A 57,533-nucleotide genomic window follows, 5' to 3' on the forward strand; every position below is an offset into this window, starting at 1 on the left:
TCCTCGTTCCTCCTTCGTAAGGAGTGGAGAAAGAGTAGTTTTCCATTCGATGTTGTTCAAATTCATCTGGATGAAAATGAGGAATCCCTTCTGTTCTACCCGATGCTATGGGTATGCCTTTTTTCATTGCTTCTTCAAGTGCTATCGTCGTTGGAGAGACAAAGAGGGGTTTCCTGCTTGCCTCAACCATTGCAGCCTCTCTTTTTTTCCACAGTTCGACAAAGGTTGTCCAGTCGACATCCAAGGTCTTCGCTTTTGGGGCTTTTTGGGGACGGTGTGTCCCATCAAATCTAAAATGTTCTACAAAGACCTCCGCATTTTCTAAAAGAAACTTTCCTTGGGAAGCACCTCTCGCTCTGACCCTCTCCCGCAAGGGGAGAGGGGATTTTTCTGCACCTGTTCTATCTTCCTCACTTGTTTTGTTCCCCTCATCTGTCTTATTTTCCTCGTATGTCTTATTTTCCTCCTTTGACGTAGATTCTCCGTTATTTCCCCTCCCTTGCTTGTCCAGAGCGAAGTCAAAGGAATGGAAGGGGTTAGGGGCGGGTGATACATTTTCATCTTCCTTTGTGTAACCATGATTCGTGAATGTTTCATCGCCAAGCTCAATGCCTGTGGCAGCCCTCACTGATTTTGTAATCAGCCCCATGTAAGATTTATCATCGTCCTTAAAGGAACCTGTAAGGATCAATCGTTCCTTTGCCCTGGTCATAGCCACATACAGGACACGTTTCTCTTCCTCCCATGAACGCTCGTTCAATTTCTTTTCAATCACGATACTTTGAAGATTTCTTATCTTTTGATTCCCCCTACCAATCGCAATGCCTGTCGTGGACGTAGACCAATCAAATACCGCTGAGTCCAGTACTTCTTTATCATTCCTTACTTCACCGTGCAGATTGCCCAGGATGACGACGGGAAATTCAAGACCCTTCGATTTATGGATGGACAAGATTTTCACAACATCCAGTGTCTCATCCGAGAGGGGACTCTCACCTTCTTCTTTTGCCTCCTTTATGCGTGCCTTGATGCGGTCTATAAAGTTTTTGAGTGAAATACCCTCTGACTGCTCCATATCACAAGCCATCTGGTAAAGTTTCCAGAGGTTGGCCAACTTCTGTTCACCATGCCAGGCACATGCCGTAATCTCTGCAATATGGGTATTGTCCATAATCTCTGCGATGAGTTGTGAAACGGGAAGTATGCCTGCACGGGCGTGGGTTTTTCTTAAAAAACTATAGAAGGTTTCTATAATTTTTTTAAAATCTGTGGATAGGTTTTTAACCCCCCCTCCCCCCCCTTCGCAAGGGGGGATTTAGGAGGGGTATTTTTATCCTTTGTTGTGAGCTCATGGATCATGGTGACTTCACTTGAAACGTCATTGCCGTAATCTAATAAGTGGTTCATTCGAAGTTCATATATCTCGCGGTCTGTGAAGCCCACCATAGGAGAACGCAGTACACCCACCAGGGCAATCGTATCATGGGGATTCTCGATGGCACGCAGGAGGTTTATGAAATCGAGGATTTCCTGGGTGGTATAGAAGTATTTTTCACCCTCCACGATATAGGGGATACCATACCTTTTGAGAGCCTCAACATAGGGTCTCACCTGGGTAAATGCCCGTAAAAGCAAGACCACATCCTTGTACTTAAGCTTGCGAATTCCATTTTCGGCTAATTTATCTTCAATGACCTCGTCATTCACGTGCTTTGTTATCCATCTGGCAATCCATTCTGCCTCTGCTTCCCTTGCCTCATCTGCCTTTAGCTCTTCTCCTTCTTTATCAGAGACCAGGATAATCTCAACCTTCTGGGTTGGGCGACTCTTTGGCCTATTTGCGTGAATAGGAATATACCGTGGTTGGAATCCCGGCTGTTCTACCATGATCCTTCCGTCAAATAGCTGGTTTACAACCTCGATGATACAAGAATGACTCCTGAAATTTTCCTGTAACTTTAAAGTCTCATCCTGTCCACACACCTGCTGTACCACTTGTTCATAAGCCTCAATATCCGCCCTGCGGAAGGCATAGATGGACTGTTTGGGATCACCCACAATAAAGAGCTTTCCTGGCTCAAGGGTTACCTTTCTGGCATCTTTGCTGTAATGTTCCAATGCTTCGGAGAGAAAAAGGACGATCTCATACTGGACGGGGTCTGTGTCCTGGAACTCATCCACGAGTATCGCTCTCAACTCTTTCTTGAGTTTCTCACGAATATAACGATACTCTTTATTTTGCAGTAAATCCCTGGTAATGGTAAGAAGTCCGTCAAAAGAGACGTATCCCTGTGATAGATACGTTTGCCGAAATGCCTTGGCAAAAGGAAGTATGAGATTTATTGTGGTTGCAATAAAGGCATCATCAACGGTCTTTAATTTCTTTATCAGGGTATAACACTCTTTTACCAGTTTTCGTGCAATCTCAAATCCATCATCTGTCCAACCAGTCTTTGCCGTAGAAGCTTCTTTATCGAAATCATATTCTACTGTATTTAAATATCTGAGACCCTGTTTTTTTATTGCATCGAGAATATTCGCTAATTCATGTAATTGTGAAAGCAGATTGTTCTTCGGCTTTTCACAGCAAGAGGCAATTTCATTGATTTTGTTAATTAATGGATCTACCAAGGATTGGATATTCGGTGGATGTAACAATGCTGCATCCCCTTCCCTCAACCCTTTCATACCAAAGGAAGTGAGTGCATATGGCGCCCGGTTACCAGATGCCCTCTCCCCTGATGGGGAAAGGTTGCGGTGGGGGAGATCTATTACAGATTTACTGCCCACATCAACCGTAAGAAAATTCAAGGGAATAGTAAATCCTGATAACCGTTTGGCAAATTCCTTGAGTGGCTCTAAGTCTAATCGCCTGAGTACACTCTTCCAGATATCTGCGTTAGGCGAAGTAAGGGTAAGCTCTGCATCCAGCCACCTTGTCCATTCTTCGTCAAAAAGTTCATCGAAGACATCCCCTTCATCCACTGCAAATCCAGGAATTACTCCTGATTCTATGGGATAGAGGCGCAGGACATAGGCTGCAAAACCGTGAATGGTTCCGATAAGGGCCTTGTCCATGTCTTCCAGGGACTTCCTTGCGCGGCGCTCTATTTCATGATATGTCGTCTGATAGACATCCCGGATGTGTGCAAGAAACTTTTCTACGTTTGCATGCTCTTCTTGTGAGGCATTCCCGTTGATAACGGCTACGATCTTTTCTAACTCCCCCATCAGCCTGACCTTCATATCACCGGCGGCCTTCTCCGTAAAGGTCATGGCTACAATTCTGAGGATGGGACTTTCTTCTTCTTGAAATCTTTTATGGCCAAGCAGCAGATGCAACATTCGATTCACCAGAAGCGTGGTCTTACCCGTTCCTGCGCCAGCCGTCACGACAATGTTTCTATCGAGTTCGGATACGGCAAGTTCTCTTATGTCATTGTCGACGGGTTTTGGCATGACTATTTGAACGGCTCTTCATATTAGAATTTAAACACGGACAAACTCCGTTTGTCCGTGTCACTCTAAAAACCGCATGAATAAAAACGAAAATTCCTATAACATGAAACCAACAGAAAAGATATGGGAAATGAGGTTTGGGTAAAGGACAAAGGATCTTACCGTTTCGGCAAAATTTGTTCTGTAATAATTTTACGGATCGAGGATGCTTTTTTCTTGCCGATTCCTTTTATACCGGAGAGTTCATACTCATGGGCATTGACAACCTTCTCTATGCTTCCAAAATATTCTAACATCCTTTTTGCTATTCCTGGTCCTATGCCAGGCAATCCTTGAAGAAAGTATAATTTCTGTGTTTGAATGCACTTGGATTTTCTTCCCATCCTCTTCAAGATTTCATCATGATATTTACCATCCTGCCTCCCTGCCAGAGTCAATATTTCAGCAGTACCGCAGGAAGATCTTGAAAATATCAAGGGAATCTGCCAGGAAACAGACAAAGAAACAAGCGCCCCTTTGATTGCCTGTGGATCAATCTCATAACCTGTATGGAACAAATCAGTACCCTCTATAATCATAAATTGTACAGCTGCGTGTCTTTTTAATCGAGCTGCCTGGGAAAACAACCGTCCATCAATAAGAGATAGAATAAAATCCTTTGTTGTCTTTCGTTCAACAGCAATATGTTTGTTAATGAGATAATCGCCAATGGATAATTTTTTTACGTCTATAGCAAAATTTTCTTGCTCCCGTAAAATCTCAACAATTCCAGAATCTTTTTCACGATAATCGATTTCTATAACGATATTCATGATAAAAATTGTGTATTTTTTTTAAATTTTTATCGGTTTATATTGCCGCCATGCATTTCTGGTTGAACAGTTTCTGGCTGATCTCCTTCACATGAAATCCTGTTTCTCTTTCTCCCAAAGACAAAGCACATCAAAATAAAACCTAACAGGATGGCACAGAATACGATATATGCACAAATCAATAACTTTCCATAGAATCCACCCATTTCATACTCCTAAATCACTTCCACATACTTTTTTTGCAACCATCCCCTGCGAACTTCCTTGCTTACCTTTTCTTCGGTACCCGTTTTTGATGCGGCATCCTGTTTCACACCTATATTTACATACACCCTATACCATTCGTCTTTTACATCTTCAATAACACACTCCGCACCGTTATGTATTTCAAACTTTGTTTCATACTCTTCTCCCGGTCCGTATCGTACTTCGCACTTTGTAGCAATAATCACTCCACGATTCACACCCTGTTCTAAATAGACTTTGATACCGAGTGATACTACCACAACAAATAAGCCAGCAGAAAAACCTATTATTATTTTTCTAAACCATGTATATTTAAGGGTGATTAAAAAGAAAAGTAGTGTCATCAGTATTCCATAAAGGAAAATGGCTATTATCGCTAATTCGTTCTGGTTCAAAAAGAAAAACCAAAAGAATATCCTTCGGACTGCAATGGGAATTTCGTTTGATAATTCTTTATCTTCGGTAGAGCCCTTCGCCAGTCTCAGGTTTGCATTCAGGTCCGCATTTCTCGGCATAAGCTGCCCGGCCCTCCGATAGTTCAGGATTGCCTTCCCTAATTCTCCCTGACGATAATACGTGTTTCCCAGATTATAATATATTTGACCGTTTTTGAACCCACCTGCCAGGATCGCCTCGTAATGTGAGGCCGCTTCTTTCAGCTTCTGGTCTGCCTCCTGAATATTTTTTGCTGCAATAAACTTTGCTGCCAGCTGATATTTTTCATTTGCGTCAGTAAATAATTTTACAGCAACATCCCTCGATATTTCGGATTTCGGATTTCGGATTTCAGATTTCGGTAATCCGCAGTTTGCAATCTGTACGCTACAAAGGGAAAAGAAAAGTATAAAGAAAAAAGGGACAAAGAAACGTATTTTCATTACAGTTGTCTCTCCAGTTTTGCGATGAGTTCCTCGGCAAGCTTTAAAGAATGCTCCATTTCATCCCTGGACCCTCCGTCTCTTGAAAAACGCCGATGATCAAAATCAGTCATGCAGCGGCAAATTTCTTCTGTGATATCGTCTCTAACTCCCCGCTGTTTTAATAAGGCATCTACTTTATCCTCCGTAACGCTCGCCAGAGGGATATTTAATTTATCTGCCAGATAATCGGACATTGACTTGGAAAGGTGTGAATAAAACTCCGTTGGAAGATTCTGGTGAAATATCGTTTGCGCCCCTTTCAATCTTTTTTTTGCAGCTGCATGTGCCCGTTTATTTCTGGCATAACCAATATCTGTTTGCAATCGCACTTTCTTTTTCGTTATAAAAAAAGAGGTTATGACAATAATCATGGGGATAGAAAGGCACGCAGCGATAAATGGGTTTTCATAGACCAGACTTCCCTGATCCCGCAACGAAGACAGATTTGTCATGATCGGGAGAATATCGTGGGTTAATATTTGAGGTTGGTGCTTAACCGGCCGTAATTTATCAGGAGAAAAAGTCAACTGAATAGGCACCTCTTGTTCCTCCGCTTCGACAACAATGGGAAAAGGTTCTTTCGTAATTGTTTTATATTGCCCGGCGCGCGGATCAAAAAAGCTAAACACTATTGCCGGTGTGAATTTCAGATCTGCCTTTTGGGGTTCTATGACCTTGTTAAACACCTTTCGTCCACGAATCAATTCTTCCCGATTGGTAATTTGCGTGTTAGACTCGGCAGGATACAGCTTAAAATCGTCCTCACGATTCAACACCAATACGGGTTCATTGATTGTTTGAATGTTTCCTTCCCCATATACTGACATAGAAAGGGTAATTGGGTCACCAACCTTTACCTGCTGTGCCTTTGTTGAGACTTCCATATGGTAAGTACCTACTGCACCTTTAAAGTACATGGGTTTACCCTGTTCCGGCAATGATTTAATCCTTAAGGTGATCGACCCCGTTGTTCTCTCAATAGGATATCTCTTCTGTTCCCTGCCAAAGAAATCATCGAAAAATGTATCCCCAAAAAAATTATCAGAAGGTGCATCCCGGCGCTCCCTCCGATGTTGAACAATTAAATTGCACTTTAATTTAGCAGGCGATATAGTGAGTTCTCCGGACACCATCGGGAAAAGTGCCATGCGCAGTTCTAGGACATTGTATATGATTCCGTCCCGAATTTCTTCGTACTGCCTTTGGTCACCAAGTTTTTCCTCCATAAAATTTTTTACGGCTGGCGCTGCATAATCTATATCAGCAACTGGTAATCCTTTTTGAAAATAGAATTTAAAGGAGAGCACAACCTGTTCGTATAAATATGCCTCGGTCTTGTCAGTGCTGAGTTCTACAAAGACGAGCTTTTCAAGGTCAGGAGACTGTGAACCTGATGAGCGAGGTGCATCAGCAACTTCCACCTTTATTGGATGAGAAGAATACACCTTTCCCTTGTATTCCACTGAAGAGGCGCCTATTGTAAATTTACCTGTTGCCGTAGGTTGCAACACATAGGTATAGCCTTTATTTACAGAAACATCACCATTAATAATTCTCGTTTGTGCAGATATTTGCGGGCCAAACAACAAGGTAAACCCATCAATGCTTGGAAATGAAGGGGGCAAGGTATCCTGAGTGCCATGAATGGTCAATGTTAACTTTAATTGTTCGTCTAACGTTAAGACATTTTGATCGACCGTCGCCGTTAGACGAATATCCTCGGCGAATGTCTTTCCGATGCATCCAAGGATTATAATGACAGAAATCAAAACACTAAAATATTTGTAATATATCTCTTCAAATGATTTGTATCTCATTTCTTAACCTCTGCCCCAACCTTCTAAAATAATCACCAATCCTTTTCAACAGATCTATGTTGTAAATGCTGTGCATCCCTTTTCATAAGTCGTGTCTCTTTCTCCGCGTGATTCAATGCCTCCAGAAGCCGATCCGCCTCCTCTTTCGTCATTTGTTTTTGGTCCTGAGATTGCGGCTGTTGTTGCTCTGAACGCTGGTCTTTTTGCTTATCCTTATCAGATTGATCCTGGTTATTCTCTTTTTTATCCTTATTTTCTTTCCGGGTACTTTCTGGCCTGGGATCTTGTTTATCTTTCTGTGATTCCTGGTTTTGTTCTTCCCCGCTCTTATTGTCATCGGATTGCCGTTGCTCGTTTTTATCCTGTTCTTCTTCCTGCTGCCGGTCTTTTTGATCCTGACCCTGCTGCTTTTGTTCATTTTCCTGCATCTTTCGCTCAACGTACTCATAGTTATATTTGGCATCATTTTTCAGTATATCGAGTTCGCTACCAACCTTGTGTTCAATTTCATCGATAAAATCCACTGTTTTCTTATAACACTCCAGAGCCTCTTTCATCTGACCCTGCCGGTACAGGGTATTGCCCATATTAAAACTCGATTTTGCCTTCATTTCAAGATCCCCGGTTCTTATTACCTTCTCAAACAGTTGAGCGGCTTCATGGTATTTACTCCTCTTGTATTGAGCATTGGCTATGTTAAAGTCTAACTGGATGGTGTTGGGTGAATCCACCTGCGCATTTACGTATTTATCCAATGCCTCGTCATACTTACTCTCGTTATAAAGGCTGTTTCCCTCCCTTACCTTGTCAGCAAGAGGGTCTATCCATCCTAGAGATACCCATCCAAATAGTACCACTACGAAAAATAATAATTTGCAATGCTTCATTTTATTTGAGGAATTCACGGAATTACTTTTTTTCGATCTGACAAAAAACTCTCTAAGGTAATAAGCACAATCGCAATAAAAAGAGGAATCTGATAGCGATTCACATATCTTTTCACGCGCTGCGTTTTGTAGACAGACTCTTCTATCTTCGCGATACTATCCTTGTAAATCTTTTCTAAACCCCATTCTGTACCGTAAGCAGGAGTATACAGTCCGCCCGTCTCCAAAGCGATTTTATTTAACGTAATTTCGTCTAATCTTGATTTAATAACCTGCCCCTGTCTATCTTTTAGCAATCTTTCCTGACCACTCTCATCCTTCATCCTGATGTAGGAACCATCCTTCTTTCCTACACCTACTGTATAGATAACGATACCCTGCTCTTTGGCCTTTGCGGCTGCTTTTAATGGATCATCTTCGTGATTCTCACCATCGGTAATCAATATGATAGCCTTGTGATTTTTTGAATTCGCCTCAAAGGTTGAAATCCCCTTTCTTATTGCCTCTGCCAGGGCAGTGCCTCCCTGTGGAATGATATTCGTATTTATGTCATCCAAAAAGAGACGAAAGGCGCCGTAATCAGAGGTCAATGGACAATAAGTAAATGCCGTACCTGCAAATACAACAAGACCAACACGATCTCCTTCCAATACATGAAGTAAATCTTCAACCTCCCTTTTTGCCACTTCTAATCGGTTTGGTTTTACATCGTCAGCCAGCATACTTCGTGAGGTATCCACCGCAATCGCAATATCAATCCCCTTCTTTTCAATTTCTTCCCAGTGGTAACCCCACTTGGGCTCTATAAGGGTAAATATCAGAAAAAGTATGCCAACAATCATTAAGGCAGCCTTGAGCCACTGTCTTTTCCAACTAACGAAAAGCCCGACTTTTTGTAGTAATTCTCTGTTTGCAAATGTATTCAGGTCATTCATCTTCTTTCTGAAGACGAGAAAATACCCGAGAATTACTATTGGAATAACAGGAAGTAAATACAGGTAATTAAGATTTCCGTACTTCATAATTATACTATTTGGACACAGATGAACGCAGATTATAAAGATGAAATAAATTATTATCGTCTGACTGGACGCCCACGACGAAGTCTGAGTATATCTGCTAAGATCCGCTTCCTATTTAAGGTATCTTCCTGAATTTTGTTTTGGTCATACCTAACTCAAATAACAACAACCCAAAGGCAGGCAGCAGAAAATAATGAAACAATTCATGATATTCTGTATACTGAGTTACCTCAGACTCTGTTTTTTCAAGTTTATCTATTTGACTATAAATTTCTTTCAGTGATTCAGTATCAGTTGCCCGGTAATATCTTCCGTCCGTAATCTTTGCAACTTCTCTGAGGGCATCATCGTCAATATCAATCTTTACCTGCTTCATTACCGTATTCCCAAACAGGTCAACCGCCGGAAACGGAGCCAAGCCTTTTGTTCCGGCGCCTATTGTATAAATCCTTATCCCGAATGTCCTTGCTATTTCCGCTGCCGTAAAGGGGTCTATCTCACCTGCATTATTTCTTCCGTCTGTCAGAAGGATAATTACCTTGCTCTTTGCCTTTGTATTTTTGAGTCTGTCCACAGATGAACCAATGCCAGAGCCTATAGCTGTGCCATCTTCAACCATTCCAATCTCCGCCTTTTCCAGAAGCTGTAATAGCATCCCATAATCAAGTGTCATTGGACACTGCGTATATGCCCGTCCGGCAAAAACAACCAGACCGATACGGTCGTTTGTGCGCTTCTGGATAAATTCTTTCACTACTTGTTTAATAACATAAAGCCGGTTATGCCTTCTGCCCCCGATTTCGAAGTCCTCTGCCAGCATACTTCCCGAAACATCCACCGCAAGGACAATATCTATCCCCTCAGTCGTTACCTTTGTCTGTTCATTTCCGTACTGAGGCCGTGCCAGGGCAATTACCAGGAGCACAATAGCAGCAGATCGAAGGATAATCAATACGTATCTGTACCGTTGCCAGAATGAGGGTTTTAATTTTTTCACCGTATCAAGAGAGGAGAAGAGTACTTGACTTGTCCCTCTGCGATGAAAAGACCAATACACTAAAGGTGGAATAACAACAAGTAATAACAGTAATAAAGGGTCATGAAAGATCATTGAAGCCTTTGTCTGAATCCTGGCAAAACAGGTTTAATAAATTCTCAATTTCAAATCCCAAAGAGATTCCAATTGATCAAGATCAAGATTGAAAAATGAAGTACTAAGGATATGGCACGGCCGACAGATGTATCTGTCCCCCCTTTGCAATCATATCCCAGATATCTGTTTCAGGAATCTCCTTCTCTAGAAAAACATTCACCACGGCCTGGAGTGCAACGTTGTTTGTCTTAAGAAGTTCTTCTACTCCTGTTATCGCGGTAAAATATTTGTTTATAATCGTTTCTCCCTGTTTATATATGTGAGCCCCTGCGAGCTCCTTTTTGCTGCCCATATCTACCTCATATTCCATGGAAATGCCCTTATCCACATAACTGAGCTTTAAGCTTACACCGGCGGTTTCTATATCCAAAAAGTAAATTTTATGTTTTCTTGAAAGGATTTCTTTGATCTCCGGGGTACCATAAATACCCCACAATGTTTGCACATTGTGTTTAAGCCTTGTAATCTCTTCATCAGAAATCTTACGTATTTGCGCTCTTGATGGCTTTGCAACCGTCTTATTTCCAAAACCTTTTTCATGACTTAAATATTCGTCCAAAAATTTTTCAGGCGCTTTTACCATATTTTTTACCCTTTTAAAAAGGTTTACAATAAACAGAATGATTAATAATTCCAAATAACATCTTATAAAAAGAGCAAAACATCTCAAGATTCCCTCCAATAAATTTTCATTTATTTAATGAGCAACCACCTCCTTTTCTTCAAAACGTTCTCTCGTTTCATCAATGAATCGTTTTGCTGCGTCATAGGTTTCTTGAATTTCCGACCTGGATGGCCCGTATCTTGCGTATTTCACCATATCACAACGTTCAAGGAATTCCTGGATCAATCGCTTGTGGGTATCGTCTAATTTATTTGTATGCGCCATCTCATCGAGAAATTCCTCGGTTGTCCGTTCCGGCGCCAATAAACCGAACCTTTTTTCTATATAATGCCGCACAATATCTGTCAGGCGATAATAATACTCCTTGATTAACCCTTTTGATATCAGATCCTCTTTCAATAAATTTTCTAGTAATTCATAGGCAACCTCATGTGGGGCTCTTACTATAAATTCCTGTGACTGTTTTTTATAACCGTTTTTGCGTTTATTGATTAACCAGTAAATAACAGCTGATAACGAGAGCGCTGCAAGCCCTGCAAATATCCATGTAACTAACCGCCTGAAATTTGTAGGCACATTCATGGGGGGAAAGATATCCTTTATATCAGCCGCAGTTTCTCCTTCTTTTAACACCCCCCTGACATCAATAGTTATTTCATTGGTAACAACTTCACCCGTACCTCGACTGCTCTTGTATCTTATTTTCAACGATGGGATCGTTTGTCGTCCGATTTCGTATGAACTCAGTACGTAGTTTTGCTCGACAGTAAAATACCCGTCTTTTTCTCGTTTGTCTCCAGCAATGCCGCCTGTCTCTTTTACCGTAAATGCACCAAGTTGTTGATTAATTTTGGGAAATTCCACCGTGAGATCATTCCGATACTTCACATGAATTCCAAATTTTATCTTATCGCCAATCGTTATCTCATTTCTGTCTGTATATGCCGTTGCTTCTATCGAGACTGCATCTCCCGTATCCTTTGTTTCTATGGCAAAAATGGTATCCTTGAATGACATCAGTGTATAAACAACCAATGTGAAAATCAATAGTGTATTTAGGAGCAGATTATACCTTTTTATAACCATTTTTCAACCCAACCATACGAATCCAAAGCCAACAATATATTAAGATTTATGATTTTAAATCACAAACCGTACATGGTAAATCTGAAATGATATTATCTTGTTAGATATTCCATCAATAGTAGTTAATATCTCTTTTCCCTTATCCTGAAAAAACGGATAACGGGTTCCACATAATTTTTGCCGGTGCTGATTACAATTTCGTCAACACCCATTGACCGGAACAATTTTGACCTTTCCTGTTTTTGTCTGGCGTTTAAAGCACTAAATTCTTTTCTGGCAAGAGGGTTTGCCGTATCGACTAAGAGTATCTCTCCGGACTCTGCATCTTTTAATTCGATAAAACCCACGTTTGGTAATTCCTGTTCCCTTGGGTCTACAACCGTGATCGCAATCACATCGTGCTTCTTGTTTGCAATGCGTAATGCATGTACATAATCATGTGCTATAAAATCGGATACAATAAATGATATCGTACGACGGGCGGCTATCTTGTTCATATACTCTAGGGCAACGGAAATATTTGTCCCTTTTCCGGAAGGCACTGAGCACAGGAGTTCCCGGATAACCCGCAGCACATGTTTTGCTCCTTTTTTCGGGGGAATAAATTTTTCAATTTTATCCGTAAACATGATCATGCCGACCTTGTCATTATTCTTTATGGCAGAAAATGCCAGGAGCGCGCAGATTTCCGTGGCTATTTCATTTTTCAACTGCTTTATTGATCCAAAGTTTCCGGAAGCGCTTACATCTACAAGAAGCATTACCGTTAACTCTCGTTCTTCCACAAAACGTTTAATAAAAGGACGACCCATGCGTGCCGTTACATTCCAGTCAATCGTTCGAATTTCATCACCTGGCTGATATTCACGCACTTCTCCGAATTCCATACCCCTTCCTTTAAAAACGCTGTGATACTCACCAATAAACGACTCATTGACAAGACGACGGGTGTGGATCTCTACCTGCCGGATCTTTTTTAATATATCTTTTGAGATCATAAATATCTCTCTAACGTGTCACTTGATTCAGGCAAAAAAACGGTTTAAACGGTTTAAACCGTTCAAACGGCTTAATCTGAAAATTCAATTACGGCACCTCTACCGTATCAAATATTTTTTGCACAATATTTTCAGCACGTATCTCCTCAGCCTCGGCCTCATAGGTTGTAATGATCCTGTGGCGAAGCACATCCATACCTATTGACTTTACATCATGAGGAGTTACAAAGCCCCTTCCCTTTATAAAGGCATGCGCCTTGGCGGCTAGTGTAAGATAAATTGTTGCACGCGGAGATGCGCCGTATTCTATGAATTCATCCAGGTTAAGGTTATACGCTTTCGGATCCCTCGAGGCAAATACAATATCAATAATGTAATCCTTGATTTTATCGTCGAGGTAAATCTCGTCGACCAAGGAACGCAAACGCAGGATATCCGCAGGAGAGATCACCGGATTTACACGAAAATCCTTTTTTGTTAATGCCATGCGTTCCATAATCTCACGCTCTTCCTTCTTGTCAGGATACGTAATGTTTAATTTTAACATAAAACGATCTACCTGTGCTTCGGGTAACGGATACGTTCCCTCATGCTCAATTGGATTTTGCGTAGCCAATACAAGAAACGGGTCTTCCAGTTTAAATGTCTGATCCCCAATGGTAACCTGTCTGTCCTGCATTGCTTCCAGGAGCGCGCTCTGCACCTTTGCAGGGGCGCGATTAATCTCATCCGCAAGGACGATATTGGTGAAGATAGGTCCTTTCCGTACCGTAAAATCACCATTTTTGGGATTATAAATAAGGGTGCCGATGAGATCGGCAGGAAGTAAATCGGGCGTAAATTGTATCCGTTGAAAGCTGGCCTGCATAGTTTTGGCAAGTGTCATGACCGACATTGTTTTTGCTAATCCAGGCACACCTTCTAATAATACATGCCCATTGGAAAGGATACCTATTAAAAGTCTTTCCATCAAATATTTCTGGCCCACAATCACCTTGCCAACCTCATACATCAGGGTATTCACAAAATCACTTTCCTGTTTTACCCTTTCTGTAATCTTTTTAACATCAGATTCCATCTACCCCTCCACCGCAAAATTGTTGATTGTTTAGAAATGAAAATCAAAATATACTGTAACTAAACAGATGACGCCACTAAATTTGTTCCTTTTTATAACCATAACATTATAGATTTCTCAGGGCTGACGATAGAAAGAAGGTATTATACCAAATTTATCTGATTTAAAACAGGTATTTCAAAATCCATCCTAGGAAGGAAAGTGCTTGACACATGAGGAAATAGATGCTACGATTCAAGTTTAAAGTACCATTTTAGAGTATGCTTAAATAGATAGCATACATGGAGATATTCATAATTATGCTATATAGTAAAGAATTTATTGTCGCTAAAATTTCTCGCAAACCAGATAAAATTCTTCATGGGGTTCTGCGCCCTTGGTTTAAAAAAATCACAAATTAAGGTTATTTTGGAAATAAACGGATAGCAAGGATACGTTGCCAAAAAATATACCTGTCGTTTCGATCATTGGTAAACAGAATATAGGGAAAACCACACTTATTGGGCTTATTATTCCTTTGCTGAAACGAAAGGGGCATAGGGTTGGCACTATCAAGTACAATATCCCTTCATTTGAAATCGATTACGAAGGAAAGGATACCTACAGGCACTATCAGGCAGGCGCTGATGTAGTTTCCATATCTTCGCCCCAAAAACTGGCAACGATAAAAAGGGTCGACCGAAAGCCTCCGTCAATAAAAGATATCATAGAAACTTATTATCGGGACGTTGATATCGTCCTTGTTGAAGGCTATAAGAGTTGGCGGTATCCTTATATTGAAATCCAAAATAACCATCAACAAATGAAATCTGCAAACAAAAAATACAAAAACCATCTGAAAATTACAGGCACTGTCAAGACAGATTCGCATATACCGATTTTTTGTAAGGATGACTTGAATAACATCATAAATTTTATAGAATCAAAGATGAGGTGATTCAACAGGAGGTGATGAGTATTTCGGCAAAATATCATGTGATTTGTCCCAGGACGAACATGTTTCGTAATGTTTTGTAAATAGGCGTACATTTTTTAGGAGGAAATTTCATTGAAAAAGATTTTTAGTTATTGCGCAGTTTCTATGGCAACGATATTTGGCGCGTATATTAGCTTTCCCGCTTTGATAGCAAATGCTGGAGATATTAAAAAGATTTACAAGGACACCTGTGAATTATGCCACGGCGCCGATGGGAAAGGAAGCGAGGCTGGAAAGCAATTTGGTGTACCAGACTTCACGAATGCAGATTATCAAAAATCCAGAACTGATGCAGATATGAAAAAGTCTATGACCGAAGGCACGAAGAATCCAAATTACGTCAAACTATCGGATCTCGGAGTTGATGCTGCTGATCTTGAGCCACTCGTCAAATTAGTTCGGGAATTTGGCGGCAAATAATTCAACCTGGAAATAGTTTTCATAGATTTTGTGAAATCAAAAGGGTAGGACATTTTCATGTCCTACCCTTTCTTTTTGTAATAAAATATGAGTTATGAATAATGACGTTATTGAAATCGATGGTTCATTTGGAGAAGGAGGCGGACAGATCCTGCGTACCGCCCTTTCGTTATCGGCTATTACAAAAAGGCCCTTTGAGATATTTAACATCCGGGCTAACAGGAAAATACCAGGACTCAGCTATCAGCACCTTCAGGCGGTAAATGCCACATCGCAGATTTGCAATGCCAAAGTCGTTGGAAATCTGCTCCGATCTACTGATCTCAAATTCTATCCCGGAGAGGTAAAAGCGGGTGCGTATCGTCTTGACATCGGAACGGCGGGCTCTGTTTCGCTCGTTTTGCAAACCATATTTTACCCACTCAGTCTGGCGAATAAACCTTCTTCAATCACCATCATTGGCGGTACCCATGTCAGCCACAGTCCCTGTATAGATTACCTCATGCAACAGTGGTTATACTTTCTTAAAAAAATTGGTTTTGATGCAGAAATAGAGACACTAAGAGCGGGATATTATCCTCGTGGTGGTGGTGAGGTTTTCATAAACATAAATCCGGCACGCCCGCAACATCCAATACGGATTGAGGACAGAGGGAGGCTTATCCAGGTAATGGGAATATCTGCTGTAAGCAATCTGGATATAAATATTGCCTTCCGGCAGCAAACACAAGCAAAGAAAAAATTATTAGAACAAAATATACCTCACGAAATATCGATGAGAGAAACGCCTGCACTTGGAAGGGGCACAATGTTACTCCTGGTGGGGAAATTTGAACACAGCCAGTGTTGCTATTTTAGTTTAGGCGCCATCGGTAAGCGTGCAGAAACTGTTGCCGATGAGGCGTGTAATGAATTCTTCTCTTTCCTCGAAACCAAGGGCGTCATTGATGAGCATCTTGCAGACCAACTCATCATCCCCCTTGCCCTTACAAAAGGGACATCACAATTTACCACACCCAGGGTTACACAACACCTGCTCACGAATATTGAAATTGTAAAACTGTTTTTACCGGTCACTGTCGACATCCTGGGAAATCTCAACGAGGAAGGATCTGTAAAAATACATTGACCTGGGTAACAGGAAATCATTATCACCACTTTGAAAAAAGTTTATTTTTCAGTTGACAAATTCTAAAGTTATGTATACTCTGTGAGCTGCCTAGTAAGCTCAATATGATCAAAAAACAGTTCGATAAAGGCAAACCCTGAGCGATCAGGGGACGCAAAGGAAAGGGTCTTTACCTGTATAAGGAAGTATAGGAATAAAGAAATAAAAACTTTATAGCGTATACGGAAATACGCATCACATAAGATAGCCTTACTGCCGAAGGTGTTTGCTATAAAATATCTTTGCAGTAAGGCTTTTTTGTTTTTATAGCATCAAAAAGCCACTTTATATCAATTTTATTTGCGGAGGGGAAGGAGAAAAAAATTTATGGATATTGTCAAACGGAGTGCAAGGTCGTTTTTGTTGAGTGCAGGGCTGCTCTTGCTTGCGGTCTGTCTGCTAACATTGTCCAGTAATGGGGTTTCTTATGCGCTGAACCACAGCAGTAATATTACCAGCAATGAGACGTGGTATGCCGCTGACAATCCCCATATCGTTACGACCACCATACATGTGTATAGCGGAGCAACATTAACGATAGAGAAAGGGTGTGAGGTAAGGTTTGATAGTATGGCGGGTCTTTACATCGGGTATTTCAGCGCGGCTACTTTGAATGCGGTAGGGACAGAAGATGCTCCCATCACCTTCACTTCCAATACAGGTTCCCCTGCGCCTAACGACTGGCGGGGGATCGTTTTTTGGAACAGCACGGTTGATGGCTCAACGATTATGGATTATTGCACGGTAGAATATGGGGGATATGACAGTCACCATTCGAACATCGACTGCGACAGCGCCTCGCCTACCATCCAGAATTGTACCATACGGTATTCGGATGAATATGGAATCTATTGTGATAATAACTCAGCGCCCACATTGACAAACAACACGTTAAGTAACAATGGCGTTTATCCTATAAGTTTGTACTGCGGCATACTCGACAGCAATATTTCAGGCAATACCGGGAGCGGTAATGGGACAGATGCCATTGAGGTGCGGGACGGAAGTATAACATCAAACCGTACCTGGGTTCTGCAAGACCTTTACTTTAATGTAACGGGCATCATCCATGTATATAGTGGCGCAATATTGACGATAAATCCCGGGTCTCTGGTGAAATTTAATAGCACGGCAGCCCTTTTCATCGGGTATTACAGCGCGGCTACTTTGATTGCCAACGGGACAAGCGGCATCCCTATTACTTTCACTTCAAATGAATCAACCCCAGCGCCCGGTGATTGGCGGGGGATCGTTTTTTTCAACAGCACGGTTGACGGCTCAACGATTCTGGACTATTGCACGATAGAATATGGGGGATATGAAGACACTTACAATTCCAACATCAACTGCGACAACGCCTCTCCAACCATACAAAATTGCACCATACGGCATTCGGATGGATATGGAATCTATTGTGATAATAACTCAGCACCCACATTGACAAACAACACGTTAAGTAACAATGGCAGTTACCCCATAAGTTTGTATTGCGGTATATTGGATACCCATGTAACAGGCAATACGGGGAGCGGTAATGGGACAGATGCCATTGAGGTGCGGGACGGAAGTATAACATCAAACCGTACCTGGGTTCCGCAAGACCTTTACTTTAATGTGACTGGCGGAGTCATCCATGTATATAGCGATGGAATATTGACGATAAATCCTGGGTGTTTGGTGAAATTTAATAGTATTGGAGGACTTTCTATTGGGTATTACAGCGCGGGTACTTTGATTGCCAACGGGACAAGCGGCAGTCCTATTACCTTTACCTCAAATGAATCGACCCCTGCGCCCGGCGACTGGCGGGGGATCGTTTTTTGGAACAGCACGGTTGATGGCTCAACGATTATGGACTATTGTGCGGTGGAATATGGGGGATATGGCAGTCACAACTCCAATATCAATTGCGACCAAGCCTCGCCTACCATACAAAATTGCACCGTACGGCATTCGGATGGATATGGGATATATTGTGATAATAATGCTGCTCCCACGTTGACAAACAATACGATAAATGACAATGGCAGTTACCCCATAAGCGAGTATTGTAACATGCTGGACAGCAACGTAACAGGAAATACCGGAAGCGGCAATGGGACAGATGCCATTCAGGTGCGCAGCGGGAATATAACGTCAAACCATACCTGGGTGCCGCAGGACTTATATTTTAATGTAACTGGCGGAGGCACCCACGTATATAGTGATGCAATATTGACGATAAATCCCGGGTGTCTGGTGAAATTTGATGCCGGAACAGGTATTTACTTCGGATATTACGGCGCGGCTGCTTTAATTGCCGACGGGACAAGCGGCAATCCCATCACCTTCACCTCAAACGAATCAACCCCCTCGCCTGCAGACTGGGAAGGGATCGTGTTTTACAATAGCACAGATGATAGCGCAACAATTATGGACTATTGCACGGTGGAATATGGTGGATATGGCAGTCACAATTCCAACATAAATTGCAACCAAGCCTCGCCCACTATCCAACATTGCAAAATAAGGAATTCTGATGGACATGGAATTTATACAACCGGAAGCGGCGCCCTGCCATTAATATCTTGTTCAAGAATAACGAATAATGTCAATGGCGTCTATGCAATGAGTAATTCGATTCCAACCATAGCGGATTGCAGCATCTCCGGCAATACGAGTTATGGCGTTTACAATAACTCCAGTTCTGTCACGCTTGACGCTGAAAACAACTGGTGGGGCAGCGCCGATGGACCCGGTGGTGTCGGGCCTGGTTCAGGCGATGCAGTCAGCGCTAATGTTGATTTTACCCCATGGTTAAGCTCATTTGATAGTTGTCTTGAATCTATTGTTTTGAGCCCTGCATCTGATACAAATTTTGTAGGCTCCCTGCATACCGTAACTGCGACGGTGGAAGATGAGGCTGGTGATCCAATTGAGGGTGTAGTGGTATTTTTTTACATTACCTCCGGCCCACACGCAGGACTAAATGGCAATGACACAACGGATTCAAATGGTCAGGCAACGTTTACCTACACGGGAACTACGGATGGCACCGACACGATCGAGGCAACTTTTGTTGATTTCCATGGTAGGACTATAACATCACATGCAGTCACAAAGACATGGGAATACCCTGCTACACCAATACCAACACCTTCGCCAACACCAGAGATAACACCAACACCGTCGCCATCACCTGAGCCGTCACCAACACCGGAGATAACGCCATCGCCGATACCAACGCCAACAGGCACGCCAACTGCCATTACTCTGGCATACTTTCATGCTAAGGCTGGCAAAGATGGCAGCGTCACTCTAACGTGGGAGACAGTTACGGAGGTTGACAATGCCGGCTTTAACCTTTGCCGATCAAAAAGCAAGGACGGGCACTACACAAAGGTCAATAATACAACCATCCCTGCCCAGGGCAACGCCGTATCCGGAGCCAGTTACAGCTATGTGGATGAACCAGGCATAGGCACTTTCTACTACAAGCTGGAGGATGTAGACTACTACGGGGTAAGCACCTTGCATGGGCCGGAAAAGGTGAGGGTGAAATCAGGGAGTAATGCGGTACGCAGACGTTAGTGAGTGCTGGATAGGAGATAGGAGACAGGTGTCAGTGATCAGGAGTCAGAAGTCAAAATAAAAAAGGCGGTCAGCGGTCGGCTTTCAGCAGTCAGATAAGGGCTGACTGCTGACTGTTGACTGCTGAAGGTTTTTGACAAGATGCGGAAATACGATTATGACGGTGTGAGAATCCTTTTCTCCCATCCCCGTTTTTACGCAGTTTGAGCAGGGTGGATTCGACTCGTTCCCATACTCAGCGTCATGTCCTTCCGTTCCAACGGATGTTCACCCCGGTCAAAACACATAAGTATTGAATATGTTAGCAGTTTGCGAGAATCGTATCGTGAGGAAGGAAAGGCTCAGGAAACTGAAGCTAGAGACGTGGACACAGATAAAAGATGAGGCTGGGGCACTGAAGATAGAGAGCGATGAAGAGGCATTAAGGAGAGGAATCGTATCTTGACGGATGTTATGTAATCAAGACGGACCTGAAGGAGAACGAGGCGGACAGATACCTGGTGCATGACCGGTACAAGGACTTGACGGAAGTGGAGAAGGTGTTTCTGGGGTGCAAGACGGTGAATCTTAAGGTTCGTCCCGTGTACGTGAGAAAGGAGGAGAGTACGCGAGGGCATGTGTTTGTGGTAATGCTTGCGTACCTGATAATCCGAAGGCTACGCGATGCGTGGGCGGGTTTTGATCTCACGGTGGAAGAAGGTCTCGAACAATTGGCAACTATTTGTTCAATGGAAGTAACCGTGAAAGACCAAAATGCGCATTGCCAGAAGATACCACGCCCACGACAACAATCACGTGAATTATTAGAGGCATTGCCATGCCGGAAGATACGAGTAGTCACGAGAAAAAAATTTCCTGTTCGCCATAAAAGCCAATAAATATAAGGCTTTTACGGCCTTTTTGTTTTTCACCTTGGGGTGAACATCCGTTAGAATAGGTTGTTACTAGTAATAAATGTTCGTTTCACAGCCGGATGAATGTGGAATCGGGAATGGTGTATTCTACGACAGGAAGCGTTAGGGTCAGGCTTGTTCTTGAGCCCATATTTCTTGAAAAGGTCTTTTTGAAAAACCTTTTCAAGATTTCTATGCGGCTGTTTCAGTAATCCAAAAATTAAGACATCCTGTTTGGCATGTTACGTTTTGCTTGCAAAAGTCTTTGGGTCATTTGGATGTATCTTTTACCCGTAGATGCAGCGCTGTCGTACTCAATTCTTTGAAAACAACACTTACATTCAATATACGTATCGTTGTGTCGCAGACTGGGCAATACATCACTTTCATTTACACGCCTCCCAAGTTCAGGTGATTGCCTGATAGCTTGGAAACTACTGGTAAAGATATGAAATTCCTTATCATTACCACACTTGGGGCATACAAAAAATGTGTCCATTGGTAACCTCCTTTCTTAAATAAAATTTTATCTTTCTTGTAAAGCCACAAAGACACCAAATCACAAAGAAAAAAAACATGGTATCCTAATGGCTTTGTGGTTGTGTGAACTTAGGAACGCTAAGCTGACTTTTGTAAAAATTCCCTAAATCTCAGGAAATAAAAAAGGCTTGGCTCAAAGTACTTGGAAAGGGGTACAATGAACAAAGCCTTTAGAAGTAAAAAATAAATATAACATAAAAAGAAAATTTATGCAAGAAAAATATCAGTAAAAAACAACCATTTCGTGACGTTTTTCCTTTTTGGAGAATGAGACAACGCATGGTTCCGTTGTCTTTGCAGTTGTTATTAAAAACCGGAATATACGCTTGAAAGCATGGTAAAAACGTGTACAATGGCATTTGTATGAAAAACAAATATTTTTCTTATATTCCTATCATTGTTTTTTGCCTGCTTTTTTCTTCAGGCTGTAGTTTCATATCTATTTCCCTTGTCCCCTCCGTTGAACCATTCAAGGAAACAACGATCTCTGGAAGTGGAAAAGACAAGATACTTATTATGGATATTTCCGGCATTATTTCTGATGAGCGCAAGCGCGGTCTTGCAGGGCTCTCAGACGAACCTGATATGGTTGCCCGTATCAAAGAAGAGCTGAATACAGCAGCCAGAGACAAAAACATGAAAGCCGTTATCCTGCGTATCAATAGCCCGGGCGGCACCGTTGCCGCCTCTGACATGATTTATCATGAGATAGAGCAATTTAAGGAAAAAACTGATACGAAGATTATTGCGTGCATTATGGATTTGGGTGCGTCGGGTGGTTACTACGTGGCCGTTTCCGCGGATAAAATTATAGCGCACCCAACCACGGTTACTGGCAGCATCGGTGTTATCATGCTCAACTTCAGTATCGAAGGGCTTCTCCAAAAAATAGGCGTAAAAGACACCTCCATTAAAACAGGTGAACACAAAGACATGGGATCACCTTTAAAATTAATGACGGAAGAGGAGCGAAAGATATTTCAGGGCGTAATGGATACCCTGTACGAGAGGTTTTTGGCAGTCATTGCAGAGAACAGGAAGGAACTAACCCCAGAAAAACTGAGATTACTTGCCGATGGCAGAATTTATACGGCCAAACAGGCTTTGGAATATGGCCTTATTGATCGGATTGGATACCTCGATGAAGCCATTTTGCTGGCAAAGGAGGAATCAGGATTAACAGAGGCGCGAGTCGTCACATACCACAGACCGGGGGTTTACAAGAACAATATTTATTCCCAACTTAGCAATGCTGGTTTTGGAACCATCAATCTTCTCAATATCGACCTAAAATCATTCGTCAATTCAGGCACGCCATCGTTTATGTATTTATGGGCACCATAAAATACGGCAGTATATAATGATGTGGTACATTTTCAAACTATCTTTCAGGAACTTAAAGTGTAAAGCGAAGTGGCTGCTTCGCTCTCCATTGCAGAAATAGCTGAAGGCCTAATTTGCAATGTAATTACACAAACCCGCTAGTCCTCGGAACGGAGAATAGTCCGTCGCGTTCGTTTTGTCTCACCCCTGCGGCGCTTGGATTCCAAACGACGCTTCTTCGAAGAAGACGTAGGCATTGTCTTACGACGAAGTCTCGGTTTTTCAGCAGCCTTGTGAATTAATTCAATTAAGCGGTCAAGCGCATCCTGACGGTTACGATCTTGAGTACGGAACCGCTGGGCGTTTATGATGAGTACACCATTTTCGGTAATACGCTTACCAGCAAGGCGAACCAGACGTTCGCGGACATCACCAGGAAGGGAGTGAGAGTTATGCACGTCGAAACGAAGTTGTACGGCCGTGGAGACCTTGTTGACATTTTGTCCTCCGGGACCAGAAGCGCGAATGAATTCCAGTCGAATTTCATCCTCATCAATTGAAATAGTGCGTGTAATCCGGATCATGTTTTTTTCTTGCCCACCATGAACAACAAGCATGCGATCTCCCGGCGCACGCATAGCCGCAATCAAAAATTCTTACCATAGAGAATTGGAGTGGTGGAGTAGTGCTGTGGAGGTAATTCTTATAATCCATTGCTCTACCTCTCCATATTAAAAATAGATTTGCTGATAGCGATAGAGAACTTACACAAAAAAAAGTTTTAACAGGTAATACTATAAATATTGGAGAAATTTCAGTATTCTTGGTTTTTTGCTGGTTGAATGCCTTTTAACTCTCAGTAATTGTGACCTTTGTCATGATATCGCCCTGGCGAATAGTATTGACAACATCCTGGCCACTGATCACTTTACCAAAGACTGTATGCATGCCGTTGAGGTGTGGCTGCGGTGAGTGTGTGATAAAGAATTGGCTGCCGTTCGTATTCGGCCCGGCATTTGCCATCGAAATCACACCAGTGTCATGGGTCAGGGGGTTGCCTTTTACTTCGTCCTCAAACCTGTATCCGGGCCCGCCCCTGCCAGTGCCCGTGGGATCGCCACCCTGGATCATGAAGTTGCTGATCACCCGGTGAAACGATACGCCATCATAAAATCCCTCACGGATCAGGAAGACGAAGTTATTGACCGTTTTCGGGGCGTGTTTTGGATATAACTCAATTTTAATCGTACCCCTGCTGGTCTCAATTATTGCATGGTAAGTTTTCTGTGGGTCGATCTGCATCACTGGCGGTGTGCTCCACTGTTTGTTGGACACGGTTACTCCTTTCACGCTAAACAAATTTTAAAAATATAAATATTTTTATTGGCCTGAGAATCCGCCTCATTAGCCATTTTACTGTATGTGTGGTTCGGATACCCCGGCTTCATGAAATGTAGCCATTTCAGTTAATAATTTTACCCCGGCCTCTACCAGGCTCATACCCAGCGCGGCGCCGGTTCCTTCACCAAGCCTCATGTTTAAATCGAATAATGGGATTTTGCCCAATAACTTCAACATCATCCTATGCCCCTTTTCAGCGGAGACGTGAGATGCTATGAGATATTTGTTTACTTTTGGCTCGATTGCATGGGCTATCAGGGCGCCCGCTGTTGAAATAAAACCATCCAGCATTACTGGAATACGATAACGAGCAGCGCCTAAACACAAACCGGCGAGTCCTCCAATCTCGTACCCACCCACCTTCGCCAGTACATCTATCGGATCATGAGGATTCGGTTGGTTCGTATCGATTGCCTTTTTTATTACACGAATCTTTCTCCGGAACGACTCTTCATCTAAACCCGTTCCATGGCCTGTTACCGAATCAACATCCATTTGGCCTAAAACAGCAAGTATGGCGCTGCTTGGGGTCGTATTGGCAATTCCCATATCTCCCGTACCGATAATATCAATTCCTTTTTCAAGTTCTTCCTCAATCAATTCAATGCCAGCCTCGATAGACCGAACTGCCTCTTCCTTTGACATCGCGGGGCCAACTGCCATATTCTTTGTGCCAAGGCCAATCTTCTTTATCTTTAAATAAGGATTCTTTTCGACCTGTGATGCAACACCGCAGTCAACAACAATTACCCTTGCGCCGATATGACGTGCAAGGACATTAATAGCAGCCCCCCCTTCTGTGAAATTTCGCACCATTTGTTCGGTAACTTGTTGTGGAAAGGCGCTGACACCCTCTTCCACCACACCATGGTCACCTGCCAAGGTAAATATTTTCTTATGATTTATTTTGCAGTTTACACCGCCCTTTATGGATGCGTATATTGTTGCTAGCTCTTCCAGTCTCCCCAGGCTACCTTTTGGTATGGCAAATGCTTTAAATTTTGATGCAATTTCACCATGGGGATCTATGAGAACCTCTTCTATATGCCCCATAGTACGTTTTAGTAGTTTCATTATAAAGTTTCTGCACGAAAGAAGTTATACTAATATTTGATTAAACTTTTTTCATATATGACCGATAATAATAGTTGATCAGTATACTATATTTAAGGGGTTGAAAATACAGATATTTTAAAAAAAGTTATTCCGTTATTTTTGAAAAGGGACTTCGGCGTGATGTAAAATACGTGTTTATTACATCTAACAAGGAGTTTTTTTGAGTCTCCCTCTGTCCATAACCTTCTGCGGAATGTAAGAAGGTTTCTAATATATCATTACACATCGTTATAGTTTTCGATTGTTACAAATTTTATATGTCAAAACAGGATATTTCAAGCAAATTCAACATAAATAATCCCTCCCATCAGACAGAATATGCCTTGTTGAATGGTGGCATTATCAACGAAGAACAACTGGATAAGGCAAAGGAAATCCAGAAAAAAGAACATATTCAACTTGAAGAGGTTCTCGTTAACTTGGGATACACGACTTATTCAGACATCATTCAATGTCTGGCATCCCAATATGATTTACCGGTAATCGATTTGGATAAAACCACAATATCTCCGGAAATGATATATTTGTTGCCGGTATCACTTATAAAGAAGCATGGTATTGTGCCTGTTTCAAGAAATAACGGTAACATTACTCTTGCCGTAAGCAGTCCACCAGACCTTGGATTTATTGACAACCTGCGCTTTATGCTGAATGCGGATATCAAATGCGTTCTTGCCACACCAGACACCATAAAGAACACTATCTGTAAATGTTTTGAGATGGAACCTAGCGAAACCGTTGATAGCTTACTGAAGGAACTCACGGTACGTGAGATACCTATCGGTGAGGCAGAAATTGAACGGACCGATAAGCCACATGGAGAGGTGAAAGCCGTTGAAGACGAAGGTCCTGTTATCCAACTGGTTTCTTTGATTATTAATAAAGCCGTTGCCTCCCGCGCCAGTGATATTCACGTAGAACCCCTTTCCAATAGATTGCGCATACGATACCGTATCGATGGTGTATGCCAGGAGGTGGATGTTCTTCCGAAACATCTTCAGGATTCTATTATTTCCCGAATTAAAATACTGGCGAATATTGACATTTCAGAGAAGAGGAGACCGCAAGACGGGCGCATCAGTCTCAGACATGCAGGCAAAGAGTTGGATGTTCGTGTGTCTTGCCTGCCGTCTATTTATGGAGAAAGTGTGGTTATGCGCCTCCTTGAAAAATCGGCTATCCTGATGAATTTAAAAAATCTTGGATTTTATGAAAATGATTATAAGCTGTTTCATTCTATCATCAAAAGACCACATGGCATAGTGCTGATTACCGGCCCTACGGGAAGTGGCAAAACAACTACTTTATACGCGGCTATAAATGAACTGAATAAAACTGACACAAAGATTATTACAGCGGAGGATCCTGTGGAGTATACCCTTCCAGGCGTTAATCAAGGAGAGGTAAATGAAAAGATCGGATTTAATTTTCCTGCTATTTTAAGAACCATGCTCCGTCAGGATCCAAATATTATCCTTGTTGGTGAGATCCGTGATACTGAAACAGCCGATACTGCCATCACAGCGGCCCTGACAGGACATCTTGTCCTCACTACCCTCCATACCAATGATGCCCCTTTTGCCATAACGAGACTGATTGATATGGGTATAAAACCCTTTCTTGTCGCTACTTCTTTACAGGGTATAATGGCCCAGCGTTTGGTCAGGATGATTTGTACAAATTGCAGGGAACCCGTTCAATATATCCCTGAACAATTGTCAGAAATGGGATTTGAGACAGAAACCCTGAAAGATTTTTCATTCTATAAAGGAAAGGGTTGCAAGAACTGCAATAATATAGGATATCGAGGCAGAATGGGTATTTACGAACTGGTAGATATGAATGAAACTTTACGTGACATGGCGTATCGCATGGCAGCAGCAAATGAGATTAGAAAGGTTGCTAGGACACTGGGAATGACGACACTGAAAGAAGATGGGATCAGAAAGGCAAAAGATGGCAAAACCACTCTGGAAGAGGTATTTAGAATCACAGGAATAGAAGATTTAGAATAGTCAAAACCTTCAAACCAATGAAGATACTTTAATTATGCAGATACAAGAGAAAACAAAGATAGATTTAAAGACTGAAGCGAAGAAAAGACTCTTCGGGCAATTATTGAAAGATAAAGGGTTTGTTACGGAAGAACAGATCCAGGAAGCATTGGCTGTACAAAAACAGAAAGGTGGTTTGCTTGGAGACATCCTGGTCAGTCTTCATTACGTAACCAATAAGCAGATTATGCAGGCATTGAGCGAACACCTGGGGTTAGAGATTGTAACTATTGAAAACCTGGAAATACCGGACGAAATTATACGTTTAGTACCCCATGCCATAGTTCATCTGTATCGTATAATTCCCATAGGCTTTAAAGACAATATCCTCACCATTGTTCAGGAAGATCCCTTAAATTTCGAAACCACAGATGATCTAAGATTACTACTCAGGTATTCGATAAAACCAGTCCTTTGTAATAAAGGTGAAGTCATTCGTGCCTTGGAAAAGTACTATCCTAAAAAGCACGAATCTGTGGAACAATTATTATCAGAATTTAAGAAGGACAAGTCTTACCCGCAAACTATCAAAGGCGAGTATATTGATATTGATGAACTCAGGAAGATGGCCGATGCTGCTCCTGTAAAGAAGTGGGTTGGTCTTATGTTTTTGGACGCCGTTTTAAACAAGGCCAGTGATATCCATTTTGAAGCCTTTGAAGACGGATTTAGAGTCAGATACCGGATAGATGGTGTGCTTTACGAGAAGATTTCTCCGCCAAGACAATTAGGGATACCGATTACCTCAAGAATAAAGGTCATATCGGGTATGGATATTTCCGAACGCAAATTACCTCAGGATGGACGGATTCAATTAAATGTTGGTGGCACAGCCATTGACATGCGGGTTTCCACACTTCCCACGAAATACGGGGAAAGCATTGTCATGCGCCTGCTGAATAAATCGGCTGTATCGCTTAATCTGGATACCTTAGGATTGAATCCTGAAGAATTAAAATTAATGCACCAATTACTGAATAAACCTAACGGAATAATCCTTGTTACAGGTCCAACCGGCTCAGGCAAAACAACAACCCTGTATGCGGCATTAAATTATTTAAACGATGTTGGCACAAAAATTATTACTACTGAAGATCCAGTGGAATATGACATTGATGGTCTCATTCAGGTGCAGATAAATCCGTCTATTGGTGTAGTCTTTGCAAATTGTTTGAGGGCAATTTTAAGACAAGACCCTGATATTATTCTGATTGGGGAAATACGGGATGAAGAATCAGCCAGAATTGCCATACAAGCCTCGTTAACGGGACATCTGGTTTTCAGTACGCTGCATACCAATGATGCCCCCACCACGGCAACTCGGCTCATTGACATGGGCATTAAACCTTATCTGATTGCTGCTACGGTAGAGGCTGTTATTAGTCAAAGGTTAGTACGTAAGATTTGTGTATCCTGCAAAGAAGAATACGAACCTTCAGAAGAGTCTTTAATGGAACTAAATCTTACAAAGGCAGATGTCACAGGGAAAAAGTTTTTCAGGGGCAAAGGCTGTAATAATTGTAATAAGATAGGTTATAAAGGACGCATAGGGATATTTGAAATAATGGTTATAAACAACGAAATACGACGGTTGATTACCGAACACGCGAATACAAACGTAATTAGAATGACTGCGAAAAAAAATGGAATGAAAATCTTAAGGGAGAGTGGATTAATGGCAATAGACAACGGATTAACAACGATTCAGGAAGTCGTAAGGGAAACAATGTTAGTGTAATTTTGCGGTACTGGATAAAGATTTTTAATGTTTAAACCAAAATTGAAGGGGCTTTCCAATGGCTGTTTTTCAATATAATGCCGTTGATAACAGGGGACAGACTGTAAAGAACAGGATTGAGGCATCCACATCCGACGAGGCGATTGCGAAGATACGTGGGTTGGGCTACTTTCCCACCAGTATGAAAGAGGTACATGTTCGCCAGAAATCCGGTGAAATATCCGTCACAAATACGCCTTCTAAAAAGCGTGGGGAGATATCTATCACTTTCGGTGGGGTTAAATCGAAGGAATTAACCGTCTTTACGCGTCAACTATCAACGCTCCAGGACGCAGGCCTGCCCATTATACGCGGTTTAAAGATACTCGCATCTCAAATGAAGAAAGGGTTACTGAAAAAAACAACATTAAAAGTCATAGAAGACATTGAGGGAGGGCGTACCCTCTCCGGAGCGCTTGCAAAACATCCGAGGGTATTTGATAAACTGTATATTAATATTGTACGGGCCGGAGAGGTGAGTGGCTCACTTGACGTTATCTTACAGCGATTAGCCGATTTCCGGGAGAAGATCGAGCGACTTGTCAGAAAAATAATCAGCGCTATGATATACCCAACTGTTGTTGCAATTGTTGCGATAGGTATTTTAATCGGCCTTATGATTTTTATCATCCCAAATTTTGCAAAAATTTTTGAAGAACTGAATTTGGAACTGCCTACCCCAACCAAAATGCTTATTACCTTTAGCCTGATTTTAAAGACTCAATGGATATTTATCCCTTCTCTCCCTTTTGGTACTTTTATACTCTATAAGATTGCAGGAAAGATAAAAAAAGTGCGGTTATTAATAGACAAAACCAAATTTAGATTGCCCATCTTTGGAACGATTATAAACAAATCTACCGTATCAAGATTTACCCGTACGCTTGCAACTCTGACTTCCAGTGGGGTGCCCATATTAGATGCCCTCAATAATGTCAAGGATGCTACAGGAAATGCGGCTATGGCGCAAGCTATCCATCATATCCATGATAGTGTCAGGAGTGGAGAAAGTATTACGAAGCCACTTCGTGCTTCCAAGATTTGTAATGAAATGGTAGTCAATATGGTGGAGGTCGGAGAAGAAACAGGGGAATTGGATAAAATGCTCACAAAGGTAGCAGATAATTACGATGACGAAGTGGACAGGGCTGTAGAGGCAATGGTCAGCCTGATAGAGCCTATTATGATTGTTTTTCTTGGCGGGTCAGTTGGATTCATCGTAATTGCTATGTTTATACCGTTAATTAAATTAATGCAGGGCTTTGGTGCTCAGTAACCCATTTTTCTTTGCAAAATCATTGTACTATAAAACAAACAGGACATTCAAAGATGCACAACCAAAAGGGCTTTTCCCTCATTGAAATGGTAATAGCTGTAGCCATAATTGCCATCTTAACTGGAATTGCTGTTCCTGTTTATGTCAGCATGAAACCATCACTCTGGTTAAGTGGGGCAACCAGACAAATTATGGGTGATCTGATGTGGGCAAGGATGCAGGCAATCAGCCAGAATAATGAATTCAGAATTATTTACGACAACAATCATCGATATCGAATATTGGACGATGATAACAATAATGGTACCAGTACTACTGGCGAATCTATTATAACAAAAGATATTCGTGACAAATATGATGACGTAACTTATCACTCAAGTAATGCAAACAATCTCATTTTCTATCCCAAAGGAAATGCAGCAAATTTAACAACAATAACCATTACTAATAGAAGTGGAACAAAAACTGTTAGTGTTGCCATTACCGGTCGAGTTAAGAAGCAATAATATATTTGCAAAATAGATTGTAAAGGATTATCTATGATAAAGAAACACTTTATACAGAAACCGTTTGCAGGTTGTGACAATGGATTTACCATGCTAGAAATTATATTAGCTATCGCAATCATTGCCATAGGTTTGTTTACTGTAATGATCATGGTAATTACAGTAAGCAAGGGCAATACATACAGTAAAAATATAACGACTGCAACAACTATGGCTCAGGATAAACTGGAATATTTTAAAAAGATCGATTATAGCAGTATTGCAGGAACATCCACACTTACCGGAATCTCTACCGTTTATTATTTGGTGGCAAATGTCGATACCGGCATGAATACAAAAACCATTACCATCGATGTATATTGGAATCCAGCAACTGCGACATCGTCTCATAAAGTCCAACTAAAAACTATTCGCGCAGAGGACTAATACATGCCTTACCTGTCAAAAAACAACGAAAGCGGCTTCAGCATCATAGAATTGATGGTAAGCCTTGCTATTACCTTAATCTTAATGGTTGTGGCAATCAAGATGTTTACTATTCAACGTGTCGCATACAATTCACAGGAACAGATTACCGACCTGCAACAAAATATCAGGTCTAGCATGGATGTTGTGTCCCGGGAGATACGGATGGCTGGTTATATGGTTGTGGGAACAACCACGATTAGGACTGCTGGCACAAGCACAATTACCTTCCTGGGCGATATCGACAGTGATATTGTTGCTGACCTTGTTATTAATGCTGGTGCAGGAACTACTACCCTATTTGTTAGCGTAACCCCTGACAATGACTACGAGATAGAAAGTACAGACTGTATTTATATTTCTGACGGACTTCATTCAGAACTCATTCCCGTTAACAGTTCTGCTCCTCATTTTATTGGTGAACCGGATCCCATTTATCTCAAGACTGGCTTGTTATATTCATATCCTGCAGGAAGCACTACAGTTCGTAGTGTGGAAAGAGTCACGTTCAGTCTCGATACAACAAATAAAAGGATAGATCGAAATACTCAACCGCTTGCGGAAAACATAGAAGTCATGCGTTTTACCTACGGCACAAACATACAAACCGGAGCTACAAATACTGTGAACATTGCAATTGCAGGGCGTACCATGAATAAATTTCTCAATTATCCAGGAGATGGTTATCGTCGCGGGACATTAACATCAACGATTCAGGTAAGAAATGAATAAATGGAAGAGAGCCGCACATGAAAACAAAACAATTCCAAAACAAGATATCTCCATACACGATGTATAAACAGGATAAAGGGATAGTCCTTGTCGCTACCCTCGCATTAATAGCAATTATAACTCTCATCAGCACCGCAGCTTTTTACACAACCAACACTGATATTAAGATAAGCGGCAATTATAAGACGAGCACTCAGGCATTTTATCTAGCCGAGGCGGGTATACATGATGGAATTGGCCGATTACTGCTTGGTGACATATCAGATAGTGGGGCAAAGCTAGATCCAAACTGGAACACTACATCAACCTACTCATCATCAGGGCTCAATAACAGTTTTACGGTAACACATCACGTAATTGGCAGCAGCGTTGTAACTGACGATGGCGGCGTTCCGCTCTTTCTGATTAATTCCACCGGCACCAGTTCAACGTCAATAAAGCACATAGAAGTAGTAGTCCGCCTCATATATGCACTTCCTTTCACAAAGGCATTAGAAGGGTGTGACGGAATAAATATATCAAGCAATGTTTTTACGGATAGTTATGATTCTGCTAAAGGAGATTATCTCTCACAGGTAATTCCTGCTGCTATCAGGAAGGACGCGCAAAATAATGCATGGGCTAAGGATAGAGGGAATGTAAGTACCGCTAATGCCGGCGCTGATGTAATTATAGATGGCAATGCACAGATCCATGGAAGTGCTAAAGCAACACGATATGTCGGCGCTCCGGGAATGGGTATTCCAGCAACCGGTTTGGGAACTCCAGCTATGCTTACCGGTTACAGAGGCGTCCCGGATACAACTGGCGTTAATGCTGTTATTTACGGAATTCCCATTGAAAATAATCCCCCCACCCCCTGTGACCCACTCGATACTTCAACCATTTTCAGTACGGCAGATGATATTGTGGCAACTAACAACAATACAGAGATAGTTAATCTTGCTACTCCTCCTAACAATCCTTATAATCTAGGCTCAAAGGCCTTTGACCTCTGTTCCAACGATACTTTTACATTAGGAATTTCCAGTCAGACGAAAAATTACTATTTTAGCAGTTTCAACCTTAATTCAAATTCTCATTTAGATATCTATGGAGCGGTAACTCTTTATGTCAGTGGAAATTTTAACCTCTCTAGTAATGCTAGTATTACCGTGAACAACGGTTCAAGTTTAACTGTTTATGTTACAGGAACTACAAATTTCAATTCTAATGTTATTCAGAATCTAGGCGGAGGACCTTTAGACTTTACGATATATTCCTCAGCCGCATCTTCTAGCAGCACTGATTATAAGGTCGCGTTGGACTCTAATACTGACTTGTTTGGTACAATATATGCGCCTTATGCGGCTATCGATCTCAATTCGAATTCTATTTCTTCTGGAGCAATCAGAGGGAAATATATAACCGCAGGTTCTAATGCAAAATTCCATTATGACGAAGCCTTAGGGAGACTAGAAGGATATCCCGTTATGGGCTATGAAATTATTTCCTGGCGCGAGGGCAATTGAGGGTCTTTTATGATTATTTACTCTGGCAAAAAGATAAACGTAAGAAAAGATGAAATTATTCTGGATGATGGGAGAGCGGTAATGAGAGAGGTCATTGAGCACCCAGGTTCTGCCGCCATTATCCCTTTTATCTCAGTAAATGAAATTATCCTTATTCAGCAATACAGACATGCCGTCAGGGAGACTATTTACGAAATTCCTGCCGGTACACTTGATAAGGGTGAAACATTCGATGCATGCGCGGGGCGAGAATTGGAAGAAGAGATAGGCTATAGAGCCGGTATACTCGAACCCCTCATAATTCTTTATCCCTCTCCTGGTATTCTGAGTGAGACGATGCATCTCTTTAAGGCGACTAATCTTATAAAAACCCAAACAAATTATCAGATGGATGAATCAATCAAAGGTGTTGTCCAAATTAAGCTGAGTGATGCTGTGGAGATGGTGAAGAAGGGCGTAATCAGAGATGCAAAAACAGTTTGCAGTATTTTGTTGTGCCTTAAATGATCAAATTTAAGGTTTTAGACGTGCAATATCATTATGCTTTTCTTAAGTCGGCGCCGAGGGTTTTATGCAGGGAAGCGAGAATAATTTGTTGGGCGTTATCGACCTCTTCACTTGTTAGCGTTCGGTCATGATCTTGAAAACAGAGGTTAAAGGCAACACTCTTTTTCCCCGCAGGTACCTGTTTACCACGATAAACATCAAAGAAGTTGATCTCCCTCAGACAATTAACCGGTGTGTTTCTAATGCATTTTTCAATATAATCCCATGTATGCGTTTCGTTCACGATAATAGCCAAATCCCGAAAGACCGGTGGATACTGTGACAGAGGTCGATATTTTTTGGTAAAATTTGTTTTTTCGACTAATAAATCCATATCCAATTCCACCATACATGACGATATTTTGGATCCCAATTCTTTGGCCTCTCCTAAAAATCCTAATGGTTCCTCACCAAGTGAGATCTTTGCAGACTTTTCATTTTTAAATAATTTTAATCCAATAACACCAATGTCCCCCCTCCATTCACTTCCTGATACAATGCCAAGATTCAAAAGCAAGGATTCAACAATACCTTTTAGTGCAAAAAAATCGACATCCGCAAGGATGGATAAACAGGTTTTTTCATCTGGCAGTTTATCACCTGCGAGGTATACTTTTGCAATTTCGAAGATTTTTATCTGTTCGGTACCATGATTCATATTATATCGTTTGGTCTTGATAAGACTGGGAAGAAGAGATGTCCGCAAACGGCTTTCTTCCTGTCTCAGTGGGTTGACAATATCGATGCCCACCCTATCTGACCACAGATTCACGGACTGTAATGGTGAAATATCAACAATGCTAAAAGTTTTGACTTCGTAAAAACCGAGGCTGGTTAGAAACTGACGAGTAGTGTTCTCGACAATCTCGTACTTATTCTTTGCACTGCCACGGACAGTGATAGAAGTCCTTGTCGGAATATTATTATACCCGTAAATTCTGGCCACCTCTTCAATCAGGTCAATTTCACGATAGGCATCACCTCGAAAACTCGGTACTTCAACATCAATAAAGTTATCAATATCATTGAGAATAGTAAATTGAAGCTTTTTTAAAATATCTATAGCAACGTCTCTTTTTATTTCCACCCCTAGAACTTTACGAAGCCGTTCCACGCGAAGGGTAATTTTTTTTGCTTCGTACCTCCCTGCTCTTATGTCAATGGCGCCACTGGCGATCTCTCCACCTGCATAATCTTTGATAAGACTTATGGCCCTTTGAAGTGCATGGTCTAATCCTTCCGGGTCTGTACCTCTTTCAAACCGATATGAGGAATCTGAAGCAATGCCTAATGCCCTTGATGTACGCCGTACTTGTCTTGGCTCGAATTGCGCGCATTCCAGGAGGACGCTTTTGGTTGATTCGGAAACCTCTGTTTCCTTGCCACCCATAATACCAGCAACGGCAACAGGCCGCCTGCCGTCTGCAATGACCAACATGTCATGAAAAAGCGCCCGTCTGGCTCCGTTGATGACAACAATTTCATCTCCGCTTCTGGCCTTTCTTACAATAATTTTTTGCTCTGTCAGCTTATCCAGATCAAATGCGTGGAGGGGTTGTCCTGTTTCCATCATCACATAATTGGTGATGTCTACGATGTTATTTACAGGTCGAAGACCGATGCACTTCAGCCTCTTTTGTATCCATTCCGGGGAATGTCCCACGGTTATCTGACGAATTACCCTGGCTGTATAGCGGGGACACAGTATCGGTTCTTCAACGGTGATATCAATAAATTTTGATATCTCGGTATTTGCAGTTACAAAAGGAGTTTCCGGGGAGTGTAGGCTTCCTCCCACCGCCGCTGCCACTTCACGTGCAATACCAATAATGCCGAGGCAATCGGAACGATTGGAAGTAACTTCTATGTCAAGGCAGAAATCGTCTTCTACAGGTTTAATGTCGGCAACTACCAACCCTACGTTGGTTAACTTATCGGCCAGTTCCTGTGGTGACAGGCAAAAATCGACATATTCTTTAAGCCAGCTGTAACTGATTTTCATTTACAATTCAGAATTGTGATAAAAAGCGTATGTCATTTTCATAGAAGAGACGTATATCGCAGATACCATACTTCAGCATGGTGATCCGTTCGACACCCATTCCAAACGCAAAACCTGTGTACTTTTCAATATCATAATGTACGGCTTTGAACACATTTGGGTCAACCATGCCAGCCCCTAATATCTCGACCCACCCGCTATAAGAACAGACATTACACCCTTTGCCTCCACAGAGAGAACATGAAATATCAATCTCAGCGCTTGGCTCGGTAAAAGGAAAGAACGACGGTCTGAAACGCACTTGAATGTTCTGGCCAAAATAAGTCTTAATGAATTGATTTAGTACCCCTTTCAGATCTGCGAAGCTCACCCCTTCATCAACTAACAAACCCTCCACCTGATGAAACATAAAGGAGTGTCTGGCGTCAACAGTATCGGGTCTATAAACCCTGCCTGGTGCAATAATCCGAATGGGTGGTTTCTGTTTTTCCATAATACGAATCTGAACGGTGGATGTTTGGCTTCTGAGAAGCACATCATCTCTGATATAGAAAGTATCAAAATCAGTTCGAGAGGGGTGATCAGGGGGGATGTTCAATGCTTCAAAGTTGTAATGCTCCAATTCTACTTCCGGGCCATAAGCCACATCAAAACCCAACCGGGCAAAAACCTCTTTAATATCATCAATCGTTTGAGTTAGCGGATGCCTTTTTCCTATAGAGGGACGTTTGCCTGGCAGAGTAATATCGAATATCTCACTTTTAATTTTTGGAATTGCTTCTGAGGAGAGCTTTTTAATAAATCCTTCTATCGTATCGGTAATTTCAACCTTAAGGGCGTTGATTTTTTGCCCAAATGCGGCGCGTTTTTCAACTGGCAATGTTGGAATAAGTTTCATGAGGTCATTGATACCACCATTTCTTCCCAGGTATTTTATCTTGAGCTGTTCTGCACCTTTTAGGGTGCTGATCCCTTTAATTTCTTTTTGTAAATTTCTTTTTATCTCTTCTAATGTATCTAACATGCAGATAGGTTTATAAAAGCATAAAAAACACAGGCACGCTCCTTCTATTCCGGCAAACTACCGGAAAAGGACGTGCCTCATATTTTGTAAATACAACCCTACATGAACGGGAGAGACGACTTTGAAGTATTTGTTATGATGAAACAACGTCTTACCACTATCGACTAAAGTTTCAGACTGTTGCTTTTACCTGTTCGACTAACTTATCAAAAGCGGGTTTATCATTGACGGCCATCTCAGCCAGCATCTTTCTATTTAAATCTATTTTGGCCTTGATTAATCCACGAATGAAGCGACTATAAGAAATACCACGTTCTCTGGCCGCAGCACTAATTCTGGAAATCCACAGTTCCCGAAATTTTCTTTTACGTGCCTTCCGGTCGCGGAATGAAAAGGCCATGGCACGGATATACGTTTCCATAGCCTTACGGTACAAATTTCCTCTTCCCCCCCAATAACCTTCCGTCTTATTCAACAATCTTTTTCTCGATCTTTTTCTTGCACAACCTTTTGTTGCTCTTGGCATGTTACAACTCTTTCATATAAAAAATTTAATATTTACCTTAAGATCCTCGTAATGCCCGTGTCATGATCTTATTGAAAGCGGGTGAGACCCCTGTTTTTTTTCTCAAATGTTCCCTTCGCCTTCCCGATTTTCCTGATAGCAGATGGCCCTTTCCGGCTTTTGGCCTCTTGACCTTGCCCTTTGCACTAATTTTAATTCGTTTTTTAAGTCCCTTATGGGTTTTTAGCTTTGGCATTTATAAAACCTCCATATTAACAGAATTCATACTGATTTGAGGGTAGCACGGACAAACTTGTTTGTTCGTGCCTAATTTAATCTTTTATCTTTAAATCTTTACTTGGGGGACAAGATTATTCCCATTCTGCGATCATCCGATATTTTATCCTTTTCTACTTTGGCTATGTCCTCGAGCGCATCGGCGACTTGTTTTAAGATTTCATTGCCTAACTCTGTATGAGCGCGTTCCCTTCCTTTAAACATCATACTGATGAGAACACGGTCTTTATTTTCTAAAAATTTTCTGGCCTGACGAATCTTTGTTTGTACATCATGTTCACCTGTTTTTGGCCTCAGCCTTAATTCCTTTAGCTGGACTACATGTTGCTTCTGATGCAACTTTTTCTTTTGTTTATACTTAAATTTGCCGTAATTCATGATTCTACAGACAGGTGGGTCTGCTTCTGGGGCAACCTCCACAAGGTCGAGTTCCACACTTTTTGCCTTTGCAATAGCTTCTTCCTTGCTAATTACCCCGACCTGCACACCATTTTCGTCTATCAATCGTACCGTAGACGAACGGATCCGTTCGTTAATTCTTAAGTCTTGTGAAATGTATAATCTCCTCCGAAAAAGTGAAAACTATCTTTTCTCTCTAATTTCAGATTCCACGGTTTTTATGAAATCTTCAATTGCCATTACCCCTTCATTTCCTTTTTTTCTGCTTCTTACAGAGACGGCGCCACTTTCTATTTCTTTGTCACCCACTACCAGTAAATAAGGAATTTTCTCCAGCGTGCCTTCTCGTATCTTATAATTAATTTTGGCATTGCTTATATCACATTCTACCCTAAAATTCTTCACAAGCAACTGAGTTTGTAATTTTTTTGCATACTCTGTGTGTGCATCAGTAATGGGTAATATCCTCATTTGAATTGGCGCTATCCACAAAGGGAAATCGCCTGCATAATGTTCGATCAAACAACCCACAAACCGTTCCATAGCCCCAAGGACAGTACGATGAACCATTACCACCCGGTGGTGAAAACCATCCGGGCCAACATAATTGACATCGAATCTTTCCGGGAGGTTGAAGTCAACCTGGATAGTAGGCCCCTGCCACCCGCGCCCTATAGCATCCTTGACCTTAATATCGATCGCCGGGCCATAAAACTTCGCCTCCCCCTCCATCCGTGTATACTTTAGTCCCTTTTTGTCTAAGGCGACTTTCAATGCATTTTCGGCGTGATCCCAAACATCGTCCCGGCCTATATATTTATCTTTTTCTCCCTTACCCCGTACGCTCAATTCTATCTCATATTCCTGAAATCCGAAACTTGATAGCATGAACTGAGCCAATTCGATTACGCCCAAGATTTCACTTTCTAATTGTTCCGGTGTGCAGAATATATGGGCATCGTCCTGAGTAAATCCACGTACACGCAATAATCCATGTAAGACGCCAGACCGTTCATATCGATACACGGTTCCCAATTCCCCCCACCGTAAAGGAAGATCCCGGTAACTGTGAAGTTTCGTTTTGTACATAAGCACTGCAAAAGGGCAATTCATGGGTTTTAGGATATATTCATGTCCGTCAACCTCTATCGGAGAGTACATACTTTCACGATAAAAATTCCAATGACCACTGGTCTTCCATAAATTGATCTTTGCAATATGGGGGCTGTAGAGAATTTCGTATCCCCGCTTGAAATGCTCTTCTCTCCAAAAATTCTCAATAATATTGCGTATCCTGGCGCCCTTTGGATGCCAAAAGGTTAAACCAGCCCCCCCTTCTTCATGAAAACTGAAGAGATCCAAATCTCTTCCAATTTTCCGATGGTCACGTTTTTCCGCCTCTTCCAGGAATTGTAAATATTTGTCAATCTCTTTTTGGGTAAAGAACGCCGTCCCATAAATACGCTGCAGCATGGGATTGGTTTCTTTCCCACGCCAATACGCACCAGCCACGCTAAGGAGTTTGAATGCCTTAACCTTGCTTGTCCTCTGGATATGCGGACCCCGGCACAAATCCACAAAATCTCCTTGCGTGTAAAAAGATACCGTCTCATCCTCGATATCCTTAATAAGTTCTGCTTTAAAAGGCTGACCAATAGCTTCCATCTTCTGTATGGCTACATCGCGAGGTAATTCCATTCTCTTGAATACAATATCCTCACGGATGATTTTTGCCATTTCTTCTTCAATCTTCCTGAGATCTTCTTCGGACAGGCTGTGCTGAAGGCCGAAGTCATAATAAAATCCATTTTCAATGGTAGGGCCTATACCGAGCTTTACACCTGGGAAAAGTCTGCTAACCGCCTGTGCCATAATGTGAGCTGTGCTGTGGCGAAGAATTTCTAACCCTTCTTCTGTGTCTTCAGTAATTACCGAGAGGGAAATATCTTCTTTTATGGGATAACTAAGATCCACAAGAACGCCGCCAGCCTTTCCGGCTAACGCCCTTTCGCCCAAGCGGATACCTATATTGCTGGCAACCTCACCAATGGTTATATTTTCCTTGTATTCCTTTTTTGTTCCGTCAGGTAACGTAATCTTAACCATAAATACAAAAATTTAAGAACTTATTGTTGAAATTTCGAAATATACGCTTAACCAAAACTAATGGTGGGCGATACTGGGCTCGAACCAGTGACCTCTTGCTTGTCGAGCAAGCGCTCTAGCCAACTGAGCTAATCGCCCTAAGTATTAACTTTCGGTAATAATACGTATCTTCCGAAATCTTTAAGAATATCATACTTAGGTCGCATTATGTTATCAGATAGATTTTTTATTGTCAAGGAAAAAGGGAGTTAAAACTTTTACAGAATTTTTAAAAAAGTATTTAAAAACAATTTATGCTCTGATATGATTAGCTTACTATAATTACTCTACTAAATTAAAAAACCATCAAAGGTCTTTAAGACACTAAGTTTCTTTGTGACCTGGTGTCTTAGTGGTATAAAAAGTCACTGAAGGCCTAATTTATGAAAATGAACTAAATTATCTCTATGTCTACTATAATAGATAAAATCAATGAGTTGAAGAAAAAAAGGAATGCCGTGATCCTTGCCCATAACTATCAAAGAGGGGATGTGCAGGATATTGCAGACTTTACAGGCGATTCTTTGGGACTTTCCCAGAAGGCGGCAAAGACAAAGGCCGACATAATTGTATTCTGTGGTGTGCACTTCATGGCGGAGACGGCTTCTATCCTCTGTCCTGATAGAATGGTACTATTGCCCGATGAGCATGCGGGTTGTCCCATGGCCAACATGATAACATTGAGAGAACTCAGGATAAAGAAGAAGGAACACCCTAATGCAAAAGTCGTTTGTTACGTAAATAGCACGGCTGCTATAAAGGCAGAAAGTGACATATGTTGCACTTCTTCCAATGCAATGAAAATTGTGTCATCAATTCCCAAAGACCAGGAAATCCTCTTTATACCAGACAAGAGTCTTGGAGGCTACGTATCGTCTAAATTGAATCGGCCTATGATACTTTGGGAGGGGTATTGCCCTACCCATCACAGAATATTGGCAGAACATATTATTAAATTAAAGGCAGCACACCCTAACGCCAAGGTTGTCGTTCATCCTGAATGCACACCGGATGTGATAGCGTTGGCAGACCACGTTGCCAGCACTACCGGCATTGCCAAATATTGTAAAGAAACGGATGCCAGAGAATTTATCATTGGTACAGAGACGGGTATTCTCCACCGTTTAAAAAAAGAGAATCCGCAAAAAACATTTTTTGCCATTACACACCTTGCCGATTGTTCCAATATGAAGCTTATTAGTTTAGAGAAGGTATTGTGGTCTTTAGAGGATCTCGTTTATCAGATAAAAGTGCCCGATGATATTGCGGCGAAGGCTCGGGTAGCCATCCAAAAAATGCTTGATTTATCGTAATATTTCACCGCAAAGACACAAAGGGTGCAAAAAAAGACGTATGGATACAGAAGAAAAACTGAAAAAATTAAAGGATACGATAACAACCCTGGAAAGCGTTGTGGTAGCCTTTTCCGGGGGCGTAGACAGTTCCCTTGTGGCAAAGGTTTGCTATGATGTGCTTGGAGACAGGGCACTTGCGGTAACTGCACGGTCGGAGACGTACCCTGCATACGAATACGAGGATGCCGTGAAGATTGCAAAAGAAATTGGCATTCCCCATATGACCATTGACACCAGCGAGCTTGGCATCGAGGGATTTGCCCAAAATCCTCCCAATCGTTGCTATTTCTGCAAATCGGAATTATTTGGGAAACTCAAAGAAATCGCCAGGAAAAAGGGGTATAAAAACGTTGCAGATGGCGCTAACCTGGACGATGCAGGCGAATATAGACCAGGTCTTGATGCGGCGAAGGAACTTGATGTACGTAGCCCCTTAAAGGAAAGCGGATTGAGAAAATCAGACATACGTGAGATTTCGAAATATCTGAAACTTTCCAACTGGGATAAACCCCCCTATGCATGCATGTCTTCCCGGTTTCCCTATGGAAACTCAATTACCGAGGAGAAATTGGCCATCGTTGCATCGGCAGAAAATTACTTAAGAAGTATTGGGCTGAAACAATTCCGTGTCAGACACCACGACACCATTGCACGAATTGAGGTGCCGTCAGAAGATATTCCCACACTTTTGCGAAATGGCAGGCGCAAAGACCTTGTTAAGAAATTCAAGGAAATCGGTTATAAATACGTCACGCTTGATATGGAAGGGTATCGGAGTGGCAGTATGAATGAGGTGCTTTCACAGCAAAATAACAAAAAAGGGTAATATCCTTTTCGAATATTACCCTTTTTAAAAAATTCAGAACAAAGAGGAATTATTGCATTATTACAGTATCAGTGCCAACCGAACTTTGTAAAGAATGCGATGAGTTGGAATAATTTTCCCATATATTATCATAGATATAGCCTGTTGTGCTAGAGCCGTAGTAACCGCAAGTCGATGTACCTTTCCATTCAACATGGCCATCGATATAGAGCACATTTTGTCCTTTTTGATTGTGATTGTCTGAAAGGGTTGTACCAGTTCCTAATGCATCAGCAGCGATAGCCACACCTGGGTCATTTCCTGCTGTATGGTTGTCATCGTAACCATAACTGCATCTGGATGATATGAAGCTGTTAGGGTCTGTTGTTAACGCTAAAGCACTTGTTTCTGAAACGCTGCTATCACTCGGGCATCTAAAGACCTTTCTATCGGTAATGTACCCATCAAAAAGCTTTCCCAGTGATTCTAATTCATCTTCTTTTGTTGTGCTATCACTAGCAGTCGTACCAGAAGCGCCGCCTGTAGGAAACGCCTCGTTGTTATCGTTGGCATACATGTTTAGGGCCAAACCGATCTGTTTCAGGTTAGAAGCACACTGCGTCCTGCGGGCTGATTCGCGCGCCCTGGTCAATGCCGGTAACAAAATACCTGCAAGGATACCGATTATGGCAATTACGACCAACAACTCTATTAATGTAAAACCTGCTCTTCCTCTTTTCTTCTTCATGGCCAGGTCCTCCTCAATATTAGTGAATAGTTCTCGTATACAATTTTACAAATTTATCTTTTTTCTCCGATTGCCTTCTTTCGGATACTATAATATCTTTTTTTATATATCGGAACAATGAAAAAATAGTTTAGGAAAAAATTAACCAGGATCATGAACCACCAAGACATGAATATATAAAACTGGTTGAAACTATTATCTTTAGATTAAAGATTACACCTTGATGTATGGGTAATCGATGAAAGATTGGAGAAGATAAATACTTGCCAGAATAAACAAAAAACGGTAATATAAAATACTATGAAAGAAGCCATGTTTTTTGAAAAACTTGGGGATAGCAGGGTAAAGTGCTATCTGTGCCGCCATCACTGTGTTATTGATGATGGTAAAAAGGGCATTTGCCGGGTCAGGGAAAACCATGACGGCACGCTCTATTCCCTTGTTTATAGAAAACTCATTTCTGAGAATATTGACCCCATTGAAAAGAAGCCCCTTTACCATTTTTATCCGGGCAGCACCTCCTTTTCTGTTGCAACCGTGGGATGTAACTTCAGGTGCCTGAATTGTCAAAACTATGAGATCTCACAACTACCGAAGGACCATGAACAGATCGTGGGAAAAGATGTAGCGCCAGAACAGATCGTTGAGGATGCCTTGGGTTATCAATGCAGGAGTATTGCCTATACCTATACGGAACCTACTATTTTCTTTGAATATGCATATGAAATTGCAAAAATAGCCTCCGAGAGATCCGTGAAAAATCTATTTGTGACGAACGGCTATACAACACGGGAAGCCCTTGCAACAATAAAGCCGTATCTTCATGCCGCCAACGTGGATTTAAAATGCTTCTCTGATGAAACATACAAAAAACTCTGTGGCGCGCGGCTGGGAGATGTACTCGATTGCATCCGTTCCTATAAAGAGATGGGTATTTGGATAGAAATTACCACGTTGATCATTCCCGAAGTTAACGATTCAGAGCCTGAGTTGAGACAGATTGCAGCATTTATAAGGAGCGTTGGGCCTGAAATTCCGTGGCATGTAAGCCGCTTTTACCCAAGATATAGACTGATAGAAAAACCGCCAACCCCGGTGAAGACGCTCAGGATGGCCAGAGAAATTGGCCTTGAGGTGGGTTTGCGCTATGTTTATGAAGGTAACGTTCCTGGTGAGGGAGGCGAAAATACCTATTGCTATAAATGCAAAAAAGTCCTTATCAAAAGATATGGCTATCAGATCATTGAAAACAACATCGTCGATGTACGATGTCCTGCGTGTAATACAACGATTGACGGTATTGGCATGTAGTCAAAGTTAAAAGGAGATCCCATGATTATATTAAAAAAGATACTATGCCCCGTAGACCATTCGGAATGTTCGTATCTCGCCTTAAAGTACGCTATTTCTCTGGCATTAAAAGACGAGGCAAAATTATACCTTATGCATGTGATAGACACCCGTTTGTACGATACGGAAATATACAAATTTAGCCCGTATAAAATTGATGAGGTTGATATTGATATGTCCAAAATCCGTGAAGATTTGATGAAAAGTCTGCCAGAAGGCACAACGGATGTATTAGACGTAGAAACGATTATAGTAAAGGGGGTGCCGTTTCATGAGATTGTTAATGCTGCTGCAGAAATTAGCGCGGATATTATAGTGATTGGTACTCATGGTAGAACAGGACTTTCTCATGTTGTTATGGGCAGTGTAGCGGAAAAGGTGGTGAGAAAAGCCACATGTCCTGTACTTACGGTTAGAATGCCACCCCAGCTTTCAGCTACAAATTAAATTTATGAGTAAGTATCTTTTGGTACAAATAAACGGGCCATTGCAGCGTAACAGGTACACCGCAATGGCTCTTTTTACAAAGGGGTCCTTGGGAGAAAACTACCTTTGTTTATATTTACCGTACTGAATATTTTCCCATATGCCTATCGTGTAACTCGCCAATTTTCGATTTATTCCAATTAGATACCCTGCTATAATACCCTACAATACGGGTGACTCCATAGAGCCTCGTGGTAATTCCCGTTTCCAGGGCATGGATAACCGACTCTAAATCTTGCCTGATCACCGAATCCACATCTATGGCAAATGCACATTCTAATTTGTGATTAATAATTTTCAGACAATCCTCTTTGGGTGTATTTCCCGGGATGTCACCATCTATCTCTAAAAACTCATGGCCTTCAACTGCCGCATCAAAGGCATTTAATTTTTCTTCAATAAACAACTGTATGTCTTCCTTGTTGCCAATCCTCTCCCCTACTATAGGATTTTCCAGTATTGCTGTTGTCATTTCTCCAAATCTCCTTTATGCATTTTTCGTAATTTCTTCATTATTTACCGATACTGCTATTCTATAACTACTATCTTTTACACTATAAAAACCCCCCTGCCAGCTATTAACATCTTCTTTATTTTCAAGAACAAGCTTTTTTCGATCACCTCCATTTCTCTTTAAAACCAATTTACATCTTCATTACCATATGTTGTACGTCAAACGACGATATATCTATATCATAAAAAAAAACTTTGTCAAGAATAAAAACACAATATTTTGTATGTCTTTTTAAAATAAGTACAACCTGTTGGTATTTAACTGCTTTTTTTATAGTCACTTACGATTTTGATCAATATATGCAATTAATCAACCTCTTGTATACGGAAAGCGTTCTTAATTTAAACAAATTTTTATTGAAAGATATTCGTGTACATAGTAGAATCCACCATGTGAAAAAGGCGGCTATATTTGATATTAATGGTACAATAATAAAGGATATCTCTTCGGAAAGGGTATTTTTCCGCTATCTTATTGAAAAGGGAATTATTGCTTCCAAGGATTTATTAAGATTTACAAATATGTTTTTGCAAGGGTTGTAACCCGCCTGGTTGCAGAGCACAACATTGGCCTCTCATCTTCGTATGCTTATGCTAACCAATATGTAGATGTAAAATTTATGCGTCTGGTAGGATATCCCGTAGCTGTCAACGCGAGTACTATGCTTCGTGTGGTATGCAAAGCTTAATCGCTGGAAAATTGTAGCATTTTAAGAGGAAGGGCACATGAATATTTATGAAGTCATAAAGAAAAGGCGGAGTGTTCGTTCTTATAAATCAGAACCCGTTGAAGAGGAGAAGCTAAAACGGATATTGGAGGCGGCGCTATCAGCCCCCAGCGCTGCCAATAGGCAGCCCATCTGTTTTTTAGTTGTTAAGGATGAAAAAATAAAGCAACAGTTAAAAAAAGCTTATAATGAAGAATGGTTTTATACAGCGCCGGTAATTATCTGTGTCTGTAGTATCCCGGAAAGGGCATGGAAACGAAGCGACGGGAAAAACTATGGTGATGTTGATGCTGCGATTGCGATGGATCATCTCATCCTTGCTGCAACGGCAGAAGAATTGGCTACTTGCTGGGTTGCAGCGTTTAAAGTACCGCTCGTAAAATCCATATTAAATCTGCCCGAGGGAATTGAGCCTGTGGCGTTGACACCCGTTGGATATCCGTTACATATCCCGGAACCGACTTATCGCAAACCTTTGGAGGCAATCGTTCATATCATCTAACGGGCAACGGGCATCCTTAACCGTTCACGTAATTCTTCAGCATTTTGAATGACCATTTCCTGGTGTTCTTGTTTAGGCAGCTGCTTTAGAGGATCTAACTGATAGGTAAAGGAATGTTCGTCCTTCAGTTTCATGGGCAACAGTATTTCAGAAAAAAAGTCTAACGGTAAAATCTGATAAAAAGGTGGTTTGATCTTTTCGTAGGCAATTTTTCTTTCATACAGCAGTCTGCCATCTGTATCAACTTTTTCCAAAGTAACCTTTCGTGTTCCATAGTAAGTAAAAGTTGTTATCACAGGCGTTTCACCAATTGGCTCATCGTCCAGATAGACCATAGCGCCAGGGGGTTCGGAATTAATCGTGAGGGTACGTAATACACAACCACAGAGCGAGGCGCCGCTCAGGAAACAGCACATAATTGTCACAATAACGGGTTTTAAAAATTGTTCTGACATTTCTAACCTTTATCTAAAGATACCTCTGAAAGGTCAACAATCTCAGCACGGGATGTTTCAAGGTCTAGCACTGCAACGGTACTCTTTCCAGATAACCACGCGCCGCACTCACCAGGATTGACATACAAAGGGCTCCCCTCTTTAACCTCAGGGACATGCGTATGGGCGCTGATAATGATATCTGTATTTTTTTTTGATCTTTTAGAAAGACTCTCCAGCATATGAGTGACCATAATATGTTTGCCGTTTAAAAGGAGATCATAGGGTGGTTCATGAATATTTTTGCAAACATCACTCAAGCCCCTCCGCTCGCCATCATTATTCCCAAATACCCCTATAAACTTTGCCTTTAGCTTCATTAATTCTTTTAAGGAGAATGGAGCGACATAGTCTCCGGCGTGAATGACATACTTTATATCCTGTGCATTAAAAAAAGAAACAGCTTTGTGAATAGCAGCGATATTGTCGTGGGTATCCGCGAGGATTCCTATCTTCATTGAGATGGTAAAGAGTGGTTATTGAGATATTTCCTATGTGAAATTACTTGCTTGCAGTTGAAGCCGTGTATCATACAGATACATGGCGGAGAGGCCGGGATTCGAACCCGGGGTAGAGATTTTGTCTCTACAACGGTTTAGCAAACCGTCGCTTTCAGCCACTCAGCCACCTCTCCATTCTTTGGGTATCTATTGTAGAAATATTTTAAAATAAAATAACCACAAATATCTTCGCTTGAAAAATAAGAGATATTCGTGGTTTCATGAATTTACTTTAGCAGCGTCATATACCATGGAAAACGGGATCATATACCTGATAAAAACCTGGCGGAGGGAGTAGGATTCGAACCCACGGGAGACTCACGCCTCCAGCAGTTTTCAAGACTGCCGCCATAGTCCACTCGGCCATCCCTCCTTAATTTCCTGCACCTAAAGCGCATCTTCCGATTTGCAAACTTCTTCTAAAACCTTTTTGGCCACAAAGATTGGCGTATTTTTTTGCATTGCAAGTGCGATAGCATCGCTGGGCCTCGAATCGATTTCCACCATTGAGGCGTTTTGCTGCAATATAATCTTTGCGTAAAAGGTATTATTCCTCAGGTCACTAATAATAATTCTTACCACACCTGCGTTCAAACCTTCGATGATGTTGCTGATTAGGTCATGCGTCAAAGGACGCGGAGTGGTAATCCCTTTCACTGCCCGATCAATTGCCCATGCCTCATGGAGTCCAATAACAATTGGAAAACTTCGTTGCCCTTCCCTCTCTTTAAGGACAATAATCTGATGATCGCTTGTCTCCGTAATGATAATCTTTGAGAGCTCCATAGGAATCATAACCATCCCCTTCGTTCAAGCGACAACCCTATACATGCGACAGCCCTTATGCTATTTCGCACATGGACAAACCAGCTGAAATTTTAGCACACCAGCCCCTTTTGTCAAATGTTTTTTGGTTTAAAACCGCAATAGTCAGGCGAGTATTTCCCACTGTCTGCGGTTTTGGTGGGTTTTTGAAACTTTATTGACACCCTGCAGATTGGCTGCTATACTAACTTCACATCTTTGCAAACCCCTTGAAACCTTTGTTTTACCAAAAGAGATGAATATTTCCTCCTGTATCTATTTTCTTAATTATTACTGGGGATTCTGGCTTTCCTCTGTGATAATCTTCCTGACAAAACTGTTTGTGTATAATGAAGTCGTATTTCTATCGGTCTAAGAGCCTGGCCAATAGTTTTTTGTTTATCCTGCCCCTGTTGGTCTTGTATGAAGTGGGGATTGCTCTGCAGGAGGCAAGTATCAAAAATACTGCTGATGTCATTGTTAAGACCCCTCTGCTTTTATTTGGCAAAAATGGTTCTTTGATATTTAATTCGCTAGTTATTGCCTTTTTGGTTGTATCGGTATTTTATATAGAAAAGGAATACCGCTTAAGCTTTCGGGTATTTATCCCCATGTTTTTCGAAAGTATGGTCTATGCCCTTTTTATGGGCTATGTATTGGGATTTGTTGTTTATAAGGTATTATTCCCTTATGTGCTGGCCGGGCCTTTTTCCTCGCGTGTATGGATGGGGATTATTCTTTCTGTTGGCGCAGGGGTTTATGAGGAAATTGTGTTTCGACTCCTTCTCCTATCGATATTATATTATGTATTTGTTGCCCTGTTAAAGATAAATAAACCCATTAGCGCGGTAGTAAGTATTATTGTGGGCGCTCTTCTATTTACCGGCATGCACTATGTGGGGACTTTAAGCGACAGCTTTACGTATACCAATTTTACGTTCCGTTTGTTAGCGGGAATATTTTTATCGGCTATCTTTCTGTTTCGGGGATTGGGTATCGCCGTCTATACGCATGCTATTTATGACGTGCTTTCCGTATTGAAGCCTTTTCACGTCTAAGGAGATGTGTGTGGAAAACATTATCGTTGGCATTACGGGGGCAAGTGGAGTCATCTATGGTCAGCGTCTCTTGCAAATCCTTTGCAGGAAGGAATGCAATGTCCACCTGTCAATATCGGATGCCGCAGCCCTGGTTATCAAACATGAATTAGGAGTTGATTTAGACCGTGACCACCCGGACCTTGTACAATTTTTGGGTTACACAACAGACAATATTATCTATCACAGCAATTCAGACATTGGTGCGACAATTGCCAGTAGCCGCTATTTCATTAAGGCGATGTGCATTGTCCCCTGCAGTATGAATACCCTGTGCTCCATTGCTCATGGTATTTCAAATAATCTTATTCAACGTGCAGCAAGTGTAACTATTAAAGAAGGGAGAAAACTTGTGGTGGTGCCGCGTGAAACACCATTATCTTCCATCCATCTGAAAGCTATGCTAAAATTATCTTCCATCGGGGCATGTATATTGCCAGCCATGCCCGGATTTTATCATAAGCCAAAAACTACGGATGATCAGGTGAACTTTGTTGTTGCTAAGATATTGGATGTGCTGGCTATAAAACATATGCTCATCCCGGAATGGCGCGGTGAAGCTTGATACTATTGGTAGAAAAACTATCCGGTTAGGGCTTATTGTACTGTAAAAATGGGCAAATTCCAAAAACTTATTAAAGAAACCTGTTTTTCAAAGATGCTTAGCAGGATGAACTGTTTACAAAAGAATTCCTTGTATTTCTGGAGAAAAATAAGTAAAGAGGGTTTATGACAGATACACAATATGACAACATACCCCCCGGACCCGGATGGCAACCCGCATACATCAAAAAGAGCAGGGGCGCTGGTTTCTGGGTTGCCGTTGGTTTAGCTTCATTCTTTTTCTTATGTACGCTCTTATTATTCATGCTTTTTATCGGCTCTCTTGTCCTCAGCAAGGCGCTCATCACAAGCACCGCAACAAAAGGCAAGAAACAAGCTGCCGAGACTGTTATCGAGGGGAGCGGAGAGAGCAAGGTTGCCATAATTCCCGTTAAGGGCATTTTGAGTAACGAATCGGCAGAGGGCCTGTTTATAGAAAAACCCAGCATTGTCGAGGTCGTAAAACAACACCTGGAACAAGCCACTTGCGATACCCATGTAAAAGCCATCTTGCTGGAAGTAGACAGCCCCGGCGGCGGCATTACGGCAAGCGACATCATCTACAATCAGATTATAAAATTTAAAGCCGAAACACAGAAAAAGGTTGTCGTCTATATGCAGGACATTGCGGCCTCCGGCGGATACTATGTCTCCGCAGCGGCTGATGCCATCGTTGCGCATCCTACAACAATTACTGGGAGTATCGGGGTAATTATGCCGTTAATCAATGTGGCGGAACTTATCAACCGATACGGCATAAAGGATAATTCCATTGCTTCCGGCAATCTCAAGGAGATCGGATCTCCGCTGAAACAGATGACCGCAGACGAAGCAGCCGTTTTAAAAAATATCATCGATGAAATGTATATGCAATTCGTAAAAGTGGTTTCCACCGGGAGAAACTTGGATATCGAAGCGGTAAAAAAGATTGCTGATGGAAGAATCTATACCGGCAAACAGGCCCTTGAGAATGGATTAGTCGACCAGTTAGGTTATCTGGAAGATGCCATTGGTTTAACAAAAAAACTGGCGGGACTGACCGAAGCGACCATCGTAAGATATGAAGAACATTACGGATTGGCCGACCTTTTTGGCTTAATGTCCAGAAAACTTTTCCACAATAATACGATAAGGCTGGATATTTCTCAATTACAAGAACGGGGTGATACCAGACCGATGTACCTTTGGAATGGGTATTCCAAGAGGGAATAGTTTATGAAATACAATGCAGTATTATGCTAAAGGCATTAGAATTCACAATTATGCTATCGCCAGATCAAGAAGATCGATTGAGAGTGATAGCCTCTAAAGAAAAAGGTAAGATAGTTAAATTTGTAGCACAGTACGAAGCCTATATTAAAAATGAGTGGAGAAATATCGTAAGATACGATACAGCTCACAAAGACCTAATTCACCCAAACGGTATCATAGATAAGCAACCTTTGCCATTCACAGATTTCAATGTGGCATTTACTTTTGCTATACAAGACCTTAAGATATCGTGGAAATGGTATCGGATAGCTTACGAAAAGGAGTTATGAAAATGATTACTAAGAATAAAATAATCAAAAAAAATCTTGATTTATTAAATGAATTTATGAAGTATGCCTTTGAACATCCAGAAGTATTGGATAAAATACCGCCTGAAGCCGAGCTTGTTATCTTACCAACAAACGACCCCGATCTTTGCGCTGTAAATAAGAAAATGGCTGACTCCCTCGTAAAAAAAGGGAAAAAGGTCGTCGTGGTCGAGCTTGAGAAACCAAAGACAGTCATACCCAAAATAGAACTGCTGGCAGTGTAATTTATTTCTGGAGGAAGGGGATCATGAAAAAGTCAATTTACTTGTTGCCATTATTAGCGTTATTGTTGTTTTCTTATTCTTATGCTGATGATGTAAATGTTATCAAAAAAGGCAGTTATTCCATCAATTTAGAGAGTAAATCCATTAAGGCAAATGACAGTATAGTTGAATATTTTGATATTGATTCTATAGGCAACAAAATACCTGACCAAATCTTTGCAACGGTTGAAACGGGCGATTGGGTTTCTTCTCTGCCAAATAATGTTTTCGTATCCTTTAGTGATAGTACCGTTGATAAAATTGTAGAATACTGGGATGTAAGTTTTGCAAAGGTTAAGGATGGTGGCAGGGTAATTTTTACCAGAACGATAATAAATAACGACAGTGTTGGCCGAGAGTCTTATGCATGGAGTTTAAATATTAAATATCGATTTATCAAATATCGCTAAATAGTAACAATTTATGGTACGTGTTCGTTTTGCGCCTTCGCCCACAGGTCTCTTACATATCGGGAATGCACGTATGGCCGTCTTCAACTGGTTATTTGCAAGACGGCATAAGGGCGCTTTTATCTTGAGGATTGAAGATACCGATGTTGCACGCTCAGAGAAAAAGTACACGAACCAACTCGTCGAAGACCTTCACTGGCTGGGATTGACCTGGCAGGAAGGGCCTGACGTAGGCGGCCAGTACGGTCCCTATTTACAGTCAGAACGTTTGCCTGTCTACCATGACATCTGCCAGAAATTTTTAAACGAAGGGCTTGCATATCGCTGCTATTGTACCCCTGAAGAATTAGAAGAACGAAGACAGATCGCCAGACTAACCGGAAAACCTCCACGGTACGACAATCGCTGCCGTACCCTAACGGACAAGCAAAAAAAGACATTTGAAACATCCGGGCTGAGTTTTACCATTCGGTTTAAAGTACCGGAAGAATTACTGGTATTCGATGACCTGATTCGGGGCACGTGTCAATTTGATATGAGCCTGGTTGGAGATTTTGTGATTATGCGGTCAGATGGAACACCATCGTTCCACTTTGCCGTTGCGGTGGATGACACCCTGATGCAAATTACCCACGTCATCCGTGGAGAAGACCATTTATCAAATACACCGTGTCATATATTGCTTTTTCATGCATTGAATCGAAAACCCCCGCAATTTGCCCATCTATCACTCACCATGGGTGCTGACCGCACCTTATTGAGTAAGCGACACGGGGCATTTTCACTTTCGGAATACCGCAAATTGGGCTATTTGCCGGAAGTGCTCCTCAACTATATGATACTTCTGGGGTGGGCGCCCAGAGACAAAAAGGAGAAGTTTAAGATCGACGATGTCACAAACACATTTGAAATAGGCACTATGAGTAAGGCGTCCTCTGTGTTCGATCAGCAAAAATTGGATTGGTTGAGCGGGCAATATATCCGTGAGGCAGATTTAGAAAGGCTTACAAACCTGGCGATACCTTACCTGCAAGCCGCTGGTTTCATTTCTACGGATGAAAATAAGATCGATAGAGCTCAATTGAGATTGATGGTAGATGCGGTGCGAAACAACATATCTTGTATGTCTCAAATTGTTCAGGAGGCAGATATCTTTTTCAAGGATGCTGTCGTTAGTGAAAAACATGTTGAATTTTTATCGTCAGAGATATCACAATCGGTACTCTTGTCCTTTTACCGGGAACTCCAAAAACTGGACGCCCTCTCTCCTGAAATTTTTAAAGAGGCGTTAACGGCTGTGCAAAAAGAAACAAAAGTAAATGGCAAAGGGCTTTATATGCCTGTCCGTATAGCCTTAACCGGCAGGGAACACGGACCGGAACTCTATGGTATTGCTAATATTTTGGGTATTAGTATGTGTAATAAAAGGATCGAACGGTTTCTTTTGGTGAAAAAGTAACTATTCAGCCGTCATAACAGTTCATCCGAAATAAATCATTTGGTGAGGAGATTTATTATGGCACAAATTGCTGCGGAGAAAAGAACAAAAAAATATACCTACGAGGATTATTGCAAAATCTCAGATGACAAGAGGTATGAACTTATCAATGGAGAATTACTTATGACACCATCTCCGATTACAAGACATCAAAGGATTTCTGGAAAACTTGAATTTATATTAAGAAGATTTTTAACAGAAAATAATCTTGGAGAACTCTTTGATGCGCCATATGATGTATATTTTGATAATGAAAATGTTGTTCAACCCGACTTACTATTCATCTCAAAGGACAGGCTCCATATTATCGGTGAAAAAAATGTCCAGGGTGCACCCGACCTCGTAATAGAAATAATTTCGGAGAATAGTGCATACAGGGACATGGTGCTGAAGAAAAAACTGTATGCAAAATTTGGTGTAAAGGAATACTGGATAGTAATTCCGGAAGGTGAGGAGATAGAGATTTACACCCTGAAGGATAATACTTATCAACTGTATAAGGCATATGGCAAAGACAGTATCCTCGAATCCCCCCTGCTAAAAGGCTTAAAAATAGGATTGATGGATATATTTTGTGCATAGCATACTATAAGAAAATATTTGAAATCATAAGAAATGAAACCATGACACTAAAATTTTACAATTCATTAACGAAACAGAAGGAAGTTTTCACCCCTTTGCATGAAGGTTATGTTACTATGTATGTGTGTGGCCCTACGGTGTATGATCATCCTCATCTTGGACATGCCAAGAGTTACGTTAGTTTTGACGTGATGGTCCGTTATCTCCGATATCTGGGCTACAAAGTGCGTTATGTACAGAACATTACAGACGTTGGTCATCTGACAGACAACGCTGATACGGGTGAAGATAAGATACTGAAACGTGCGCAAAGAGAACATATAGAACCTGCCGAACTTGTCGAAATATACACGCGAAGCTATTTCGAAGACATGGATAAACTCAATAACGTACGACCCGATATCTCACCACGGGCAACGGCACATATCCCCGAACAAATTGAACTCGTGGAAAGGTTAATTGAGAAAGGGTATGCCTACGTATCAAATGGATCTGTGTACTTTGATGTCCGGAAGTTCAGGGAATATGGAAAACTCTCCGGGAGAAAGCAGGAGGAGCTTGAGGCTGGTGCCCGATTAGAAATCAATCCTGAAAAGAGAAACCCTTCCGATTTTGCGCTCTGGAAGAAGGCGGCGCCCGGCCACATCATGCGATGGAAAAGTCCATGGGGGGAAGGTTTTCCCGGATGGCATCTTGAGTGTTCTGCCATGTCCATGAAATACCTGGGGCAGACATTGGATATTCACGGCGGAGGACTGGAAAACACCTTCCCGCATCATGAATGTGAAATCGCACAGAGCGAGGCTGCAAACGAATTGCCTTTTGTACGATACTGGATTCACAATAACATGGTCACTGTAAATGGTCAAAAGATGGGAAAATCTCTGGGTAACTTTATTACCCTCAAGGATGCCTTTAAGAGTTACCACCCCTTAACGATACGGTTCTTTATCCTCACTACCCATTATCGCAGTCCTCTTGACTATAGTAATGAAGCGTTGGATGCGGCCAATAAAGGACTGGAGCGCATGCACAACACAGTCAAAAACCTGCGGGAGCGGTTAGGATATGCGAAGGACGATTCAACACCGGATGAAATTTACGAAAAATTGGAACAATATAAAACGAAGTTCCTTGAGGCGATGAACGAGGATATCAATACCCCCGGCGCTATTGCTGTACTTTTTGATCTATCAAAAGACGTAAATACCTTATTAAACTCTGGTCAGGAGATAAGCAAAAAATGTCTGGAAGACATTGATAAATTGTATCAGGAACTCGGTGGCAATATCCTGGGTATAATTGAGCCTAAACTTAAAACAGTGACTACAACCTCTACATTCAGTTGGCAAGTAGAAGATAAAACGACTGAAGACATCATGAAAGTTCTCATTGACACCCGCAATGAACTCAGGAAGGCAAAACAATGGCAATTATCTGACTTCATCCGCAATAAACTCTCAGAAATAGGCATTGCCCTCGATGATAAACCTGATGGCACTATATGGAAAAAAACAAAATGAGGAAAAGTATGATTACACTGGAACAGGTGAAAAACCACCCGGACGTTAAAGTCTATATAAAAAAGGCAAATGATTTTCTGGGGGTAATCGGTTATACAGAGCACGGAGAACGTCATGGAAATTATGTGGCTAAGAATGCACGGAAGATTCTCGAAGAACTCGGATACGACGCAAACTCATGCGAACTTGCGGCTATTGCAGGATATATCCATGACATTGGAAACGTGGTGAGTCGCCATTCGCATCCTGAACACAGCGCCCACCTGGCGAGTCAATTCTTAAAGGAGTTACACATGCCTGTGGAAGACCGCGTTCTTGTTATGAGCGCGGTAGGAAATCATGATGAAGGCGCCTGTGATATTGTAAGCCCGGTGTCAGCAGCGCTCATCATTGCGGATAAATCCGATGTCCATCGGTCAAGGGTGAGAAGTCTAAAGGAAATTAAATTTGATATCCATGACCGGGTCAATTATGCCGTGACAAAATCCAAACTTCACATGAATGCGCAAAACAAGACAATTACTCTCATCCTCGATATTGACAAGGAAATTTCAGATATGGTGGAGTACTTTGAGATCTTTACCGCCCGCATGGTTGCCTGTCGTCGCGCCGCCAAACTTCTTGAGTGTACGTTTGACGTAAAGGTAAATGGTTCATCGTGATATTTTATTTGCATCAGAAGAACGATGAAACTTTCTACGGGGAAAAACCTCCTGGATACATTTTTGTTAGAGAGCGAAAAAGAATAACGTATAGTCAGTTATTCTCAGGAAACTTCATCAGAAAGTTTTTTTAGCTTACCAATGGCATCAGAAAGATAGATCAATTGATCAACGCTTAAACATTCCCCCCTTATTCGTTCATCCAGTTGCATATCTCTTATAATTCCCTTCAGGTGTTCTCTTGAAATTTTGGGTAAGGTTATATTTTCAAGACTATTTAT

At 41.6% G+C, this 57,533-nt stretch carries 60 protein-coding genes, 3 tRNA genes and 1 riboswitch (2 of these 64 running past the window's edge); of the genes, 30 read left to right on the forward strand and 33 right to left on the reverse strand.

The annotated features are described in order from the left end of the window. From BROSI_RS00720 to BROSI_RS00775, 13 genes are all read right to left on the reverse strand, one after another. Positions 1-1,315, reverse strand: the 5' portion of a protein-coding gene (locus tag BROSI_RS00720; protein WP_082058938.1) for a 3'-5' exonuclease. It extends 728 nt beyond the left edge of the window; only the first 1,315 of its 2,043 coding nucleotides appear in the window; its start codon is at positions 1,313-1,315; the stop codon falls past the left edge of the window. Next, entirely contained in the window at positions 1,249-3,459 is a 2,211-nt protein-coding gene (locus BROSI_RS00725; protein WP_052561424.1) for a UvrD-helicase domain-containing protein, read from the reverse strand. Before BROSI_RS00725 ends, BROSI_RS00720 begins: the two co-directional genes overlap by 67 nt. Positions 3,460-3,617: 158 nt before the next feature. After that, positions 3,618-4,271: an ERCC4 domain-containing protein gene (locus BROSI_RS00730; protein WP_052561427.1), complete on the reverse strand. Its 654-nt coding sequence runs from the start codon at positions 4,269-4,271 to the stop codon at positions 3,618-3,620. A gap of 29 nt (positions 4,272-4,300) precedes the next feature. After that, positions 4,301-4,477: a hypothetical protein gene (locus BROSI_RS19570; protein WP_157842292.1), complete on the reverse strand. Its 177-nt coding sequence runs from the start codon at positions 4,475-4,477 to the stop codon at positions 4,301-4,303. 9 nt (positions 4,478-4,486) lie between these two features. Further along, the gene (locus BROSI_RS00735; RefSeq protein WP_052561429.1) at positions 4,487-5,395 is read right to left on the reverse strand and encodes a tetratricopeptide repeat protein; all 909 of its coding nucleotides are present in this window, start codon (positions 5,393-5,395) and stop codon (positions 4,487-4,489) included. After that, the gene (locus BROSI_RS00740; protein ID WP_052561430.1) at positions 5,395-7,254 is read right to left on the reverse strand and encodes a BatD family protein; all 1,860 of its coding nucleotides are present in this window, start codon (positions 7,252-7,254) and stop codon (positions 5,395-5,397) included. Before BROSI_RS00740 ends, BROSI_RS00735 begins: the two co-directional genes overlap by 1 nt. Before the next feature lie 32 nt (positions 7,255-7,286). Next, positions 7,287-8,141 carry a tetratricopeptide repeat protein gene (locus tag BROSI_RS00745; protein WP_157842293.1) on the reverse strand — a complete coding sequence of 285 codons (855 nt, stop codon included), beginning with the start codon at positions 8,139-8,141 and terminating at the stop codon, positions 7,287-7,289. 14 nt (positions 8,142-8,155) lie between these two features. After that, positions 8,156-9,163: a VWA domain-containing protein gene (locus BROSI_RS00750; RefSeq protein WP_082058939.1), complete on the reverse strand. Its 1,008-nt coding sequence runs from the start codon at positions 9,161-9,163 to the stop codon at positions 8,156-8,158. Positions 9,164-9,278: 115 nt separating this feature from the next. Beyond that, positions 9,279-10,274, reverse strand: coding sequence for a vWA domain-containing protein (locus tag BROSI_RS00755; RefSeq protein WP_052561436.1), 996 nt, complete (start codon positions 10,272-10,274; stop codon positions 9,279-9,281). 103 nt (positions 10,275-10,377) lie between these two features. Further along, entirely contained in the window at positions 10,378-10,899 is a 522-nt protein-coding gene (locus BROSI_RS00760; RefSeq protein ID WP_157842294.1) for a hypothetical protein, read from the reverse strand. 114 nt (positions 10,900-11,013) lie between these two features. Then, positions 11,014-11,958, reverse strand: coding sequence for a hypothetical protein (locus tag BROSI_RS00765; RefSeq protein WP_157842295.1), 945 nt, complete (start codon positions 11,956-11,958; stop codon positions 11,014-11,016). A gap of 191 nt (positions 11,959-12,149) precedes the next feature. Beyond that, a complete protein-coding gene (locus BROSI_RS00770) occupies positions 12,150-13,025 on the reverse strand; it encodes a DUF58 domain-containing protein (RefSeq protein ID WP_082058940.1) in 876 nt (291 codons plus the stop codon). A gap of 88 nt (positions 13,026-13,113) precedes the next feature. Continuing rightward, entirely contained in the window at positions 13,114-14,103 is a 990-nt protein-coding gene (locus BROSI_RS00775; RefSeq protein WP_052561443.1) for an AAA family ATPase, read from the reverse strand. A 436-nt stretch (positions 14,104-14,539) separates the two neighbouring features. Between BROSI_RS00775 and mobB the strand changes: the two genes are divergently transcribed. The 6 genes from mobB (at position 14,540) to BROSI_RS00800 (ending at position 21,115) form a co-directional block, all read left to right on the forward strand. Then, positions 14,540-15,040: a molybdopterin-guanine dinucleotide biosynthesis protein B gene (gene mobB, locus BROSI_RS00780; RefSeq protein WP_052561445.1), complete on the forward strand. Its 501-nt coding sequence runs from the start codon at positions 14,540-14,542 to the stop codon at positions 15,038-15,040. Between the two features lie 111 nt (positions 15,041-15,151). Next, positions 15,152-15,499, forward strand: coding sequence for a c-type cytochrome (locus tag BROSI_RS00785; protein ID WP_052561447.1), 348 nt, complete (start codon positions 15,152-15,154; stop codon positions 15,497-15,499). A 94-nt stretch (positions 15,500-15,593) separates the two neighbouring features. Further along, positions 15,594-16,628 (forward strand): RNA 3'-terminal phosphate cyclase, encoded by a 1,035-nt coding sequence (gene rtcA, locus BROSI_RS00790; RefSeq protein ID WP_052561449.1) that lies wholly within the window; start codon positions 15,594-15,596, stop codon positions 16,626-16,628. A gap of 118 nt (positions 16,629-16,746) precedes the next feature. Next, positions 16,747-16,888, forward strand: a riboswitch (cyclic di-GMP riboswitch). Positions 16,889-16,994: 106 nt separating this feature from the next. Further along, complete coding sequence (locus tag BROSI_RS00795; RefSeq protein WP_052561451.1) at positions 16,995-20,237, forward strand: right-handed parallel beta-helix repeat-containing protein; 3,243 nt, start codon at positions 16,995-16,997, stop codon at positions 20,235-20,237. Positions 20,238-20,535: 298 nt separating this feature from the next. Beyond that, positions 20,536-20,682 carry a hypothetical protein gene (locus BROSI_RS19575; RefSeq protein WP_157842296.1) on the forward strand — a complete coding sequence of 49 codons (147 nt, stop codon included), beginning with the start codon at positions 20,536-20,538 and terminating at the stop codon, positions 20,680-20,682. A gap of 55 nt (positions 20,683-20,737) precedes the next feature. After that, positions 20,738-21,115 (forward strand): hypothetical protein, encoded by a 378-nt coding sequence (locus BROSI_RS00800; RefSeq protein WP_052561453.1) that lies wholly within the window; start codon positions 20,738-20,740, stop codon positions 21,113-21,115. A 235-nt stretch (positions 21,116-21,350) separates the two neighbouring features. On the opposite strand, the gene BROSI_RS00805 is transcribed toward BROSI_RS00800, so the two are convergent. Continuing rightward, entirely contained in the window at positions 21,351-21,629 is a 279-nt protein-coding gene (locus BROSI_RS00805; protein ID WP_052561454.1) for a hypothetical protein, read from the reverse strand. A gap of 404 nt (positions 21,630-22,033) precedes the next feature. Between BROSI_RS00805 and sppA (BROSI_RS00810) the strand changes: the two genes are divergently transcribed. After that, complete coding sequence (sppA, locus tag BROSI_RS00810) at positions 22,034-23,014, forward strand: signal peptide peptidase SppA (RefSeq protein WP_052561456.1); 981 nt, start codon at positions 22,034-22,036, stop codon at positions 23,012-23,014. Positions 23,015-23,151: 137 nt separating this feature from the next. Here the strand turns inward: sppA (BROSI_RS00810) and arfB are convergent, their stop codons facing one another. From arfB to cobT, 3 genes are all read right to left on the reverse strand, one after another. Next, a complete protein-coding gene (gene arfB, locus BROSI_RS00815) occupies positions 23,152-23,577 on the reverse strand; it encodes an alternative ribosome rescue aminoacyl-tRNA hydrolase ArfB (protein ID WP_052565554.1) in 426 nt (141 codons plus the stop codon). 265 nt (positions 23,578-23,842) lie between these two features. Then, the gene (locus tag BROSI_RS00820; RefSeq protein ID WP_052565555.1) at positions 23,843-24,295 is read right to left on the reverse strand and encodes a peptidylprolyl isomerase; all 453 of its coding nucleotides are present in this window, start codon (positions 24,293-24,295) and stop codon (positions 23,843-23,845) included. Between the two features lie 111 nt (positions 24,296-24,406). Beyond that, positions 24,407-25,468: a nicotinate-nucleotide--dimethylbenzimidazole phosphoribosyltransferase gene (cobT, locus tag BROSI_RS00825; RefSeq protein ID WP_052561458.1), complete on the reverse strand. Its 1,062-nt coding sequence runs from the start codon at positions 25,466-25,468 to the stop codon at positions 24,407-24,409. 299 nt (positions 25,469-25,767) lie between these two features. On the opposite strand from cobT, the gene BROSI_RS00830 reads away from it, so the two are divergent. The 8 genes from BROSI_RS00830 to BROSI_RS00865 are packed head-to-tail and all read left to right on the forward strand — an operon-like array spanning position 25,768 to position 34,338. Beyond that, positions 25,768-27,525 carry a GspE/PulE family protein gene (locus BROSI_RS00830; RefSeq protein WP_082058941.1) on the forward strand — a complete coding sequence of 586 codons (1,758 nt, stop codon included), beginning with the start codon at positions 25,768-25,770 and terminating at the stop codon, positions 27,523-27,525. A 34-nt stretch (positions 27,526-27,559) separates the two neighbouring features. Beyond that, on the forward strand, positions 27,560-29,302 hold the full coding sequence (locus BROSI_RS00835; protein ID WP_052561459.1) for a GspE/PulE family protein: 1,743 nt from the start codon (positions 27,560-27,562) through the stop codon (positions 29,300-29,302). 58 nt (positions 29,303-29,360) lie between these two features. Then, positions 29,361-30,617 (forward strand): type II secretion system F family protein, encoded by a 1,257-nt coding sequence (locus BROSI_RS00840; RefSeq protein WP_052561460.1) that lies wholly within the window; start codon positions 29,361-29,363, stop codon positions 30,615-30,617. 53 nt (positions 30,618-30,670) lie between these two features. Beyond that, a complete protein-coding gene (locus BROSI_RS00845; protein ID WP_052561462.1) occupies positions 30,671-31,123 on the forward strand; it encodes a GspH/FimT family pseudopilin in 453 nt (150 codons plus the stop codon). Between the two features lie 33 nt (positions 31,124-31,156). Next, a complete protein-coding gene (locus BROSI_RS00850; RefSeq protein WP_052561465.1) occupies positions 31,157-31,549 on the forward strand; it encodes a hypothetical protein in 393 nt (130 codons plus the stop codon). A gap of 3 nt (positions 31,550-31,552) precedes the next feature. Then, positions 31,553-32,320: a prepilin-type N-terminal cleavage/methylation domain-containing protein gene (locus tag BROSI_RS00855; RefSeq protein ID WP_052561468.1), complete on the forward strand. Its 768-nt coding sequence runs from the start codon at positions 31,553-31,555 to the stop codon at positions 32,318-32,320. Between the two features lie 17 nt (positions 32,321-32,337). Further along, positions 32,338-33,831, forward strand: coding sequence for a pilus assembly PilX family protein (locus BROSI_RS00860; RefSeq protein ID WP_052561470.1), 1,494 nt, complete (start codon positions 32,338-32,340; stop codon positions 33,829-33,831). Between the two features lie 9 nt (positions 33,832-33,840). Continuing rightward, entirely contained in the window at positions 33,841-34,338 is a 498-nt protein-coding gene (locus BROSI_RS00865) for an NUDIX hydrolase (protein ID WP_052561472.1), read from the forward strand. 31 nt (positions 34,339-34,369) lie between these two features. Here BROSI_RS00865 and pheT read toward each other — a convergent pair whose 3' ends face one another. The 7 genes from pheT to BROSI_RS00900 all read right to left on the reverse strand — a co-directional run bounded on the left by pheT (position 34,370) and on the right by BROSI_RS00900 (position 40,848). Then, a complete protein-coding gene (pheT, locus tag BROSI_RS00870) occupies positions 34,370-36,379 on the reverse strand; it encodes a phenylalanine--tRNA ligase subunit beta (protein WP_052561474.1) in 2,010 nt (669 codons plus the stop codon). Positions 36,380-36,386: 7 nt separating this feature from the next. After that, the gene (gene pheS / locus BROSI_RS00875; protein WP_052561475.1) at positions 36,387-37,403 is read right to left on the reverse strand and encodes a phenylalanine--tRNA ligase subunit alpha; all 1,017 of its coding nucleotides are present in this window, start codon (positions 37,401-37,403) and stop codon (positions 36,387-36,389) included. A 172-nt stretch (positions 37,404-37,575) separates the two neighbouring features. Then, on the reverse strand, positions 37,576-37,929 hold the full coding sequence (rplT, locus tag BROSI_RS00880) for a 50S ribosomal protein L20 (RefSeq protein WP_052561477.1): 354 nt from the start codon (positions 37,927-37,929) through the stop codon (positions 37,576-37,578). A gap of 37 nt (positions 37,930-37,966) precedes the next feature. Next, positions 37,967-38,164, reverse strand: coding sequence for a 50S ribosomal protein L35 (gene rpmI, locus BROSI_RS00885; RefSeq protein WP_052561479.1), 198 nt, complete (start codon positions 38,162-38,164; stop codon positions 37,967-37,969). 98 nt (positions 38,165-38,262) lie between these two features. Continuing rightward, positions 38,263-38,760, reverse strand: coding sequence for a translation initiation factor IF-3 (gene infC, locus BROSI_RS00890; protein WP_052561481.1), 498 nt, complete (start codon positions 38,758-38,760; stop codon positions 38,263-38,265). A gap of 27 nt (positions 38,761-38,787) precedes the next feature. After that, entirely contained in the window at positions 38,788-40,710 is a 1,923-nt protein-coding gene (thrS, locus tag BROSI_RS00895) for a threonine--tRNA ligase (protein ID WP_052561484.1), read from the reverse strand. Between the two features lie 61 nt (positions 40,711-40,771). Next, positions 40,772-40,848: transfer RNA gene (locus BROSI_RS00900), tRNA-Val, on the reverse strand. Positions 40,849-41,156: 308 nt separating this feature from the next. Between BROSI_RS00900 and nadA the strand changes: the two genes are divergently transcribed. Both nadA and larE read left to right on the forward strand, forming a co-directional pair. Then, positions 41,157-42,062 (forward strand): quinolinate synthase NadA, encoded by a 906-nt coding sequence (nadA, locus tag BROSI_RS00905; protein ID WP_052561486.1) that lies wholly within the window; start codon positions 41,157-41,159, stop codon positions 42,060-42,062. Between the two features lie 40 nt (positions 42,063-42,102). After that, entirely contained in the window at positions 42,103-42,930 is an 828-nt protein-coding gene (larE, locus tag BROSI_RS00910) for an ATP-dependent sacrificial sulfur transferase LarE (protein ID WP_052561488.1), read from the forward strand. 49 nt (positions 42,931-42,979) lie between these two features. Here the strand turns inward: larE and BROSI_RS20645 are convergent, their stop codons facing one another. Continuing rightward, positions 42,980-43,657: a DUF1559 family PulG-like putative transporter gene (locus tag BROSI_RS20645; RefSeq protein WP_052561489.1), complete on the reverse strand. Its 678-nt coding sequence runs from the start codon at positions 43,655-43,657 to the stop codon at positions 42,980-42,982. Positions 43,658-43,957: 300 nt separating this feature from the next. Here BROSI_RS20645 and amrS point away from each other — a divergent pair, with 300 nt between their 5' ends. Beyond that, positions 43,958-44,968, forward strand: a complete 1,011-nt coding sequence (gene amrS / locus BROSI_RS00920) for an AmmeMemoRadiSam system radical SAM enzyme (protein WP_052561491.1) — start codon at positions 43,958-43,960, stop codon at positions 44,966-44,968. 21 nt (positions 44,969-44,989) lie between these two features. After that, entirely contained in the window at positions 44,990-45,454 is a 465-nt protein-coding gene (locus tag BROSI_RS00925; RefSeq protein WP_052561494.1) for a universal stress protein, read from the forward strand. Between the two features lie 115 nt (positions 45,455-45,569). On the opposite strand, the gene BROSI_RS00930 is transcribed toward BROSI_RS00925, so the two are convergent. Beyond that, a complete protein-coding gene (locus tag BROSI_RS00930; protein WP_052561496.1) occupies positions 45,570-45,965 on the reverse strand; it encodes a hypothetical protein in 396 nt (131 codons plus the stop codon). Positions 45,966-45,980: 15 nt separating this feature from the next. After that, positions 45,981-46,136 (reverse strand): hypothetical protein, encoded by a 156-nt coding sequence (locus BROSI_RS20650; protein WP_157842297.1) that lies wholly within the window; start codon positions 46,134-46,136, stop codon positions 45,981-45,983. 596 nt (positions 46,137-46,732) lie between these two features. Here BROSI_RS20650 and BROSI_RS00940 point away from each other — a divergent pair. After that, positions 46,733-47,236, forward strand: coding sequence for a nitroreductase family protein (locus tag BROSI_RS00940; protein ID WP_052561501.1), 504 nt, complete (start codon positions 46,733-46,735; stop codon positions 47,234-47,236). On the opposite strand, the gene BROSI_RS00945 is transcribed toward BROSI_RS00940, so the two are convergent. The 5 genes from BROSI_RS00945 to BROSI_RS00965 form a co-directional block, all read right to left on the reverse strand. Further along, on the reverse strand, positions 47,233-47,691 hold the full coding sequence (locus BROSI_RS00945) for a PEGA domain-containing protein (protein WP_052561503.1): 459 nt from the start codon (positions 47,689-47,691) through the stop codon (positions 47,233-47,235). The genes BROSI_RS00940 and BROSI_RS00945 overlap by 4 nt on opposite strands. A 2-nt stretch (positions 47,692-47,693) precedes the next feature. Then, the gene (locus tag BROSI_RS00950; RefSeq protein ID WP_052561505.1) at positions 47,694-48,188 is read right to left on the reverse strand and encodes a metallophosphoesterase; all 495 of its coding nucleotides are present in this window, start codon (positions 48,186-48,188) and stop codon (positions 47,694-47,696) included. A gap of 83 nt (positions 48,189-48,271) precedes the next feature. Beyond that, positions 48,272-48,364: transfer RNA gene (locus BROSI_RS00955), tRNA-Ser, on the reverse strand. Between the two features lie 149 nt (positions 48,365-48,513). Beyond that, a tRNA-Ser gene (locus BROSI_RS00960) sits at positions 48,514-48,603 on the reverse strand. Positions 48,604-48,617: 14 nt separating this feature from the next. Continuing rightward, on the reverse strand, positions 48,618-49,025 hold the full coding sequence (locus BROSI_RS00965; RefSeq protein WP_082058944.1) for a bifunctional nuclease family protein: 408 nt from the start codon (positions 49,023-49,025) through the stop codon (positions 48,618-48,620). Between the two features lie 359 nt (positions 49,026-49,384). On the opposite strand from BROSI_RS00965, the gene BROSI_RS00970 reads away from it, so the two are divergent. From BROSI_RS00970 to BROSI_RS01015, 10 genes are all read left to right on the forward strand, one after another. Beyond that, positions 49,385-50,092: a CPBP family intramembrane glutamic endopeptidase gene (locus BROSI_RS00970; protein WP_082058945.1), complete on the forward strand. Its 708-nt coding sequence runs from the start codon at positions 49,385-49,387 to the stop codon at positions 50,090-50,092. Positions 50,093-50,096: 4 nt separating this feature from the next. Next, positions 50,097-50,696: a UbiX family flavin prenyltransferase gene (locus BROSI_RS00975; protein WP_052561510.1), complete on the forward strand. Its 600-nt coding sequence runs from the start codon at positions 50,097-50,099 to the stop codon at positions 50,694-50,696. Between the two features lie 164 nt (positions 50,697-50,860). Then, complete coding sequence (gene sppA, locus BROSI_RS00980) at positions 50,861-51,946, forward strand: signal peptide peptidase SppA (RefSeq protein ID WP_052561512.1); 1,086 nt, start codon at positions 50,861-50,863, stop codon at positions 51,944-51,946. 23 nt (positions 51,947-51,969) lie between these two features. Next, the gene (locus tag BROSI_RS00985; protein ID WP_052561514.1) at positions 51,970-52,275 is read left to right on the forward strand and encodes a DUF7718 family protein; all 306 of its coding nucleotides are present in this window, start codon (positions 51,970-51,972) and stop codon (positions 52,273-52,275) included. A 2-nt stretch (positions 52,276-52,277) separates the two neighbouring features. Further along, positions 52,278-52,538, forward strand: coding sequence for a DUF5647 family protein (locus tag BROSI_RS00990; RefSeq protein ID WP_052561516.1), 261 nt, complete (start codon positions 52,278-52,280; stop codon positions 52,536-52,538). 23 nt (positions 52,539-52,561) lie between these two features. Further along, on the forward strand, positions 52,562-52,987 hold the full coding sequence (locus tag BROSI_RS00995; protein ID WP_052561518.1) for a hypothetical protein: 426 nt from the start codon (positions 52,562-52,564) through the stop codon (positions 52,985-52,987). A gap of 13 nt (positions 52,988-53,000) precedes the next feature. Continuing rightward, positions 53,001-54,446, forward strand: a complete 1,446-nt coding sequence (gltX, locus tag BROSI_RS01000; protein ID WP_082058946.1) for a glutamate--tRNA ligase — start codon at positions 53,001-53,003, stop codon at positions 54,444-54,446. Between the two features lie 57 nt (positions 54,447-54,503). Next, on the forward strand, positions 54,504-55,067 hold the full coding sequence (locus BROSI_RS01005; protein ID WP_052561522.1) for a Uma2 family endonuclease: 564 nt from the start codon (positions 54,504-54,506) through the stop codon (positions 55,065-55,067). A gap of 41 nt (positions 55,068-55,108) precedes the next feature. Next, complete coding sequence (gene cysS, locus BROSI_RS01010) at positions 55,109-56,590, forward strand: cysteine--tRNA ligase (protein WP_052561524.1); 1,482 nt, start codon at positions 55,109-55,111, stop codon at positions 56,588-56,590. 8 nt (positions 56,591-56,598) lie between these two features. Beyond that, positions 56,599-57,252 (forward strand): HD domain-containing protein, encoded by a 654-nt coding sequence (locus BROSI_RS01015; protein WP_052565560.1) that lies wholly within the window; start codon positions 56,599-56,601, stop codon positions 57,250-57,252. A 104-nt stretch (positions 57,253-57,356) separates the two neighbouring features. On the opposite strand, the gene rsmA is transcribed toward BROSI_RS01015, so the two are convergent. Then, positions 57,357-57,533, reverse strand: the 3' portion of a protein-coding gene (gene rsmA / locus BROSI_RS01020; protein WP_052561526.1) for a 16S rRNA (adenine(1518)-N(6)/adenine(1519)-N(6))-dimethyltransferase RsmA. 759 nt of this gene lie beyond the right edge of the window; only the last 177 of its 936 coding nucleotides appear in the window; its start codon lies off the right edge, out of view; it ends in the stop codon at positions 57,357-57,359.

This window comes from Candidatus Brocadia sinica JPN1 (assembly GCF_000949635.1).
GTDB lineage: Bacteria > Planctomycetota > Brocadiia > Brocadiales > Brocadiaceae > Brocadia > Brocadia sinica.

What these genes read in the sequence shown, in the direction of transcription:
- BROSI_RS01015 (WP_052565560.1), top strand. Translation starts at nt 56,599, where the DNA reads ATGATTACACTGGAACAGGTGAAAAACCACCCGGACGTTAAAGTCTAT.
- BROSI_RS00795 (WP_052561451.1), top strand. Translation starts at nt 16,995, where the DNA reads ATGGATATTGTCAAACGGAGTGCAAGGTCGTTTTTGTTGAGTGCAGGG.
- BROSI_RS00735 (WP_052561429.1), bottom strand. Translation starts at nt 5,395, where the DNA reads ATGAAAATACGTTTCTTTGTCCCTTTTTTCTTTATACTTTTCTTTTCC.
- BROSI_RS00860 (WP_052561470.1), top strand. Translation starts at nt 32,338, where the DNA reads ATGAAAACAAAACAATTCCAAAACAAGATATCTCCATACACGATGTAT.
- BROSI_RS19570 (WP_157842292.1), bottom strand. Translation starts at nt 4,477, where the DNA reads ATGGGTGGATTCTATGGAAAGTTATTGATTTGTGCATATATCGTATTC.
- cysS (WP_052561524.1), top strand. Translation starts at nt 55,109, where the DNA reads ATGACACTAAAATTTTACAATTCATTAACGAAACAGAAGGAAGTTTTC.
- amrS (WP_052561491.1), top strand. Translation starts at nt 43,958, where the DNA reads ATGAAAGAAGCCATGTTTTTTGAAAAACTTGGGGATAGCAGGGTAAAG.
- BROSI_RS00945 (WP_052561503.1), bottom strand. Translation starts at nt 47,691, where the DNA reads ATGTCAGAACAATTTTTAAAACCCGTTATTGTGACAATTATGTGCTGT.
- BROSI_RS00775 (WP_052561443.1), bottom strand. Translation starts at nt 14,103, where the DNA reads ATGGAATCTGATGTTAAAAAGATTACAGAAAGGGTAAAACAGGAAAGT.
- BROSI_RS00940 (WP_052561501.1), top strand. Translation starts at nt 46,733, where the DNA reads ATGAATATTTATGAAGTCATAAAGAAAAGGCGGAGTGTTCGTTCTTAT.
- pheT (WP_052561474.1), bottom strand. Translation starts at nt 36,379, where the DNA reads ATGAAAATCAGTTACAGCTGGCTTAAAGAATATGTCGATTTTTGCCTG.
- BROSI_RS00850 (WP_052561465.1), top strand. Translation starts at nt 31,157, where the DNA reads ATGATAAAGAAACACTTTATACAGAAACCGTTTGCAGGTTGTGACAAT.
- cobT (WP_052561458.1), bottom strand. Translation starts at nt 25,468, where the DNA reads ATGAAACTACTAAAACGTACTATGGGGCATATAGAAGAGGTTCTCATA.
- rtcA (WP_052561449.1), top strand. Translation starts at nt 15,594, where the DNA reads ATGAATAATGACGTTATTGAAATCGATGGTTCATTTGGAGAAGGAGGC.
- BROSI_RS00730 (WP_052561427.1), bottom strand. Translation starts at nt 4,271, where the DNA reads ATGAATATCGTTATAGAAATCGATTATCGTGAAAAAGATTCTGGAATT.
- gltX (WP_082058946.1), top strand. Translation starts at nt 53,001, where the DNA reads ATGGTACGTGTTCGTTTTGCGCCTTCGCCCACAGGTCTCTTACATATC.
- BROSI_RS00950 (WP_052561505.1), bottom strand. Translation starts at nt 48,188, where the DNA reads ATGAAGATAGGAATCCTCGCGGATACCCACGACAATATCGCTGCTATT.
- larE (WP_052561488.1), top strand. Translation starts at nt 42,103, where the DNA reads ATGGATACAGAAGAAAAACTGAAAAAATTAAAGGATACGATAACAACC.
- thrS (WP_052561484.1), bottom strand. Translation starts at nt 40,710, where the DNA reads ATGGTTAAGATTACGTTACCTGACGGAACAAAAAAGGAATACAAGGAA.
- BROSI_RS00845 (WP_052561462.1), top strand. Translation starts at nt 30,671, where the DNA reads ATGCACAACCAAAAGGGCTTTTCCCTCATTGAAATGGTAATAGCTGTA.
- BROSI_RS00835 (WP_052561459.1), top strand. Translation starts at nt 27,560, where the DNA reads ATGCAGATACAAGAGAAAACAAAGATAGATTTAAAGACTGAAGCGAAG.
- BROSI_RS00965 (WP_082058944.1), bottom strand. Translation starts at nt 49,025, where the DNA reads ATGATTCCTATGGAGCTCTCAAAGATTATCATTACGGAGACAAGCGAT.
- BROSI_RS00995 (WP_052561518.1), top strand. Translation starts at nt 52,562, where the DNA reads ATGAAAAAGTCAATTTACTTGTTGCCATTATTAGCGTTATTGTTGTTT.
- BROSI_RS00750 (WP_082058939.1), bottom strand. Translation starts at nt 9,163, where the DNA reads ATGAAGTACGGAAATCTTAATTACCTGTATTTACTTCCTGTTATTCCA.
- BROSI_RS00820 (WP_052565555.1), bottom strand. Translation starts at nt 24,295, where the DNA reads ATGCAGATCGACCCACAGAAAACTTACCATGCAATAATTGAGACCAGC.
- BROSI_RS00975 (WP_052561510.1), top strand. Translation starts at nt 50,097, where the DNA reads ATGTGTGTGGAAAACATTATCGTTGGCATTACGGGGGCAAGTGGAGTC.
- BROSI_RS00805 (WP_052561454.1), bottom strand. Translation starts at nt 21,629, where the DNA reads ATGGACACATTTTTTGTATGCCCCAAGTGTGGTAATGATAAGGAATTT.
- BROSI_RS00755 (WP_052561436.1), bottom strand. Translation starts at nt 10,274, where the DNA reads ATGATCTTTCATGACCCTTTATTACTGTTATTACTTGTTGTTATTCCA.
- BROSI_RS00740 (WP_052561430.1), bottom strand. Translation starts at nt 7,254, where the DNA reads ATGAGATACAAATCATTTGAAGAGATATATTACAAATATTTTAGTGTT.
- BROSI_RS00925 (WP_052561494.1), top strand. Translation starts at nt 44,990, where the DNA reads ATGATTATATTAAAAAAGATACTATGCCCCGTAGACCATTCGGAATGT.
- nadA (WP_052561486.1), top strand. Translation starts at nt 41,157, where the DNA reads ATGTCTACTATAATAGATAAAATCAATGAGTTGAAGAAAAAAAGGAAT.
- BROSI_RS20645 (WP_052561489.1), bottom strand. Translation starts at nt 43,657, where the DNA reads ATGAAGAAGAAAAGAGGAAGAGCAGGTTTTACATTAATAGAGTTGTTG.
- BROSI_RS00865 (WP_052561472.1), top strand. Translation starts at nt 33,841, where the DNA reads ATGATTATTTACTCTGGCAAAAAGATAAACGTAAGAAAAGATGAAATT.
- BROSI_RS00840 (WP_052561460.1), top strand. Translation starts at nt 29,361, where the DNA reads ATGGCTGTTTTTCAATATAATGCCGTTGATAACAGGGGACAGACTGTA.
- arfB (WP_052565554.1), bottom strand. Translation starts at nt 23,577, where the DNA reads ATGATCCGGATTACACGCACTATTTCAATTGATGAGGATGAAATTCGA.
- BROSI_RS00985 (WP_052561514.1), top strand. Translation starts at nt 51,970, where the DNA reads ATGCTAAAGGCATTAGAATTCACAATTATGCTATCGCCAGATCAAGAA.
- BROSI_RS00770 (WP_082058940.1), bottom strand. Translation starts at nt 13,025, where the DNA reads ATGATCTCAAAAGATATATTAAAAAAGATCCGGCAGGTAGAGATCCAC.
- BROSI_RS00970 (WP_082058945.1), top strand. Translation starts at nt 49,385, where the DNA reads ATGAAGTCGTATTTCTATCGGTCTAAGAGCCTGGCCAATAGTTTTTTG.
- rpmI (WP_052561479.1), bottom strand. Translation starts at nt 38,164, where the DNA reads ATGCCAAAGCTAAAAACCCATAAGGGACTTAAAAAACGAATTAAAATT.
- sppA (WP_052561456.1), top strand. Translation starts at nt 22,034, where the DNA reads ATGAAAAACAAATATTTTTCTTATATTCCTATCATTGTTTTTTGCCTG.
- rplT (WP_052561477.1), bottom strand. Translation starts at nt 37,929, where the DNA reads ATGCCAAGAGCAACAAAAGGTTGTGCAAGAAAAAGATCGAGAAAAAGA.
- BROSI_RS01005 (WP_052561522.1), top strand. Translation starts at nt 54,504, where the DNA reads ATGGCACAAATTGCTGCGGAGAAAAGAACAAAAAAATATACCTACGAG.
- BROSI_RS00930 (WP_052561496.1), bottom strand. Translation starts at nt 45,965, where the DNA reads ATGACAACAGCAATACTGGAAAATCCTATAGTAGGGGAGAGGATTGGC.
- BROSI_RS00760 (WP_157842294.1), bottom strand. Translation starts at nt 10,899, where the DNA reads ATGGTAAAAGCGCCTGAAAAATTTTTGGACGAATATTTAAGTCATGAA.
- BROSI_RS00765 (WP_157842295.1), bottom strand. Translation starts at nt 11,958, where the DNA reads ATGTCATTCAAGGATACCATTTTTGCCATAGAAACAAAGGATACGGGA.
- sppA (WP_052561512.1), top strand. Translation starts at nt 50,861, where the DNA reads ATGACAGATACACAATATGACAACATACCCCCCGGACCCGGATGGCAA.
- BROSI_RS00725 (WP_052561424.1), bottom strand. Translation starts at nt 3,459, where the DNA reads ATGCCAAAACCCGTCGACAATGACATAAGAGAACTTGCCGTATCCGAA.
- BROSI_RS00830 (WP_082058941.1), top strand. Translation starts at nt 25,768, where the DNA reads ATGTCAAAACAGGATATTTCAAGCAAATTCAACATAAATAATCCCTCC.
- BROSI_RS00745 (WP_157842293.1), bottom strand. Translation starts at nt 8,141, where the DNA reads ATGAAGCATTGCAAATTATTATTTTTCGTAGTGGTACTATTTGGATGG.
- BROSI_RS00990 (WP_052561516.1), top strand. Translation starts at nt 52,278, where the DNA reads ATGATTACTAAGAATAAAATAATCAAAAAAAATCTTGATTTATTAAAT.
- BROSI_RS19575 (WP_157842296.1), top strand. Translation starts at nt 20,536, where the DNA reads ATGTTAGCAGTTTGCGAGAATCGTATCGTGAGGAAGGAAAGGCTCAGG.
- BROSI_RS00855 (WP_052561468.1), top strand. Translation starts at nt 31,553, where the DNA reads ATGCCTTACCTGTCAAAAAACAACGAAAGCGGCTTCAGCATCATAGAA.
- pheS (WP_052561475.1), bottom strand. Translation starts at nt 37,403, where the DNA reads ATGTTAGATACATTAGAAGAGATAAAAAGAAATTTACAAAAAGAAATT.